The organism is Bradyrhizobium sp. RDM12, assembly GCF_051917485.1.
Lineage (GTDB): Bacteria > Pseudomonadota > Alphaproteobacteria > Rhizobiales > Xanthobacteraceae > Bradyrhizobium.
Map to the genome: position 1 here is coordinate 3,183,143 of NZ_CM133064.1, position 57,671 is coordinate 3,240,813.

45 protein-coding genes, 1 other RNA gene and 4 pseudogenes (2 of these 50 running past the window's edge) are annotated in these 57,671 nt (G+C 64.9%); 29 read left to right on the forward strand and 21 right to left on the reverse strand.

All coding sequences use genetic code 11. From position 1 onward, the window contains the following. The 3 genes from ACTGJ9_RS15440 to ACTGJ9_RS15450 form a co-directional block, all read right to left on the reverse strand. A protein-coding gene (locus tag ACTGJ9_RS15440; RefSeq protein ID WP_456677743.1) for a SulP family inorganic anion transporter crosses the window boundary here: on the reverse strand, positions 1-834 show its 5' end (the start). It extends 834 nt beyond the left edge of the window; the window shows 834 of its 1,668 coding nt (coding positions 1-834); its start codon is at positions 832-834; the stop codon falls past the left edge of the window. 224 nt (positions 835-1,058) lie between these two features. Next, positions 1,059-2,525 (reverse strand): caspase family protein, encoded by a 1,467-nt coding sequence (locus tag ACTGJ9_RS15445; RefSeq protein WP_456677744.1) that lies wholly within the window; start codon positions 2,523-2,525, stop codon positions 1,059-1,061. A 143-nt stretch (positions 2,526-2,668) separates the two neighbouring features. After that, a complete protein-coding gene (locus ACTGJ9_RS15450) occupies positions 2,669-3,589 on the reverse strand; it encodes a LysR family transcriptional regulator (RefSeq protein WP_456677745.1) in 921 nt (306 codons plus the stop codon). A 96-nt stretch (positions 3,590-3,685) separates the two neighbouring features. Between ACTGJ9_RS15450 and ACTGJ9_RS15455 the strand changes: the two genes are divergently transcribed. The 6 genes from ACTGJ9_RS15455 (at position 3,686) to ACTGJ9_RS15480 (ending at position 12,425) form a co-directional block, all read left to right on the forward strand. Then, positions 3,686-4,129, forward strand: a complete 444-nt coding sequence (locus ACTGJ9_RS15455) for a DoxX family protein (protein WP_456678535.1) — start codon at positions 3,686-3,688, stop codon at positions 4,127-4,129. Between the two features lie 360 nt (positions 4,130-4,489). Next, positions 4,490-5,521 carry a TRAP transporter substrate-binding protein gene (locus ACTGJ9_RS15460; protein ID WP_456677746.1) on the forward strand — a complete coding sequence of 344 codons (1,032 nt, stop codon included), beginning with the start codon at positions 4,490-4,492 and terminating at the stop codon, positions 5,519-5,521. Between the two features lies 1 nt (position 5,522). Then, positions 5,523-7,382, forward strand: a complete 1,860-nt coding sequence (locus tag ACTGJ9_RS15465; RefSeq protein ID WP_456677747.1) for a TRAP transporter large permease — start codon at positions 5,523-5,525, stop codon at positions 7,380-7,382. Positions 7,383-7,394: 12 nt separating this feature from the next. Next, complete coding sequence (locus ACTGJ9_RS15470; RefSeq protein WP_456677748.1) at positions 7,395-8,372, forward strand: hydroxyacid dehydrogenase; 978 nt, start codon at positions 7,395-7,397, stop codon at positions 8,370-8,372. A gap of 17 nt (positions 8,373-8,389) precedes the next feature. Continuing rightward, entirely contained in the window at positions 8,390-9,682 is a 1,293-nt protein-coding gene (locus ACTGJ9_RS15475; RefSeq protein ID WP_456677749.1) for an MFS transporter, read from the forward strand. 157 nt (positions 9,683-9,839) lie between these two features. Continuing rightward, positions 9,840-12,425 carry an EAL domain-containing protein gene (locus ACTGJ9_RS15480; protein ID WP_456677750.1) on the forward strand — a complete coding sequence of 862 codons (2,586 nt, stop codon included), beginning with the start codon at positions 9,840-9,842 and terminating at the stop codon, positions 12,423-12,425. A gap of 134 nt (positions 12,426-12,559) precedes the next feature. On the opposite strand, the gene ACTGJ9_RS15485 is transcribed toward ACTGJ9_RS15480, so the two are convergent. From ACTGJ9_RS15485 to ACTGJ9_RS15500, 4 genes are all read right to left on the reverse strand, one after another. Beyond that, positions 12,560-14,341, reverse strand: a complete 1,782-nt coding sequence (locus ACTGJ9_RS15485) for a peptidoglycan-binding protein (protein ID WP_456677751.1) — start codon at positions 14,339-14,341, stop codon at positions 12,560-12,562. 151 nt (positions 14,342-14,492) lie between these two features. Beyond that, positions 14,493-14,900 carry a hypothetical protein gene (locus tag ACTGJ9_RS15490; RefSeq protein ID WP_456677752.1) on the reverse strand — a complete coding sequence of 136 codons (408 nt, stop codon included), beginning with the start codon at positions 14,898-14,900 and terminating at the stop codon, positions 14,493-14,495. A 278-nt stretch (positions 14,901-15,178) separates the two neighbouring features. Continuing rightward, on the reverse strand, positions 15,179-16,852 hold the full coding sequence (locus ACTGJ9_RS15495) for a serine hydrolase (RefSeq protein ID WP_456677753.1): 1,674 nt from the start codon (positions 16,850-16,852) through the stop codon (positions 15,179-15,181). 163 nt (positions 16,853-17,015) lie between these two features. Then, entirely contained in the window at positions 17,016-17,636 is a 621-nt protein-coding gene (locus ACTGJ9_RS15500; protein WP_456677754.1) for a TetR/AcrR family transcriptional regulator, read from the reverse strand. Positions 17,637-17,766: 130 nt separating this feature from the next. On the opposite strand from ACTGJ9_RS15500, the gene ACTGJ9_RS15505 reads away from it, so the two are divergent. The 6 genes from ACTGJ9_RS15505 to ACTGJ9_RS15530 all read left to right on the forward strand — a co-directional run bounded on the left by ACTGJ9_RS15505 (position 17,767) and on the right by ACTGJ9_RS15530 (position 28,237). Further along, a complete protein-coding gene (locus ACTGJ9_RS15505) occupies positions 17,767-18,996 on the forward strand; it encodes a cytochrome P450 (protein WP_456677755.1) in 1,230 nt (409 codons plus the stop codon). A 286-nt stretch (positions 18,997-19,282) separates the two neighbouring features. After that, a complete protein-coding gene (locus ACTGJ9_RS15510; protein ID WP_456677756.1) occupies positions 19,283-22,933 on the forward strand; it encodes an AsmA family protein in 3,651 nt (1,216 codons plus the stop codon). A 110-nt stretch (positions 22,934-23,043) separates the two neighbouring features. Continuing rightward, on the forward strand, positions 23,044-24,387 hold the full coding sequence (locus ACTGJ9_RS15515; protein ID WP_456677757.1) for an IS1380 family transposase: 1,344 nt from the start codon (positions 23,044-23,046) through the stop codon (positions 24,385-24,387). Positions 24,388-24,810: 423 nt separating this feature from the next. Further along, complete coding sequence (locus ACTGJ9_RS15520) at positions 24,811-25,935, forward strand: DUF2336 domain-containing protein (protein ID WP_456677758.1); 1,125 nt, start codon at positions 24,811-24,813, stop codon at positions 25,933-25,935. A 25-nt stretch (positions 25,936-25,960) separates the two neighbouring features. After that, positions 25,961-26,206, forward strand: coding sequence for a hypothetical protein (locus ACTGJ9_RS15525; protein WP_456677759.1), 246 nt, complete (start codon positions 25,961-25,963; stop codon positions 26,204-26,206). A 351-nt stretch (positions 26,207-26,557) separates the two neighbouring features. Then, positions 26,558-28,237 carry a di-heme-cytochrome C peroxidase gene (locus ACTGJ9_RS15530; RefSeq protein WP_456677760.1) on the forward strand — a complete coding sequence of 560 codons (1,680 nt, stop codon included), beginning with the start codon at positions 26,558-26,560 and terminating at the stop codon, positions 28,235-28,237. A gap of 9 nt (positions 28,238-28,246) precedes the next feature. Here ACTGJ9_RS15530 and ACTGJ9_RS15535 read toward each other — a convergent pair whose 3' ends face one another. Beyond that, positions 28,247-29,086, reverse strand: coding sequence for a class I SAM-dependent methyltransferase (locus ACTGJ9_RS15535; protein ID WP_456677761.1), 840 nt, complete (start codon positions 29,084-29,086; stop codon positions 28,247-28,249). A 162-nt stretch (positions 29,087-29,248) separates the two neighbouring features. Here ACTGJ9_RS15535 and ACTGJ9_RS15540 point away from each other — a divergent pair, with 162 nt between their 5' ends. The 3 genes from ACTGJ9_RS15540 to ACTGJ9_RS15550 are packed head-to-tail and all read left to right on the forward strand — an operon-like array spanning position 29,249 to position 33,158. Continuing rightward, complete coding sequence (locus tag ACTGJ9_RS15540) at positions 29,249-31,717, forward strand: AAA family ATPase (RefSeq protein ID WP_456677762.1); 2,469 nt, start codon at positions 29,249-29,251, stop codon at positions 31,715-31,717. Next, on the forward strand, positions 31,714-32,631 hold the full coding sequence (locus tag ACTGJ9_RS15545; protein ID WP_456677763.1) for a hypothetical protein: 918 nt from the start codon (positions 31,714-31,716) through the stop codon (positions 32,629-32,631). Before ACTGJ9_RS15540 ends, ACTGJ9_RS15545 begins: the two co-directional genes overlap by 4 nt. Further along, positions 32,610-33,158, forward strand: coding sequence for a sterol desaturase family protein (locus ACTGJ9_RS15550; RefSeq protein ID WP_456677764.1), 549 nt, complete (start codon positions 32,610-32,612; stop codon positions 33,156-33,158). The genes ACTGJ9_RS15545 and ACTGJ9_RS15550 overlap by 22 nt, the downstream gene beginning before the upstream one ends. A gap of 183 nt (positions 33,159-33,341) precedes the next feature. Here the strand turns inward: ACTGJ9_RS15550 and ACTGJ9_RS15555 are convergent, their stop codons facing one another. Further along, positions 33,342-33,704, reverse strand: a complete 363-nt coding sequence (locus ACTGJ9_RS15555; RefSeq protein WP_456677765.1) for a hypothetical protein — start codon at positions 33,702-33,704, stop codon at positions 33,342-33,344. Positions 33,705-34,032: 328 nt separating this feature from the next. After that, on the reverse strand, positions 34,033-34,422 hold the full coding sequence (locus ACTGJ9_RS15560; RefSeq protein WP_456677766.1) for a hypothetical protein: 390 nt from the start codon (positions 34,420-34,422) through the stop codon (positions 34,033-34,035). A gap of 36 nt (positions 34,423-34,458) precedes the next feature. Between ACTGJ9_RS15560 and ACTGJ9_RS15565 the strand changes: the two genes are divergently transcribed. Then, a complete protein-coding gene (locus tag ACTGJ9_RS15565) occupies positions 34,459-34,854 on the forward strand; it encodes a response regulator (RefSeq protein ID WP_456677767.1) in 396 nt (131 codons plus the stop codon). On the opposite strand, the gene ACTGJ9_RS15570 is transcribed toward ACTGJ9_RS15565, so the two are convergent. From ACTGJ9_RS15570 to ssrA, 10 genes and pseudogenes are all read right to left on the reverse strand, one after another. Beyond that, on the reverse strand, positions 34,844-35,341 hold the full coding sequence (locus ACTGJ9_RS15570; protein ID WP_456677768.1) for a GNAT family N-acetyltransferase: 498 nt from the start codon (positions 35,339-35,341) through the stop codon (positions 34,844-34,846). The two genes, ACTGJ9_RS15565 and ACTGJ9_RS15570, sit on opposite strands and share 11 nt — an antisense overlap. Before the next feature lie 61 nt (positions 35,342-35,402). Continuing rightward, positions 35,403-37,108, reverse strand: a pseudogene (locus ACTGJ9_RS15575) (response regulator). Continuing rightward, positions 37,105-38,619, reverse strand: coding sequence for an ATPase domain-containing protein (locus ACTGJ9_RS15580; RefSeq protein ID WP_456677769.1), 1,515 nt, complete (start codon positions 38,617-38,619; stop codon positions 37,105-37,107). The pseudogene ACTGJ9_RS15575 and the gene ACTGJ9_RS15580 overlap by 4 nt, the downstream one beginning before the upstream one ends. A 423-nt stretch (positions 38,620-39,042) precedes the next feature. Next, positions 39,043-40,915, reverse strand: a pseudogene (feoB, locus tag ACTGJ9_RS15585) (ferrous iron transporter B). Positions 40,916-40,938: 23 nt separating this feature from the next. Beyond that, complete coding sequence (locus tag ACTGJ9_RS15590) at positions 40,939-41,214, reverse strand: FeoA family protein (RefSeq protein WP_027560531.1); 276 nt, start codon at positions 41,212-41,214, stop codon at positions 40,939-40,941. 113 nt (positions 41,215-41,327) lie between these two features. After that, positions 41,328-41,582, reverse strand: coding sequence for a ribbon-helix-helix domain-containing protein (locus ACTGJ9_RS15595; RefSeq protein ID WP_456677770.1), 255 nt, complete (start codon positions 41,580-41,582; stop codon positions 41,328-41,330). After that, positions 41,579-41,767, reverse strand: coding sequence for a DUF4169 family protein (locus tag ACTGJ9_RS15600; protein WP_456677771.1), 189 nt, complete (start codon positions 41,765-41,767; stop codon positions 41,579-41,581). Before ACTGJ9_RS15600 ends, ACTGJ9_RS15595 begins: the two co-directional genes overlap by 4 nt. Before the next feature lie 280 nt (positions 41,768-42,047). Further along, positions 42,048-43,496: a class II fumarate hydratase gene (gene fumC / locus ACTGJ9_RS15605; protein WP_456677772.1), complete on the reverse strand. Its 1,449-nt coding sequence runs from the start codon at positions 43,494-43,496 to the stop codon at positions 42,048-42,050. Between the two features lie 88 nt (positions 43,497-43,584). After that, entirely contained in the window at positions 43,585-44,100 is a 516-nt protein-coding gene (locus ACTGJ9_RS15610) for an SspB family protein (protein WP_456677773.1), read from the reverse strand. A gap of 114 nt (positions 44,101-44,214) precedes the next feature. Then, positions 44,215-44,591, reverse strand: a transfer-messenger RNA (tmRNA) gene (ssrA, locus tag ACTGJ9_RS15615). 84 nt (positions 44,592-44,675) lie between these two features. Here ssrA and ACTGJ9_RS15620 point away from each other — a divergent pair. The 13 genes and pseudogenes from ACTGJ9_RS15620 to ACTGJ9_RS15680 all read left to right on the forward strand — a co-directional run bounded on the left by ACTGJ9_RS15620 (position 44,676) and on the right by ACTGJ9_RS15680 (position 56,995). Further along, positions 44,676-45,284 carry a chromate transporter gene (locus tag ACTGJ9_RS15620; RefSeq protein ID WP_456677774.1) on the forward strand — a complete coding sequence of 203 codons (609 nt, stop codon included), beginning with the start codon at positions 44,676-44,678 and terminating at the stop codon, positions 45,282-45,284. Next, positions 45,281-45,811 carry a chromate transporter gene (locus ACTGJ9_RS15625; protein WP_456677775.1) on the forward strand — a complete coding sequence of 177 codons (531 nt, stop codon included), beginning with the start codon at positions 45,281-45,283 and terminating at the stop codon, positions 45,809-45,811. Before ACTGJ9_RS15620 ends, ACTGJ9_RS15625 begins: the two co-directional genes overlap by 4 nt. Before the next feature lie 93 nt (positions 45,812-45,904). Then, on the forward strand, positions 45,905-46,666 hold the full coding sequence (locus ACTGJ9_RS15630) for a tripartite tricarboxylate transporter TctB family protein (protein WP_456677776.1): 762 nt from the start codon (positions 45,905-45,907) through the stop codon (positions 46,664-46,666). A gap of 7 nt (positions 46,667-46,673) precedes the next feature. Further along, entirely contained in the window at positions 46,674-48,188 is a 1,515-nt protein-coding gene (locus tag ACTGJ9_RS15635) for a tripartite tricarboxylate transporter permease (protein WP_456677777.1), read from the forward strand. Between the two features lie 154 nt (positions 48,189-48,342). Continuing rightward, positions 48,343-49,323 (forward strand): tripartite tricarboxylate transporter substrate binding protein BugD, encoded by a 981-nt coding sequence (locus ACTGJ9_RS15640; RefSeq protein WP_456677778.1) that lies wholly within the window; start codon positions 48,343-48,345, stop codon positions 49,321-49,323. A gap of 170 nt (positions 49,324-49,493) precedes the next feature. Beyond that, positions 49,494-50,288 carry a thymidylate synthase gene (locus ACTGJ9_RS15645; protein WP_456677779.1) on the forward strand — a complete coding sequence of 265 codons (795 nt, stop codon included), beginning with the start codon at positions 49,494-49,496 and terminating at the stop codon, positions 50,286-50,288. A gap of 5 nt (positions 50,289-50,293) precedes the next feature. Then, complete coding sequence (locus ACTGJ9_RS15650; protein WP_456677780.1) at positions 50,294-50,779, forward strand: N-acetyltransferase family protein; 486 nt, start codon at positions 50,294-50,296, stop codon at positions 50,777-50,779. Then, positions 50,779-51,292, forward strand: a pseudogene (locus tag ACTGJ9_RS15655) (dihydrofolate reductase). The gene ACTGJ9_RS15650 and the pseudogene ACTGJ9_RS15655 overlap by 1 nt, the downstream one beginning before the upstream one ends. A gap of 160 nt (positions 51,293-51,452) precedes the next feature. Beyond that, complete coding sequence (hflK, locus tag ACTGJ9_RS15660) at positions 51,453-52,589, forward strand: FtsH protease activity modulator HflK (RefSeq protein ID WP_456677781.1); 1,137 nt, start codon at positions 51,453-51,455, stop codon at positions 52,587-52,589. A gap of 62 nt (positions 52,590-52,651) precedes the next feature. Continuing rightward, positions 52,652-53,481, forward strand: a pseudogene (hflC, locus tag ACTGJ9_RS15665) (protease modulator HflC). Positions 53,482-53,552: 71 nt separating this feature from the next. Beyond that, positions 53,553-53,759 carry a DUF2065 domain-containing protein gene (locus ACTGJ9_RS15670; protein WP_057747247.1) on the forward strand — a complete coding sequence of 69 codons (207 nt, stop codon included), beginning with the start codon at positions 53,553-53,555 and terminating at the stop codon, positions 53,757-53,759. 142 nt (positions 53,760-53,901) lie between these two features. After that, complete coding sequence (locus ACTGJ9_RS15675; protein ID WP_456677782.1) at positions 53,902-55,413, forward strand: Do family serine endopeptidase; 1,512 nt, start codon at positions 53,902-53,904, stop codon at positions 55,411-55,413. A 328-nt stretch (positions 55,414-55,741) separates the two neighbouring features. After that, complete coding sequence (locus ACTGJ9_RS15680) at positions 55,742-56,995, forward strand: IS110 family RNA-guided transposase (RefSeq protein WP_456676042.1); 1,254 nt, start codon at positions 55,742-55,744, stop codon at positions 56,993-56,995. 194 nt (positions 56,996-57,189) lie between these two features. On the opposite strand, the gene serB is transcribed toward ACTGJ9_RS15680, so the two are convergent. After that, positions 57,190-57,671, reverse strand: the 3' portion of a protein-coding gene (gene serB / locus ACTGJ9_RS15685) for a phosphoserine phosphatase SerB (RefSeq protein ID WP_456677783.1). It continues 460 nt past the right edge of the window; the window shows 482 of its 942 coding nt (coding positions 461-942); its start codon lies off the right edge, out of view; its stop codon occupies positions 57,190-57,192.

Below are 57,671 nucleotides of genomic sequence, written 5' to 3' on the forward strand. Positions count from 1 at the left end.
GGACGGGAAGGACCGCGTCGTGGCCGCGGTCTGCACCATTATGACAACTGTGATGACGAAGGCGAGTGGCACGAGGTGCACCCATTGCTCCGGCGCAAGCTCGTGGAGGGTCGGCCGCGGCAGCGTGCCCGGCACGCTGCCGACGACGTTGACGCCCTTGCCCTCGAGGCCGAGTGCGATCGTGGCCAGCGTCGCCGCGACAAGCCCGATCAGCGCGCCGGGAATTTTTGCGCTGATTTTTTCCGAGATGACGACCACGGCGAGCACGCCGAAACCGATGCAGAGCGTCACGGGATTGGTGCGGCCGAGCTCGGTCGCGAGCACGCCGATGCGCTCAAGTGTCGGCCCGCCCGGCGATTCCAGTCCCAGCACGCCCGGCAATTGCGACACGATGATGTGGACGGAGATGCCGGCGAGGAAGCCGACCATCACCGGCATCGACAGCAGGTTGGCGATACCGCCGAGCCGAAACGCGCCGCCGGCGAGCATCATCGCGCCGACCATCAGTGCCAGTGCGATCGCAAGCCCCTGATAGTCCGGCGAGCCCGCAGCTGCGAGCGCGGCAAGTCCGCCGGCGAAGATCGGTGTGATCGTGGAATCGGCGCCGCAGGACAGGAATCGGTTGCCGCCGAGCAGTGCAAAGCCGAGCGAGCCCGCCATGAAGGCGAAGAAGCCGATTTGCGGCGCGAAGCCGCCGAGCCGCGCGGTCGCCATCTGCTCGGGGATCGCGATCGCCGCCAGCGTCAGCCCCGCCATGAGATCGCCCGGCAGGGAATAGGAGGCGAGCGAGCCAAACAGCGGCCATGCTTTCTTGGCGTGAGTGTCTTGCGGCATCGATGCGGTGACCCCGGAAGCGTGCGTCGTCCGATCAGACTACAGCATTTCCGGAAAGTGACTGGTGGGGAATATCGCTGCTCTCGTGTCCCGGACGCGCTGGAGCGCGTAGCGTTGCTGGACCCATTTCTCTGCGCAGTTGCTACCACATGGGCCCCGGCTCTGCGGTGCATCGCTGCGCGCTGCGCCGCGTCCGGGGCACGACAGGTGAGCGTATGGCCGCCTCAGTATCTGCCGCGATTGTAGTCGCCGCCGCTTCCCATGCCTCCACCATGGCCGCCCATGCCGAGACCAATTCCGAGGCCGATCCCGACGCCGACGGCTTCAGGCGACGGCCCCGGCGGCGTGCGTTCGACGACTTCGTCAGGCGGCGGCCGGCGCGGTTTCGGCGGCGTGTCGACGACCTTGCGCTTGGACGGCGTGTCATCGACGCGCTTCTTGATCACGGGCGCAACCGTCGGATTGATCGGCATCGCCGGCGGCGCCGGTGTCGAGCAAGGGCAGGTTGGCGCCATTGCGACGGCGACCGGCACCGCGGCGGCCGCAACCGGCAAGGCATAGTTGCGGTTCTGCACGCGGAGGAGCAGGCGGCGCGCGGTCGCGGCGAGATCGCTGTTGTCCCAATTCGCCAGATAGGCCTCGAACGAGGCGCGAGTGTTGATCGCTACCGCGCGGTCCCACGCCAGCATCTGGCGCCGCCGCTCCAGCACCGTGCGCAGACGCGGCGTATAGGAGGCTTGTGCGTAAAGCTCGACATACGCCTGATAGGCTTCCACTGTGTCGTCGGCAATCACGAGGTCATAGGCGAGCTTGGCATCCTTGCCCTGCAAATCCTTGCGCCAGTCCGCGACGCTGCGCGCGGCGCTGGCGAGCGCCATCGCGTTTGCGGCGGGAGCAGCAGGTTGGCCGCTGCTATCGCCGAAGAACTTGAAGTCGGTCGTCAGCGATGAGCTTTCCCAGGGGATCTGCCGCCCGTCGGTCGATTGCGCAACCGCGATGCGGATGCGCTTGAACACTTCCTCGATCGGGATGTTCGGTTGCTTGGCGACGGTGAGCGCTGCCGTGGTGTAAGGACTGTCGGCACCGGAGCCGTCCTCGGCCTCTGCACCGGGCGAGGTCGAATATGAAATGAACGAGCCCGGCGCGCCTGCTTTGGTGTCGACGATGGCCAGCCCGTGGCCGGCGCCGCTCAGCGCCGGGAACGGATTGTTGCGGCAGGCATCGAGCATGAAGATGCGCGCCCGCGTCGGCAACGCGCCGAGCGTGTTGAGCAGATCGTTCAGCCGCACGCCCTGCAGCGGAATGTCGGCCTCGCGCTTGGGATCGAGATCAACAGGCACGAGATAGTTCTCGCCGTCGATCTGCAAGCCGTGGCCGGCATAGAACACCAGGGCGATAGTGTCGGCGCCGCTGGCGCTGACCTTGCCGGCGAAATCGGAGATCGCCTGGCGCATCTCGCTCTGCGCGAGGTTCGGCGCCGCGGTGACGGTGAAGCCCGCATTGCCGAGCAACTCGGCCATGCCCTTGGCGTCATTGGCGGCGTTGGGCAGCTCCGGAACCGTGCGATAGGCGGATTGGCCGATCACCAGCGCAAGCCGCGCTTCGGCCGCGGCCCCTGTCGGCATCATTAATTGCGTGAGCGCAAAGAGACCGAAAGCAAGAACTAGATTGCAAAGGACTGGACGGCGCATGGTGTCACCTCCATCGGCAATAGGTGCGAGGATGTCACCTTTTCTAGTCGTCCGTCATTGCTCCGTCTGTGCGCTATCTCACGCTCTCGCGTGCGGCAAAATGGGCAGGGGATCTACCAGAGCCGACACGCTGTGCCGTGCTTTCAGGACAATCCACGGTCCCAGGGTGTAACGGGCGCAAAGCGTGCGGCGAGGAAATCGATAAAGGCGCGCACCTTCGCCGGCGGCCGGCGATCGGGCAGGTAGACCGCATGCACCGCCGAGGACTGGATCTCCGGCTGATCGAGCGGAAGCGCGACCAGCGTGCCGGCGCGTAAATCGTCAGCGATGATGAAGGTCGGCTGCCGGGCGAGGCCGAGGCCGGCCAGCGTCGCCGCGCGCAACGCGTCGCCATTGTTGGCGCGCAAGGTGCCGCTGATCTGGATGCGGATCTCGCCATCGACGCCGAACGCCCATTCCGCGGCGCTGCCCTGTTGCGTGAGGGTGTAGCCGAGGCAATTATGCGCTGAGAGGTCGGCGACGGTGCGCGGCGTTCCGTGCTTTGCCAGATAGGACGGGGCGGCACAGACCACCAGGCGGTTCGGCGCGAGCTTTCGCGCCACCATGCTGGAGTCGCGCAAGCGTCCGATGCGAATCGCGAGGTCCCAGCCTTCCTCGGCGAGGTCGACGAGGCGATCGTTGAGGCCGAGCTCGATGATGAGCTCGGGGTAGCGTTCCGAGAAGTCTGCCATGAGGGGCGCGACCTGCCGCGTGCCGAACACGACGGGCACGTTGACCCGCAACAATCCGCGCGGCTCGGCGCGCTCCCGCGCGACCGCGGCATCGGCCGTCTCCATGTCGGCAAGGATCCGCTCGGAGGATTCCAGATAGAGGCGGCCGGCTTCGGTGATCGACAGCCGCCGCGTGGTGCGGTGGAATAGCTTGATGCCGAGCCGCGCCTCCAGTGAGGCCACGTGCTTGGTGACCATGGTCTGCGACAGGCCCATCGCCCGGGCCGCACCGGACAGGCTGCCGTTGGCCGCCACCTTGGCGAAAACTTCCAGGCTGGTCAGCCGGTCGAGCATCTATCTCACTCTATTGGTATGAAGTATTTTTCCAGAATAGCCGATTATCGTTCTAACAAGAATAGATCATAGCTGCGCCCAACAATGGAGACCGCCATGATCGATTCCCGTACCGCTCCCTATGCCGCGCTGGTGCTGCGCGTGACGCTGGGCGCGCTGTTCCTGGCCCATGCCAGCCTGAAATTGTTCGTTTTCACCCCGGCCGGAACGGCAAAGTTCTTCGGCAGCCTCGGCTTCCCGCCCGAGCTGGCCTACCTCGTGATGACCGTGGAGGTGCTGAGCGGCACTGCCCTGATTCTCGGCGTCTGGACCCGCCATGCGGCGCTGGCCGGCATCCCGATCCTGCTCGGCGCGATTTTCACCGTGCACGGTGCCGCCGGCTTCTTCTTCACCAATCCGAAGGGCGGCTGGGAATACCCCGCGTTCTGGGCGATCGCGCTGGTCGCGCAGGCCCTGCTCGGCGATGGCGCTTTCGCGCTGCGGCGCTCACGCGATGTCGAGGCGGCGAATGGACAGTTGAGCGTCGCGTCGTCGCGCTGACATCGTCGCACCATCGAAACGCGAGAGCTGCGGGATCACGGTCCCGCAGCTTTTTGTCGCGCGCCAACGCGCCTGCAGGAGCAAAAGCCATCAATCTGCGTTCGGCATTGATCCATACCTGAATTGGATCGATCTGCGTCAATCTTGCTAGGCCGCCGTTCGGTCGCGATGCGGCATGATCCAAAGCGTCGGCAAATGTAGGCATTCCGCTGCAGTCTCTGCCGGCGCGCCTTGTGCTTCTCCCGTCTCGGTCGAGCTGGTCGCAACCCTTGCCTGCTCCGTCGCTTTGGCCATACAGTCCGCGCAACAGGCCGTGGCTATGACCATGGCCGCGAACAAAAAATATCGGGGAGAGACACCATGACTATCGTGCCCGTCAACCGTCGCACGTTCATCAAGTCGTCGACGGCAGTGTCCGCCGGCCTCGTGCTCTCTCCCGCCATCATCGGCCGCGCCGAAGCCGCGACGCTGAAGCTGAAATGCTCCTCCTCGCTGCCGAACGATCCAAAATTCGCCAACGGCCGCGTCTATTACGACAACCTCGTCAAGAATTTGAAGGGCAACGGCCTCGGCGAGCAGGTTGAGGTCGCCTTCTTTCCGGACAATCAGCTCGGTCAGGAGATCGACGTCATCAATTCGGTGAAGCTCGGCGTCATCGACCTCATGGTGTCGGGCTCGTCGATCTCAGCCAATCTGGTGCCGCTGGTCGGCACCTATGACCTCGGCTTTCTGTTCTCGAGCTTCCCGCAGCAGACCAAGGCGTTCGACGCCGGCGCCGCCAAGCCGATCGAGGACGCGCTACTCAAGGGCAGCAACATCCGCATCATCGCCTGGGCCTATAATTTCGGCTCCCGGAGCGTCTTTGCGAAGAAACCGGTGAAGACGCCGGAGGATCTCGCCGGTCTCAAGATCAGGACGCTGCCCAATCCCGTGATCACGGAATGCCTGCGGCTGATGGGCGCGGCCGCGACGCCGCTGGCGTTCGGCGAAATCTACACCGCGTTGCAGGCCGGCGTGCTCGATGGCCTCGAGCACGATCCGCCGACGATCCTCGCCAGCAAGTTCTTCGAAACGGCGAAGTTCTATGCGCTGACGCAGCACAATTTCTCGCCGCTCGCGGTGTACTTCAGCGATATGACCTTCAACCGCATGGATCCGAAGCTGCGCGAGGGCTTTCTCGACGCCGCGAAGAAGGCCGCGATCGACACGCGGGCCCATGGGCTTGCCGTCGAGAAGGAAGCGTTGACGGCTCTGACCGAGAAGGGCGTGACGGTGGCCGAATGCGACCGCGAGGCGTTCAAGAAGCGCGTGGCGCCGCAGATCGAGAACTTCATCAAGGCGCGCCCGGAGTCGAAGCCCGTCATCGACATCATTCGTTCGACTCAAGCCTGAGATGGCAGTGACAGAAGCCGTGCCGCTCTCGGGCGCTCGCCACGGAAGCATCGCCCTTCTGCTTCGCCTGAGCGACGCGATCGCGGCGATTCTTTTGGCCGCCGATCTCGCCGTCGTCTGCGGATCGGTGCTACTGCGCTTCTGCTTCAACGCGCCGGTCGAATGGTCGGATGACGTCGCGCGCGGCTTGATGGTCGGATCGGCCTTCTTCGGCGCAGCAAGTGCGCTGGCGCGCGGCGAGAATGTCGGCGTGTCCTTCTTCCGCGATCTGCTGGCGCTGCGGCTGCGCAGCCTGGTCGACGCCGCCAGCGCCGTGCTCGTCGTGCTGATCTCCGGCTACGTCGCCTATAACGCCATCAAGCTGGGCTCGCTGACGGCAGGCCAGACCACCGGCTCCGGCCTGCCCCTGGAGCTGACCTTCTATCCGATGGGCGTCGGCGCGCTGTTCATGACGGTGTTCGCGATCGACCATCTCTGCGCGCGACCGCTGCCTGACATCATGAGAGGCCTTGTTGCGGTCGTCGTCGTGACCGTCCTCTATCTCGCCTGGGATTATCTGTCGCCGTCTTCGGTGCCGTCGGCAGGCGTGCTGATGCTGATCGGCTTCTTTGCCACGCTGTTCGGCGGCTTGCCGATCGGTTTTGCGCTGGCGCTGGCCGCGCTGATCTTCATCTGGGTCGAGGGCGCGCTGCCCGGCGTCATTTTCGCCCAGCAGATGGCGCGTGGCATCGACAATTTCGTGCTGCTCGCGATTCCGTTCTTCATCCTCGTCGGCTACCTCATGGAAGCCAATGGCATGTCGGTGCGCCTGATCGAGCTGCTGCAGCGCGGCGTCGGCCGCATGCGCGGCGGGCTCAACGTCGTGATGGTGGCCTCGATGGTGCTGTTCTCCGGCATCTCGGGCTCGAAGATGGCCGACGTCGCGGCCGTCGGCTCGGTGCTGATCCCGGCGGCGCGCCGCTCGAAGCAGAATCCGGGCAGCGCGGTGGCGCTGCTCGCGGCGTCCGCGGTGATGGCGGAGACGATTCCGCCCTGCATCAACCTGATCATTTTGGGTTTCGTCGCGAACCTGTCGATCGGCGGCCTGTTCATGGCGGGGCTGCTGCCGGCGGCGCTGATGGCGGCGGTGCTGATCGCCTTCTCGATCATCTTCGGCAAGACGCCGGCGGACGCCGAGGAGGTCGAGCCGCAAGTGCCCGTGTCGGGATTGTGGAGCGGCGCGATCGCCTCGTTCGGCCTGATCTTCATGATCTTCTTCGGCTTCAAGAGCGGCTTTGCGACGGCGACCGAGATCTCGGCCTTCGCGGTCGCCTACGCGCTCATCGTCGGCAGCGTCGTGTTCCGCGAGCTCAGCTTCAGATCGGCGACGCATAGTTTCGTCCAGGCGGCGACCCGCGCGGGGCTGGTGCTGTTCATCGTCGCCGCTGCGCAATCGCTGGCGTTCACGCTGACCTTGCAGCAGGTGCCGCATGCGGTCGGCGACTTCATGCTGGGACTGTCCAAAACGAGCGGCACCTGGCTGTTCATTCTGCTCGCGATCGCCGTGCTGATCGTGATGGGCTCGGTGCTGGAAGGCGCGGCTGCGCTCATCATCTTCGGGCCGCTGCTTCTTCCCGTGGCGGTGCAGCTCGGGATCGATCCCCTGCATTTCGGCGTGGTGCTTGTGATCGCGATGGGCGTCGGCCTGTTCGCGCCGCCGCTCGGGCTTGGGCTCTACGGCGCCTGCCTGATCGGCAACGTGCCGATCGAGCAGACGGTGAAGCCGATCCTGGGCTATCTCGGCCTGTTGTTCCTCTGCCTGCTCGTCATCGCCTTCGTGCCATGGCTCTCGACCGCGTTGCCGCGCGCATTCGGCTACTGAAGGAGTGTCACCGTGAAAGTCCTGCTGGCCCATACGCCGGAGATGCGCCGCAACTACTACGGTGACCGGAGCCTGAACGGCCTGCGGGCGATTGCCGACGTGATCCTGCACGAGGGCGACCGGGCGCTCGATGCGGCAAGCCTCGTGAATGCGGCAAAGGACGCCGACATCATCGTCGCCGATCGCATGACGGAAGGGCGCGGCGAGATCTTTGCGCAGTTGCCGCGCCTGCGCGCCTTCGTTCGCTGCGCCGTCGACATCCGCAACGTCGACGTCGATGCCGCCTCGCAAGCCGGCGTACTGGTGACGCGCGCCGGTCCGGGCTTCGTGCAGGCGGTCGCTGAGCTCGCGGTCGGCTTCATGGTCGACCTGTCGCGCGGCGTATCGCGGGCCACCGCCGACTACCATGCCGGCCGCAAGCCGGAGGCGCGGATGGGCCGTCAGCTCGCCGGCAGCACAATCGGCATTATCGGTTATGGCAGCATCGGTCGTTACCTCGCCGAGATCGCCAAGGTGATGCGCATGGAGGTGCTGGTCTCCGATCCCTTCGCGACCGTCGGCGACGGCGCGATCAAGCAGCTCGGCCTCGACGAACTCCTGGCGGCTTCCGACTACGTCGTCTGTCTCGCAATTGCCAACGAGCAGACCGAGAAGCTGATCGGGGAGGCGGCGCTGGCGCGCATGCGGAAGCATGCCTTCTTCATCAATCTCTCGCGCGGCAATCTCGTCGACGAGGCCGCGCTCGCAAGGGCGCTGCTGGAGAGCCGCATCGCTGGCGCTGCGATGGATGTCGGCCGCGCACCCGACCAGATGCCGACGCCCGAGCTGGCGAAGCTCCCCAACGTGGTGGCGACGCCGCATGTCGGCGGGCTGACGCCGCAGGCGATCGAATATCAGTCGTTGGAAACGGTGCGGCAGGTCGACGCCATCATCAAGGGCGAGGTCCCGCAGGGGGCCGTCAACGCCGACCGCTGGACGCGCCGGCCTTGAACGCCGCTAGAGCAAAGATGCGGCTTCCGTTCTTCTACGGCTGGGTCGTGGTTGCGGTGACCTTTGTCACCATGGCCATCGGGGTCAACGCGCGCACCGCCTTTTCATTGTTCTATCCGCCTATTCTTTCTGAATTCGGCTGGGAACGCGGCGTCACCGCGGGAGCTTTCTCGTTCGGGTTCGTCGCGTCCGGCGTGGCAAGTCCGTTGATCGGACGGCTGATGGATCGCGCGGGACCGCGCGCCGTGATGGAGCTTGGCGTGTTGCTGATGGCCGGCGCGCTGCTGCTCGCGCCGCTCACCAGTCAGCCCTGGCATCTCTACCTCACCATCGGTGTGATGGTCGGCGCCGGCTCGGTGTGTCTCGGCTATTCCGGCCAATCGCTGTTCCTGCCGAACTGGTTCATCCGCAAGCGCGGCTTTGCGATCGGCATCGCCTTTGCAGGCGTCGGCATCGGTTCGATGACGTTGCTGCCATGGGTGCAGCACTTGATCGAGCAGACCGGCTGGCGCACGGCCTGCACCGCGATGGGCCTGATGATCCTGATTGTGCTGGCGCCGATCAATCTGCTGCTGCACAAGCGCCCGGAAGACATCGGCCTTCAGCCGGACGGCGACGCGGCGCCGGCCGCAGGGACCGCAAAGGCGGTCTCCAACATCGTCGATCCCGTCTGGGCCGCCACCGACTGGACGCTGAGGCGGGCGGTTGCGACGGCGCGGTTCTGGTGGATCGCGCTCGGCTATTTCTGCGGACTCTACATCTGGTATGCGGTGCAGGTGCACCAAACGAAGTTCCTGCTCGACATCGGCTTCAGCCCGAGCGTTGCGGTCTGGGCGCTCGGCGCCGTCAGCCTGCTCGGCATCCCCGGCCAGATTTTCCTCGGCCATGTCTCCGACCGGATCGGGCGCGAATGGGTGTGGGCGATCAGCTGCGCCGGGTTTGCGATCTGCTTCGCGGCGCTGATGGCGCTGAAGTTCCTACCCGCATTGTGGCTGGTCTGGCTGATGGTGTTCACGCAAGGCGCGCTCGGTTACGGCCTCACCTCGATCATGGGCGCGGTGGTGTTCGAGATTTTTCAGGGCCGGCACCAGGGCAGCATTTTCGGCATGATCATGCTCGCGGCATTGGCGGGTGGCGCGGCCGGGCCGTGGGTGACCGGCATGATCTACGATCGCGCCGGCGACTACACGCTCGCCTTCGGCATCGCCATCCTCGTCAGCCTGCTGTCGGCGTTGTCGGTCTGGCAGGCCTCGCCGGGCAAGGTGCGAGCCGTGGCCGGGCGGCTGCACAAGCTCCAGGCTGCAAAGTAGGTTCCGTACGCATCGCATGACCGGCACCGCTTTCGCGGAATGTTAAGCATGTCGTGGCTTGGCGGAGCGTGAGCCGGTTGCAAAAACGTCTTGGACACCATCGGCGCATTAGCTTGGGGCCGATTGCCGCATTTTCCTGATGCTGCCGAGCCCAACGATGTCTGCCTCAGACTGCCCAGTGACGGAAATGCCGGACGTGCTGCGCGCAGCGCTCGAATGCGCCGACGACGGCATCGTCATTGTCGATGACGCACGTCGCATCAGGCTTTTCAACGCCGGTGCGGAGCGGATATGGAATCTTGCGCGCGCTGACGTGCTCGGTCGCGATGCCGAAATCCTCTCGCTGAGATGCCTGCAGGCCGATCCGGTCGCGGATTTTCGCGACGAGATCAGCCTGGTGCGGCGCGACGGCAGCCGGATCAAGGCGACGATCGCGCTATCAACGGCGACGATCGACGGCGCGGCCCATCACATCGTGTTTGCGCGCGATGTCACCGCCGACGCCGAGCGCCGCGTCAGGATCGGGCTGCTCAACGCGGTCTCCGACCAGACCAATCGCGCGGTGCTCATCACCGATGTCGAGCAGAACATCCGCTACGTCAATTCGTCCTTCACGACGCTGTTCGGATACACCAGCGAGGAAGCGGAAGGTCGGCGCGCCGGCGAACTCATCGCCGGTTGCCATACCAATCGCGCCGCCATTGCGAAGCTGGTCAAGCGGCTCCTCGACGGCGGCCGGCGCGGCGAGGTCGAGACGCTGGTCTACACCAGGGATGGTGAGGAGATCTGGGTCTGCGCCCGGGTCGACGCCTTCCGCGACAAGAAGGGCCGCGTCAGGCACATCTTCGCGCTGCTCGAGGACATCACCGAGTCCCGGCAGCTGCGCTCGCTCCAGCAACTCATCACGAGTGCGCTGGCCGACGAGGTGCCGATCACCGAGATCGCGGACCGGCTGTGCCGCCGCGTCGAACAGATCGCGCCCGATGTCGTGTGCTCGCTGCTCCATGTCGATTCCGCCGGACTGATCCATCCGCTCGGCGGCCCGAGCCTGCCCGAGGATTATTCCCGTGCGCTGGAGGGCATCGCGATCGGCCCCAATGTCGGCTCCTGCGGCACCGCCGCCTTTTACGGCGAGCCGGTGCTGGCTGAGGATCTCGATACCGATCCGCGCTGGCAGCCCTACAAGGCCATGCCGCTCGCAGTCGGCTTGCGTGCCTGCTGGTCGACGCCGGTCAAGGCCAAGGACGGCCGCGTCATCGCCACCTTCGCCTTCTACTTCCGCGAGCCGCGGGCGCCGAGCAATTGGCACCGTCGCATCGTCGATGCCTGCGTCAACCTCGGCGCTTTCGCGATCGAGCGCAAGGAAGCGCGCGCCGAAATTGCGCGGCTCGCCTATCACGACATCCTCACCGGGCTGCCCAACCGCGCGCAATTGCGGCACCTGATCACCACCGCGATCGATGCCTGCCCGACCGGCAGCCATGTCGCGCTGGCCTTCCTCGACGTCGATCATTTCAAGGACGTCAACGACACCCTCGGTCACGCCGCGGGCGACGAGCTGCTGATTCAGCTCGCGGAGCGTCTGCGCGAGCAGATCGGGCCCGAAGACATGCTGGGCCGGCTCGGCGGCGACGAATTCGTCATCCTGCTGCCGAACCGGAACGCCGAGAGCGCCGCGCGCGTCGCGGCCGACGTTACTCAAGCGCTGGCCGTGCCGTTGCGGCTCGGATCCAAGCTGATGCCGATGTCGGCCAGCATCGGCATCAGCCTCTATCCCGACCACGCTACCGACATCGACACGCTGATGCAGCAGGCCGACGCCGCCATGTACATGGCCAAGCAGGCGGGCCGATCGACCCACCGCATGTTCAGCGCCGAGATGAACGGGTTGGCCGAGCAGCGGCTGGCGATGATCGCCGCACTCCGCCGCGCCATCGCCGACAATGCGCTGAGCCTCAGTTATCAACCTCAGATCCGCAGTTGCGACGGCGCCATTCACGGCGTCGAGGCGCTGGCGCGCTGGCGCGATGCCGAGCTCGGCGATGTCTCGCCGGCTAAATTCATTCCGCTCGCCGACGAATGCGGCCTGATCGAGCAGATCAGCCTGTGGTCGGTGCGTGAGGCCTGCCGGCAGATGGCGAGCTGGCGCCGCGCCGGGGTCAACATTCCCTCCGTCTCGGTGAATCTGTCGCCGCTCAATTTCCGCAACGTCACGCTCGCCGCGCGGCTTGCGGACGTTCTCGCCGAATACCAGCTGCCGCCGGATGCCCTGATGCTGGAGATTACCGAAGGCACCTTCATGCAGGACGGCGCCACCGCGCTCGAGACGATGCACGCGATCCGCGCGCTCGGCGTCGGCCTGTCCGTGGATGATTTCGGCACCGGCTATTCGAGCCTCAGCCGGCTCGCGCAGCTGCCGATCCGCGAGTTGAAGATCGACCGCAGTTTCATGCGCGACATCGAGAAAGACGCCGGCGCACTCGCCATCGCCACCGCAGTGGTGCGCGTCGGCCAGGGCCTCGGCATGACCGTCGTCGCCGAAGGCGTGGAAACCGAAGGCCAGCGCAAGATGCTGGCCGAGCTCGGCTGCGACGTCGTGCAGGGCTTCCTCTATGCCCCCGCGCTCGCCCCGGTCGCCTTCGAGCGCTGGCTGATCGAGCACTGCGCCGAGCAGGCCAAGGCGATGCTCGGCCGGCTCGACCTCAAGCCGGCGGGGCCGGCCGCGGTGAAGCGGCTGGCTTAATCGCCTCTCGCCGCTCCGGACCGAATGAAAAAAGCTGCCCGCGGGCTGCGGGCAGCAGGTCGTGAGGATTTTTCGGTGAAGGTTCGTGAGAGAGCCCCGCCAGAGGCGGGGCCCCAAGCGCGTTGACGGCCGGATTATTTCTTGGCCGGCTGCCCGGACGTCGAGGGCGGCGGCGCATTGTTCTGGTTGGTTTGTCCAGTCGTGTTCTGGTTGGCGCTGGGCTCACTGGTGGACTGATTGTCGCTCTGGTTGTTGCTCTGGGCCGGAGCCTGGCCGGTGGTCTGGCCCGGCGGGTGGTTCGTGTTGGCCTGGCCCGAGTTTGCCGGTTCGTTCTGCTGAGCCTGCCCGGTTGTGGACGGCTGGTTTTGCGGAGCCTGACCCGTGGTCTGGTTCTGCTGCGCCGGCGCGTTGCTCTCGCGGGTGCCTTGCCCGGTGGTCGTGTTCTGCGGCGCCGACTGGTTGTTTCCGCCCTGGCCAACGGTCGTCGACTGGCCCTGGGTAGCGCTGATCTGGTTGGATACGCCAAGCGCGGCGACGGTGCGGGTATCGATCGAGCCGGTGGCCTGGAAACCTTCCTGTCTCTGGAAGCTCATCAGCGCACGGCGCGTATCGGGTCCGAGGACGCCGTCAGCTTCGCCGGACAGCATGCCGCGTTCGATCAACACACGCTGAACGACGCGGATCTCGTCGGGGCTGAGATCCAGTGCGGCGACGCTGCTGCTGCCGTTCGAGCTGCCGCGCTGGGCATAGTGCGTCCGCGGGCCGGCGGGAATGACGTCGACGATCCGGCGGCTGCGGTCGGTGACGACGATCTCGTCATCGACGACGAAAAAGCTGTCGTCGCGGTAGTCCTGATAGACGTCGATCAGCGCGGGATAGTCCGAGACGGAAACCACGGAAATGTTCCGCGGCACGACCACGCCGGCATTGACGCGGAAGTTAATCGCATTGTCGTTGACCCGCACGCGCTCGACATTGCGCGAGCTCAGCACCGACTGTTGCAGCCGCGTCTGCTGCCGCGCGTTCACCTGCACGCGGCCGGACATGCTCTGCGTGGCTCCGCCCTGGGTCTGCGCCTGGGCGTTGGCCTGTCCTTGCGTATTGGCGCCGGTCGTTGTGCCCTGAGCATTCTGGCTCTGGGCGTTGCTGCCAGTGTTCGCGCCGGTGGTCGCCTTGCTCGGATCCTGCGCGTTCTTGTTCTCGGCGTCGCTCCTGGTGTTCGCGCCTGTCGTGGTGGTGTTCTGACCCTGCGCGTTCTTGCCTTGGGCTTCCTTGTCTCGTGCGTTCTTGTTCTGCGCGTTCTTGTCTTGCGCATTCCTGTTTTGCGCACTCTTATCCTGCGCGTTGTCCCGGGCATTGGCGCCCGTGGTCGTGCTCTTGTTCTGCTCTGCGCCTTGCGACTGACGTGCGTGGTCGCGGTCGCTGCGGCTCTGTCCGACGGTCTGGTCCTTCTGCCCGCTCTTCTCGCTCTCGGACCTGGACTGATACGCGCGGTCGCTGTGCGACTGGCCGACCGTCCGCTCCTTGCCTTGCTTCTGGTGCTCGGATTGCGACTGGCGCAAATTGTCGCGGTCGCGGCCCATGGTCTGCTTGTCGCCCTTGTCGGAAGCCCGGCTGCTTTCTTGCGCCGCAGATGAACCCTCGGCCCGACCGCCGGCGCGGCCCTGCGTCATTCCTTCGTTGCGCGGGCCTTCATTGTGCAACGCGCCACCTGCACCGCGCGACGTCGCGCCGCTGGAGTGTTCCGCAGCACCACCGCTGGCCCCGCCTGCGCCGCCGCCGGCTCCTCCGCCGGTGCTCATTCCGCCGCCGGCTCCTTCACGCATGCCTTGCGCCGATCCTTGCACCGAGGCTAGGCTGACGCCGGCGAGCAGCACCGCTGTGGTCAGCAGGAACTTGTTCTTTCCAATGGTCATCTCAATCTCCTGGGGTTTGCCTGGTTGCTGTTGCGCGTCCTCGCCGCGATGCGACCGCGCGTGATCTCCCGGTCGAAGCCCGGAGGCATCGACCTGCTATTTGATGTCGGGGGCTCAGCGGTCCGCGCCGGCCCGATCTTGCCGCTTCACATCACCAGTGATGGTGCCAGCGATAGAAGGGCCGCCGTGGGAATGGTGCGCCGTAATAGGCGAAGGCCGGACGCACGACGCGGCGATAGCGGTAACCGTAATAGGCCGGGGCATAACCAGTGCTGTAGTAGGTCGTGGTGTAGCCGCCCCAGCGATACGGTCCATACCCGCCGTAATACGCCGGTGCGTAACCGCCGCCGTAATAGCCGGGGTACCCGTAGTAGCCGTAATCCGGACCATACGCGTAGGCGGAAGAGGCCAGGCCGCCGAATATGGCGCCTGCTATCAATCCGCCGGCCAGCGCTGGACCGAAGCCGCCATACCAGCGGGCTTCCGCGGGCGTTGGCGCTGCCACGGCGCTCACGCCGAGCGTGCCGACGGTTGCCAGAACCAGCGCGGTCTTCTTCATGTGCTTTCCTCCTGTTTGGGTGGTGTGATCTCGGGCCAACATCAACGGCAGGCAAAAGTTGCAAGCGCAGGTTCGGGAGAGACAAAGTGTCATGAAGATAAATGCGCGTTCATTTCGGTGACTGCGCGTCTCCGGATGGCGACTTTGCAGGTGTCCCGACGGTTTGCGCGCGTTCCGCTGTTCCGCGCGCGCGGATCGCGTCGCGCTGTTCCCGGACTGCGACGGTTTAGCGCACGCCGGGGAGACCCGCAGCGTCGCATTGCGCTGACCGCCGGGGTTCAGCGATGGGCCGGTTCGGCCGTCGTACCCTGCTGGCGCTCGCCCTTCAGGACCTGTCCGTGCTGCCTAAGCGTCAATGCCACGATCTTGCCTCCGGCATCGCGTGCGAAATCGAGCTCTGCGCCGACCGATTCGGCGACGAAGATATCCGGCTCGACCGGCGCGAGCTTGAGTGGCCGCTGGTTGGTCCCCTGCAGAGAGAGCTGTGCATCGGCGACGAAGATGCGCAGCCCGAATTTCGGCGTTAGCGGATAAAGCCCGATATAGTCCTGGAGTTGCACGTCGCTCGGCGTCCACTTGCTCGCCGCTGTCGGAGGCGGACCAATGCGACTGGCCTCGAGTGCGGCCCCGCCCTGAAACCAGGTGAACCCATAGCTACCGTCCGCCTTGCGCGCCGGCCGGAGCACGGCGTCAAACAGAAGCGGATAGAAATCGCCTGCGTTGTCATAGCCCATCTCGAATTCGCTCTGATCGTCGGCTTGGATGGTCAGGCCGCTGTCCTTGTGCCGCAATTCGATGCCGAGGCCGCCCGGCAGGCGATACTTGCCCAGCAGCCCGTCGATCAGCTTGGCATCGGCGGCCATCGCGATGTGCGGCACGCCGGCGGGCCGTGCGGTATCGAGCAGGTGAAATCCAAATTGTCCGAGGCCGCCGAGCGTGACCAGGGACGTATCGCTCAGCAGGACCACGGCGCGCTTCGTCTCACGATCGAACGCCACGAAGGACGAGTAACCGCCGGTCGCGCCTTCATGGGCGGCGATGGTGTGCCCGTTCACCACCGACAGATTCCAGTTCATGCCCATCCGGTGCCCGTCGACACGCGCAACCTCTTGCTGCGTGAGCGCCAGCGCGGGCGTGATCGCACTGTCGCGGGTGCCGAGTCCGCCTTCCATGTAGCGCAACATATCCGCGAGCGTCGCGCGCACCCCTCCCACGCCGGCCATGTCAGGATGAAAATCCCAGGGGTTCGCGGGCTTGCCGTTCGGGTAATGGCCTTGCGCCAGATGCACCTGCGGCGGGCGCGTGGCCACATAGGTCTCGTTCATGCCGAGCGGCCCAAGCAGGCGTTCGCGAAGCAGCGTCTCGTAATCCTTGCCCTCGCGTTTGGCGAGCGCATAGGACAGAACGATCATCGCGGGATTCGAATATTCCCATTTCGAGCCCGGTTCGCGCGTCAGCTTGATCGCGGCCAGAGTGTCGAGCAGGTCACGCTCGGTTGCGCCGGCATAGGGATTGCTGGGGTCCGGGGGCTGATAGTCGGGGAGGTTCGCAGGAATGCCCGACGTGTGCGTCACGATTTCGCCGACGGTGATCTCGTGGCCGTTGACGGACGGCACGCTTGTGCCCGGAGGCAAAAGCTTCGCGATGGGATCGTCGAGCGCGATGTCATGCGTTGCGATCAGTTCGGCGAGCAGCGCCGCGGTCATGGTCTTGGTGACGGAGCCGATTTCGAAGGCGGTGTGTTCGTCATAGGGGCGCGCGGATTTCGGATCGGCGCAGACATAGGCCGTCGCGACCGTCCCGTTCTCGATCACGCCGGCCGCGACACAGGCGCGGGTACGATCGCCGCTGAAGCGCTGCGACAGCGCAGACTTCAGATCGCTATCGCCGATCGCAAACGCGGGCGACGTGCCGAGCACGACCGCCAAGGCAAGCCAGAACCGGGCTTTCATGGTCTTTCGCGACCTCGACTTGCCGGCATATGCCGCCCTCCGGCCTAATGCGACCGATTGTAACGCTACAGATATGCCTTTTAAGCGTCAAGCTGTCCGCACCGCTATGGCATCCCGTTGCTGTGACAGGAGAGCTCGCTCGGAAGCCGGCCTCTCTTTTTATTCATGAGCTGCTGCCCGACGCCAATCCCGTCCTGCGCCGCAAATCCGTGATCGCGCGCAAGAAGCTGTCGGCCGGCGTCGTCTCCGGATCGATCAGCCGGTGCAGGCGAAAACCGTCCTCGAGTGCCAGCACGACGGAGGCCATCCAGGGTGGGTTCAGCGTCTCGCCCGTGGCGCCGTTCTTCAAGGTCGCCTCGATGATGTCGGCGATCAGCTTGCGCCGGGCGCGCAGGCGCTTGGCGAGATCCGGCCGGCGCTTCTCGGCGCGCGCGACGAACAGGATCATCTCCATGTGCAGCAGCGGCGAGCGGCCGAGCGGATCCTGTCGGCTGCGATCCATTGCCTTCAGCGCTGCAATGAAGTCGTCGAGATTCCTGTGTTGCGCGAGGATCTCCATGTTGCGCCGGATCGATTGCTCGACATGGTCCTCGAGCATGGCGATGATCAATTCGTCCTTGCTTTTGAAGTTCGAATAGAACGCGCCACGGGTGAAGCCGGCCTCCGCCGCGATCGCCTCGATGCTGGCGCCGCCGATGCCGTCTTGCTCGAACACCCGCGCTGCCGCCTCGAACAGCTTGTCGCGCGTGTCGTCCCTGGTCGGCCTGGTTCTCACCCTTGACATCGCGCCAGTTTAGGGCAGAATGCAACTCGATACAACAATGTATCGAGTTGATAATTCACAGGGATGGTTACGCAAGGCTCCGGGGCGGCCTCGCGTATCGTGTCATGCGGCAACCGATTTCGAGGTCACCATGAACGAGCAAGTGCAACCCGCAGGCGATCCGCTGTTCAATCCGCTGGCGCCGGACTTCATCCGCAATCCCTATCCGTATTACGACCGGCTGCGCACCATCGATCCGATCCACGAGACGCCGTTCGGCCAGTTCGTCGCCAGCCGTCACGCCGACGTTAGCCTGGTGATGCGCGACAAGCGTTTCGGCAAGGATTTCGTCGAGCGCACGACGCGCCGCTACGGCCCCGAGATCATGAACGAGCCGGTGTTCCGCAGCATGAGCTGCTGGATGCTGCAGGCCGATCCGCCCGACCACACGCGCCTGCGCGGCCTGGTCGTGAAGGCGTTCACCGCCCGCCGCGTCGAGGACATGCGGCCTCGCATTCAGGAGATCGTCGACCGGACCATCGACGCGGTGATCGACCGCGGCCACATGGACCTGATCGAGGATTTCGCCTTTCGCCTGCCCGTGACCATCATCTGCGACATGCTCGGCATCCCCGAAGAGCACCGCGAGGTCTTCTACAAGAGCTCGCGAGACGGCGGGCGGCTGCTCGATCCGGTGCCGATGACGCCCGAGGAGATCGCGAAGGGCAACGCCGCCAATATGATGGCGCAAATGTATTTCCAGCAGCTGTTCGAGTTGCGCCGCCGCAGTCCCGCCGACGATCTCACCACCCAGCTGGTGCAGGCCGAGGAAGACGGCAACAAGCTCACCAACGAGGAACTGACGGCCAATATCATCCTGCTGTTCGGCGCAGGCCACGAGACCACCGTCAATCTGATCGGCAACGGCCTGTTGGCGCTCCATCGCAATCCGGACCAGCTCGCGCTGTTGAAGGCGCGGCCGGACCTGATCACCAACGCGATCGAGGAATTCCTGCGCTACGATTCGTCGGTGCAGATGACCGGACGCGTCACGCTGGAGGAGATCGAGGATCTCGGCGGCAAGCGGATCCCCAAGGGGGAGAGCGTGCTCTGCCTGCTCGGCTCGGCCAATCACGATCCGGAGGTCTATCCCGATCGGCCTGACAGGCTCGACATCACCCGGCCGAACGTTCGGCCGCTGTCGTTCGGCGGCGGCATCCATTTCTGCCTGGGGGCCCAATTGGCGCGCATCGAAGCCGAGATCGCCATTGCGACACTGCTGCGCCGGTTGCCCGATCTGCGCATCGACGACGTCGAAAACCCGGCGTGGCGGCCGACCTTCGTGCTGCGGGGCCTGAAGCAGCTGCCGGCGAGCTGGTGATAGCCGTTACGTTGGTTCAACGAGCACTCTTTTTCATCCTGGGAAGACCGCCAGAGGCGGGCGTCCGAAGGATGGCTGCGGGCGGGAGCGGGGCCTCTATGGTTCGAGACGGCGCTTGCGCGCCTCCTCACCGATGAGGATCTCGCATCGGCATTAAGCTCCGCGCGGAACAGTCGCTGTGACTTCGCCACACTTCCCCTTATATAGGGGAAGGTCCGGCGCGCCTGAAGCTTGCTTGTAGGCTTGGGTTTGGCCCCGGGGTGCCGGTTTGGCCGAGAGGAGACCCGTGCAGACGACGCTGCTCGGATTGGCGATTGCCTTTATCTTAGCGCTGCTGGCCGCGCTGATCGGGCCTTATTTCGTCGACTGGAACCAGTTTCGGCCCCAGTTCGAGGCGGAAGCGACCCGGATTATCGGGGTGCCGGTGCGCGTGGCGGGCGAACTCGATGCGCGGCTGTTGCCGGCGCCGACGCTGCGGCTGCGCTCGATCACCTTCGGCGGCAACAACGACCTCGGAAGGCTGCGTGCCGACAAGCTCGACGTCGAGTTCAGCCTGAGCTCGCTGATGCGCGGCGAATGGCGCGCCACCGAGCTTTCGATCGGCGGCATGGCCGTGGATCTCGGCCTCGACGCCAGGGGCAAGGTCGATTTGCCGTCCACCGCGAGCGGCGCCTTCAACCTGGCTTCGCTTGCCATCGAGCGGCTGAACCTCACGGGCCGCATCGCGCTGCATGACGCCGCCAGCCATTCCACGTTCGAGCTCAACGACATCGTCTTCTCCGGCGACGTGCGCTCGCTCGCTGGCTCGGTGCGGGGCGACGGCAATTTCACCGCCGCAGGCGTGCGCTATCCGTTCCGGGTCTCCTCCGGCCCGAGTCCCGATGGCAGCGCCACCCGTCTCCATCTCAACATCGATCCCGGCGAGCGCGCCATCCTGGCCGATCTCGAAGGCGTGCTTGCCTTCGACAACCGCCAGCCGAAATTCGAGGGCGCGCTGACGCTGGCTGTGCCGCCGATGAAGAAGCCGGGCGAGGCGGGACCTATGCCCTGGAAGCTCACGGCAAAACTCAAGGCCGATCCGGCCGGCGCCAGGTTCGACCAGGTCGATGCGAGCTTTGGCCCCGAGGATACCGCGCTGAAGCTCGGCGGCGTCGGCGACCTCAGGTTTGGCGCCTCGCCGCTGCTGCGCGCTGTGCTGTCGGCGCGGCAGGTCGATGCCGACAAGCTTGCCGGCCGGGACGACGCCGAGCCGCTGCGCATCCTGCCGAGCTTGCGCGCCGCTCTCGCCGCGATCCCGCAGGCGCCGATCCGGGCGCAGATCGAGTTCAATTCCGACCAGATCATGCTGGGCGGACGTCCGCTCCAGAACATCACGGCCGAGCTGCAGACCGACGGCCGCTCCTGGACCTTCCAGCGGCTCGAGCTGCGCGCACCCGGCATGACGCAGTTGTCGCTCAATGGCGCCACGCCCGGTGCCGACAGTTTCAGCGGCCGCCTCAGCGTCGAGTCCTCCGATCCCGATACGCTGGTCGCCTGGCTCCAGGGCCGCAGTGAGGTCAACCGTCGCAGCACGCGGCCGCTGCGCCTTGCCGGTGACTTGACGATCGCCGCCAACCATCTCGCCATCGACAAATTGAAAGCCGACATCGAAGGCGGCACCGTGGAGGGCCGCATTGCGTTCGTGCAGACCGGCGCCAGCAAGGGCTCGCGGATCGATGCCGAGCTGAAAGCCGACCGTCTCGATCTCGATGCCGCCGCGAGTTTTGTCCGCGCGCTCGCCGGACCGCAGGGCGAATGGCCGGAGGAGGCAAAGCTCTCGCTCGACATCGCCCGCGCGATTTCGGCCGGACAGGAGCTGCGGCCGTTTGCGGCCAGGCTCGGCTACGGTCCGACCTCGCTGTCGCTGGAGCAATTGCGGTTCGGCCAGGCCAGCGGCGTGACCATGGAGGCCAGCGGCAGTTTTGATCGCACCAGGGCCACCGGCAAGCTCGCCCTGAAATCCTCCGCCAATTCGCTGAGCGACCTCACGGCGCTGCTGGAGCCGATCGCGCCTGCGCTGCGCGCACGCTTCGATGCGATCGCGCCGTTGCCGGGCATAACACGCCTGAAGCTCGAACTCAGCCTCGACAAGAACGCCGAACATGCCGATCGCAGCGAGGCCCGCGCCGTGCTCGACCTCGATGCGCCGCAGCTCAAGGCCACTGCGACGCTCGCCGCACAGCCCCTGGTGGCCGCGGTCAACGGCATCGACATCGAAAAATTGCGCGACAGCGACTTCACGCTGGAGTCGAAATTGTCGTCGCCGCGGGCCGCTTCGCTGACGGCGCTGCTTGGCCTCGATCGGATTGTCGCCGCGGGCGAGGGCGCCTCGGAGCTCGAAGGCAGACTGAGCGGCGCGTGGCGCCGGCCGTTGCAACTGAACGCCAAGCTCGGCGGCGGCGGGCTGGATGCGGATGCGCAAGGCAGCGCCGACCTGTCGGCGCCGGAGCCGAAGGCCAGCGTCAATCTGCGCGTCCGCAACGCCAATCTGGCGCCGCTGTTCGGGACCAGCCCGGCCGATAAATCGGCGCAGAATGTGAGCCTGTCCTCGCGCGTCGGGTTATCCGGCAATCGCCTGACTTTCGACGATCTTGACGGCACGGCTTCCGGGTCGCACCTGCGCGGCCATCTCGCCATGACGCTCGATCAGGAGAAGAGCGTTGACGGCGAGGTCGGCTTGGACTCGCTCAATCTGATGCCTACGCTTGCACTTGCCATCGGCGCCGCCGGACGTGACGCCGGTGAGCCGCTGAGTGCGGGTCTCGTCAGCGGCTGGCGTGGCCGCATCGTGTTCCAGGCATTGCGCGGCAATCTGCCTGGCGGAATCGAGCTGCGTCCGTTCAGCGGCACGATCAGGGGCGATGGTCAGTCGCTTGCGCTCGATGCGCTCAAGGGCGGCGTTGGCGGCGGCGAGATGACCGCAAGCCTCGATGCGCGCAACGGCGCCAACGGGCTGGCGCTGAACGCGCATCTCGATCTCACCAATGTCGACGCGGCGTCGCTGCGCTACCGCGATCTCGCGCTGCCTAAGGGACGCGCCTCGGTGCAGATGACGCTGACGAGCCAGGGCCGCAGCGTCTCGGCGCTGACCGGCGGGCTCGCCGGCAACGGTACGGTGACGCTGGACGCCGCCGAGATCAGCGGGCTCAATCCGCGCGCCTTCGAGATCGCCATCCGCGCCAGCGACGGCGGCCAGGTCTCCGACGACAACCGCTTGCGTCAGCTCGTCGAGCCCGCATTGTCGGCCGCTCCCATCGCTGTCGCCTCGGCGCAGATCGCGTTCACGATCCGCGACGGCCGCCTGCGCGTCGGCCCAACTCCGCTCGAGGCGAAGAACGCGCGCGCCATCGTCTCCGGTGGTTACGACATTCCCGCCGATCAGGCCGACATCCGCGCCAGCCTGACGCCGATCATGACCGGTCTCTCCGGCGCGCCGCCGGAGATCCAGCTGTTCGCGGCCGGCCCACCCGACAAGCTTAGTCGCACGGTCGATCTCACGCCGCTGTCGTCATGGCTTGCGGTTCGCACGATCGATCGCGAGACGCGCAGGCTCGATGCCATCGAGCGCGGCGAGCCGCCGCCGGCGACCGCTGCCCTGCCGACGCTGGTCTCGCCCGAGCCCGAGCCGTCGCAGACCGATGTGCCAATGCCCGGCCGCGATCCGCGCCGCCCGCCGCCGAAGGCAAAAGTTGAACCAAGAGTCGAGCCCAGGGCCGCAACGACGCCCGCACCGATGCCGAAGCCGCCGCTTGCAGGGCCAGCCGTGCCGGGCCCGCCGCTGGCGAGCCAGCAGGTCGCGCCCTTGCCGCCGCCGATCGACGTGCGGCCCGCCCCCGGCCCGCCGCCCGCAAAACCCCGGCCGAAGCCGCCGCTGGTCCTGACGCCGTCCAATCCCTGAAAAAAGGCTCGGTTAGCCCGCATTTCTCACAGTGTTGAGGCGCATCGGGGCGCGAATCAGCGAAAGTTCTTTTGCGAGAAGGACTTCGCGGTGATTCAAGGAATGCCCCGATGCCGGCACAGTGTAGCGCAGAACGGTTTGATTTTGGAGAGGTGGAAGGCCGCATCGTGGAAGCGGCTTTTGATGGTGGCCTGGTGACGTCGGATGCGGGCGCGCTGCTGCTGGGCGCGTCTGATCGGGCGATTGATCTGGTGGGGCGCTTTGCCGATTGCTTTCGCGATCATCGCCGGGTGGACTTGATCGAGCACGCAGTCGGAACGTTGGTCGGACAGCGGGTCTTTGGCATCGCACTTGGCTACGAAGACATCAACGATCACGACGAGTTGCGGCACGACCCGCTGATGGCGGTGCTGGCGGGCAAGCTTGTTGCCAGGCGCGAGGACTGCGCACCGGTGGCCGGCAAGTCGACGCTGAACCGGCTGGAACTGGGCCGGGAGGAACCTTCGCGCTATCACAAGATCGCCTACGACGCGGCGGCGATCGAGGCGTTGCCGGTGACGCTGTTCCTGGAGGCGCACAAGCGACCGCCGCCGCAGATCATCCTCGATCTCGACGCCACCGACGATCCTCTGCACGGGCATCAGGAGGGGCGCTTCTTCCACGGCTATTACGACTGCTACTGCTATCTGCCGCTGTACGTGTTCTGCGGCCGGCATCTGCTGGCGGCCAAGCTGCGGCGCGCCGACATCGATGCCAGCGCAGGCAGTGTCGCGGAGATCGCGCGGATTGTCCGGCAAATCCGCGCCCGCTGGCCGTTCGTGCGCATCGTGCTGCGCGCCGACAGTGGCTTTGCGCGCGAGGCGCTGATGGCGTGGTGTGAGCAAAACCGCGTGGATTATCTGTTCGGGCTCGCCCGCAACACGCGCCTGGTCGCCATGATCGAGGAGGAGCTCGCCGCGGCGAGAGCCACAGCCGAGACGACCGGCCAACCGGCACGCCGCTTCAAGGACTTCCAATGGCGTACGCGCGACACCTGGAGCCAGGAGCGCCGCGTCGTCGCCAAGGCGGAGTGGACGCAAGGCGAGGCCAATCCGCGCTTCGTCGTCACCTCGCTCAAGCGCAGCGCGGCGGGCGTGCGGCAGCTCTATGAGGACATCTACTGCGCCCGCGGCGACATGGAGAACCGCATCAAGGAGTGCCAGCTCGATCTCTACGCCGACCGCACCTCGGCCGCCACCATGCGCGCCAACCAGCTGCGGCTGTGGTTCGCCTCGATGGCCTATGTGCTGATCTGTGCCCTGCGGCGCATCGGCCTTGCCGAAACCACCTTTGCGGACGCCACCTGCGGCACCATCCGCCTCAAGCTCCTCAAGATCGGCGCACTGGTGCGCATCAGCGTCCGCCGCATCAGGATCGCCATGGCCTCGGCCTGCCCAGCCGCTCAGCCGTGGTGACACGCGGCTCGTCGCCTGGCCGAAGCCGCCAAGGCTCGCGCCTCGCCGGCCTGACACGCGACGCTGCGAGGCGCTCAATCGGCGGCATCACCAACAGGCCCAACGGAGACATTCAAAACCAAATCGCCGGCTGCGCCTTCAGCGCCACGGCTCCCCGTTGCCTTGCCAAATCCTCCTATCCTCCGTCGCTGAGCAATCGGTCGTGTGAGAAATGCGGGTTAGCTGACGCCGTTGCGCAGGCCTTGCGCGGCGGTAAACGCATTCGCTTGCATTTGAATGAGTTTTGCCCGGCAAAACTGATCTGCCGACTTTACTGGATTCTCGCGTTTGATCCCTAATGTTGGTTCCCATGGGAATTCGGAGTCCTGCCCGCACAAGCAGGACGGCTCGCCAAAGAACGTACCAAGAACTGGGGTTATCGAGATGAACGGGGCAACATCGCTTCTACAGGATCTGGACGACGCGATCGCGCGCGGCACCGACGAAAGCCGGGCGAAGGCGTTGTGGCATGCGACCGATCTTTTGATCACCGGTCGCTACGTCGACGACGAGATCAGCATGTTCGGCGAGGTCATCGGCCGGCTTGCCGACGAGATCGAGGTCGCCGCGCGCGCGCAGCTCTCCGAACTGATGGCGGGCTGCGATCATGCGCCGCTCAACGTCATCGAGAAGCTCGCCCTGGACGACGAGATCGAGGTCGCGGGTCCCGTGCTGCGCGGTTCGACCCGGATCGGCGAGAAGGTGCTGATCGAGAGCGCCATGACCAAGGGCCAGGCGCATCTGCTCGCGATCGCCCAGCGCGATGCGCTCGGCGAGGCCGTGACCGACGTGCTCGTCAAGCGCGGTAACCAGGAGGTTGTCACCTCGATCGCAAAGAACGAGGGCGCGCGCTTCTCCGGCTCGGGCCTGCTGCACATGGTCCGCCGCGCCGAGGGAGATTCGATCCTTGCTGAACAGCTCGGCCTGCGCAAGGACGTGCCCCGCCACATCTTCCAGCAGCTCATCTCCAAGGCGTCGGAAGACGTCCGCCGTCGGCTCGAGACCGAGCGCCCCGAGATGATGTCGCAGATCCAGAGCTCGGTGACCGGGGTCACCGGCGATTTGCAGTCCAAGTTCGGTCCATCCTCGCGCAGCTATTTCGTCGCCAAGCGCGTGGTGACGACGCAGTACCGGCAGGGCAATCTCAACCAGGTCTCGATCTCGAACTATGCGCGCCAGCACCGCTTCGACGAGGTGCAGATCGGCCTCTCGCTGCTGTCGTCGCTGCCGGTCGACGTGATCGAGCGCGCGCTGATGGACCGCAACCGCGAGATGATCCTGGTGCTGTGCAAGGCGCTCGACTTCTCCTGGGACACGACGATGTCGCTGTTGTTCCTCGGCGCCAAGGATCATCTGATCACGGCGCGCGAGCTCCACGACAACGAGCGCGATTTCGGCCGCCTCAAGGTCGAGACCTCACGCAGCATTCTGAAATTCTACCAGTCGCGCAAGAACAGCGCCGGCACCGATCCCGCGACGGGTCGTCAGCCCGAGCTTCAGGTTCACTGAACGGGACATCGAGGGAGTATTTGCAATGTTGCCTCAATTCGGCACCGCAGTTCGCAAGAACAAGAGCCTCACCACGAACCTCGCCGCCGAGACCGGCGGAGCGGCCCCGGAGAAGGCCACGGTCGACGCCGCATGGCTCGTGCTGGAAGCCGCCAACGATCTCGGCGACCACGCCGCGATCGAAGCCTGCCGCCGCGTCATCGATGCCGAGCTGAACGGCACGGTCGCCGCCAGCGCGGATACCGATCTCGTGCTGGGGTATTTCAGGTAGCGACGCGGAAACCGCAGTACCCGCGCAGCGGGTCTCAATGCCCCCCATCTCTACCTTTGCGCTTATATCCGACATGATGTAGCCTACGCTTGCGGACGCCGAAGTGCGGCCGCAGGCAATGGGGTTCGAGCGGTCGCTATGGGGCGGCGTGTCGTCCTTGCTGGTGGTTCGGCACGCGCGCATGCGCTCGCTGCGCATTGTCATTTGCACGAAAATACCTACTGCACGAAAATATCTGGAAGGCCTCCGGTGCTCGCGCGGCGCCACCGGTGGTGCACGATTAGTGATTGCCATGTAGCGACGGCATTGACGCCGTCATGATTGAGAGCTTCACACTGATTGGAGCCGAAGATGAAATTTGATGTGCGCGTACCGTTGATTGCCGTCGTCACCCTTCTTGCCGCCTTCATGCCCGCATCAGCCGAAGACAAGCCCGCGCCGGCTGGTCCCGTCCATCTGCAACAGGGCTGGAGCGACGAGACCGCCGATCGCTGGCACTTCATCTCGCAGGGAACTGCGCTGATCCCCTATGAATGGTTCGTCGCGCTGGAGCAGCCGGGGCAACCTTCCGGGCAAACCGCACTGATCAAGGAGCCCGAGAATTTGCAGCGTCTGGGTTTCCTCCCCGACCCCGTCAGCCCGACCAACAATCCGGACGGTCTCGCGATCGGTCTTTACAGCACCCCGGTCGACCTTCCCGACGGCAGGCACGCATGCTGGAAAGGCAAGTGGCTGGGCCTCGGCTGCGCCGGCTGTCATACGGGGCAAGTCAGCTACCGTGGCCAGCGGATCCGGATCGAGGGCGGGCCTTCGCACATCGATATTGATGCGTTCGTCGGACAGCTGGTCGGATCCATCACGGCGGTCCTGCAGAATCAGGACGGGGCCGGACAGCGCTTCATGGCGCGGGTGAAGGCGCCGCCTGCCGACGTGCAGAGCGGACTGCAATGCTTCGGCGGCGTCCTGCAGGCGGCCGCCAAGTTCAACCAGGCCGTCGGCGGAAACTCCGGCGATGCGGCGGGCGGGGCGGGCAGGCTGGACGCGCACGGTGCCGGCTTGAACCAGCTTCTGGCCGGCCCATTCAGGCTGATGACCGATCCGTCGGACATCGGCGAGACCAGGAATTTTGCGCACCTGACCGCGCCGGTGCGATACCCGGCGCTGTGGGACACGCCGCGCTTCAACTGGGTGCTGTACAACGCCTCGATCCGTCAGCCGCTGACGCGCAACATCGTCGAGGCGCTCGGTGTGCTCGCGCCAATCAAGCATGACGCGACGATGCTCACGCCCGACGTCATGCATGCGGTCCAGATGGAGAATGTCGTGTGGGGGCAGCGGCAGCTGATGGATCTGCGGTCTCCGCGCTGGCCGGAAGCCATTCTCGGCGGACTTGACCAGAAACGGGCGCTGCGCGGCCAGCTCGTCTATGTCAGCGCGTGCGCCAATTGCCATGATGCGGCGCCTGTCGAAGCGGCTTCGGGGGCCTGCAGCGAGATCCAGGTCCCGCTGGTCGATCTCCGCAAGATCGGCACCGATCCCGAGCAGGCGACGACGTTCAACAGCCGCAAGATCGCGCTGTCGAAGATCGGTGGTCCGGACGCGATGTCCAACTACAAGGCCGCCGAGGTTCTCACCGGAAACATCGCCGCGCAGTGGATCGGTCGGTCCAGGGACAACGCGGCCAGCGCCGCCGAGATCAATTGCGGCCGTCCAAACCAGTTCAGAGCGCCGCTTGCGTACCGGGCAAGGCCGCTCAACGGCATCTGGGCGATGGCGCCCTATCTGCACAACGGCTCGGTGCCGTCGCTCAATGACCTCCTGCAGCCGCCAGCCCAGCGGCCGAAGACCTTCTATGTCGGCACTTGGGAGTTCAATCCGGATATCGTGGGATATGACATGAAGGCCGAGACGCCGGGCGCATTCCTGTTCGATACGACCATGCGCGGCAACTCGAATGCCGGGCACGTCTACGGAACTGATCTGACCGAGGACGATCGCAAGGCGCTGATCGAATATCTCAAGACGCTCTGAGCGTCCGCTTTAGTCCTTGCGGCAGGTGAAGCAATAATAAGGACAAGTGCCCTCGGCGAAGGACGCATGCAGCTGCGTGCCCGGAATGCCGGCGAATTCGTGGGACACGCCGAGCAGCACCCGCGGCACGATCTCGTCCGCCAGCGCCGTTCGCCGCGCGCCATCGAGCTCCAGCGCGCGCGCCACATTCGCGGTGATGTCGTCCTCCCGAACGAGACGCAAGCGCGACCGGGCCAGGGACTCGCGCGGATACACGTCCTTCGAGCGGTCTTCGAAGCACGCCATCAGGAAAGCCCCGCCCGGCCTGAGCACGCGATGGACCTCCTCCAGAAAGCGCGCCATGTCGCCATAATGCTGCGCGCTCTCGACGTTGACCACGACGTCGAAACTCGCGTCCGCGAACGGCAGGCTCAGCGCATTGCCGACGCGGAATGCGAGATTGTGCTGGCCGGCATAGCGCGCCGTGCTGAAGCGGATCGCCGGCTTGCAGATGTCGAGCCCGGTGTAGCTCTTCGGGTTGAGATACCGCGCGATGTAGGAAGCGCCGCCGCCGCGGCCGCTCCCGACCTCCAGCACATCCTTGCCCGCGATTGCGGCGCCCGACGCGACATGATGATAGAGCTGGATCGCGTAGCGATCGGGCTCGTCGGCGGGTTGCAGCGCGACCTGCTCGCCGTTCAGCGAAGCATAGCCGTAGTTGAGGAATCGGATCGCGGCGTCCCTGTCGAGGTTGCTCAGCAGCGAGTACCAGGCGTTGGTGAAAAGCTGGCGCGCCGCGCGCGAATAAAACAGTTTTACGACGGCCGAATGGATCGGATTTGCCGCTGTCGGATACGGATCCTGCTTCACGGATCAATACTCTCGCGCGAAAATGGGGAACGCTTCCACCATAAAGCATGAGCCAAGGCCCTTGATGCGTCAACAATGGCGACGCTTGCCTGCCACGATTGACTTCATTCCGAGGCGGGGATATACTTTAGGTTTAGTGCACTTGATGCTGGACTCCGCGTGATGACTGGGCAGGTTGCCGCCTGGTTGGAGAAGGTCGGCCTCCCTCAATACCTGAAGTCCTTTTCCGACCACGGCATTGATTTCGACATCCTTTCCGAGATTACGGATCGCGATCTCGCGACCATGGGTGTCGTGCTGGGGCACCGGCGCAGGCTGTTGCGTTCGATTGCCGAGCTCGACGTTCCGAAGGCGCGTCTGCTCGCACCGAACATCGACGCGGGCGCGGAGCGCCGGCAACTCACGATCATGTTCTGCGACCTCGTCGGCTCGACTGCACTGTCGCAGCAGTTCGATCCCGAGGAGATGCGCGAGATCCTGCAGGCCTATCGCGAGGCCGCGACCGCGATCATCGGGAGCTATGACGGCATCGTCTCGCGACTGGTGGGTGACGGCATCCTGTCCTATTTCGGCTATCCGTCGGCCCATGAGGACGACGCCGAGCGCGCGGTCCGCGCCGGGCTCGAGATCACCGCCGCGGTCCGGGGCATCGACGTGCAGCCGGGCTTGCGGCTGGAGGTGAGGATCGGTATCGCCACCGGACTGGTCGTCGTCGGCGATCTCTTCGCAAAGGGCGCCTCGAGCCGGCTGGAGGTGATCGGCGAGACACCCAACCTCGCGGCGCGGATGCAGGCCTTCGCCGAACCCGGCACCGTCATCGTCGCGTCCTCGACGCGCCGGCTGCTCGGCAATCTGTTCGAGTTGCGCGCACTCGGCACCTGCGTGATCAAGGGATTCAGCGAGGCGATCGAAGTCTGGGCGGTGGACCGTCCATCGCCGCTCGGGAGTCGCTTCGAAGCCTATCGCTCCGCGGGCCTCGCCGGTTTCGTCGGCCGCGAGCACGAGCTCGACCGGCTGGCCGAGTGCAAGCAGCGGGCCTGGCGCGGCCAGGGTCAGGTCGTGCTGATTTCCGGCGAGCCCGGCATCGGCAAATCGCGGCTCGCGGCGCATTTCCTCAATGAGCGGATCGCGGCGGAGCCGCACATCCGGTTGCGCTATCAATGCTCGCCGCATCATCGCGCCAGCGCGCTCTATCCTGTCATCACGCAGCTGCAGCGGGCGGCGAAACTCGGCGCCGGCGACGGCAACGCACAACGGCTGCGCAAGCTCGAAGCGCTGCTCGGGCGCAGCGATCTGAAGACGCCGACGCTGGTGCCGCTGTTTGCGGATCTGCTCTCGATTGCCACCGACGAACGCTATCCGCCGCTCGACTGGACGCCGCAGCAGCTGCGGCGCAACACGCTTGCCGCGCTGATCCAGCGCTTGCAGCGCCTGTGCGCCGAGGCGCCGGTGGTCTGCATCGTCGAGGATTTGCATTGGGCCGATGCGACCTCGCTCGAGCTGCTCGGGCTCGCGGTCAGGCTGGCCGACCAGCTTCGCCTGCTGCTCGTCCTGACATTCCGCGACGAGTTCAGGCTGCCGTGGATGGGCCCGGCGAATTTGACGACGCTGGAGCTCGGACGCCTCAAAGAGACCGACGTCCAGCGCATGATCGCCGAGGTGATCGGAAGCCGCGCGGTCCCGTCCGAGCTGGTCACGCAGATCGCCACCCGGACCGACGGCGTCCCGCTGTTCGTCGAGGAGCTGACGCGCACGGTGCTTGAGATGGGCGTGCTCGAAAAGGGGGCGGGGGGCCGCTACAGGATCGCCGGCAGCCTGCCGCGCCTGTCGATCCCCACGACGCTCCAGGATCTGCTGATGGCGCGGCTCGACCGGCTCGGGCCGGCGAAGGAGATCGCACAAGTGTGCGCCGTCATCGGCCGTGAATTCTCCGACGTGCTGCTGCGTGCGATCTCGGACAAGGACGATGTGGAGCTCGACGCCCGGCTCGCCCAGCTCGAAGCCGCCGAGTTGATTTTCCGCAGCGGGGCCGCTCCCGAAGCGGTCTATACGTTCAAGCATGCGCTGGTGCAGGACACCGCCTATGAAAGCCTGCTCAGGAGCAGCCGGCGGCGATTGCACGAGCGGATCGCGGCCGTGCTCCAGGAAAAATTCCCGGACGCCGCCGCGGCAGCGCCCGAAATTGCCGCGCACCATCTCACGCAGGCCGGCCTCGTCGAGGACGCCGTCGAGTGGTGGGGCAAGGCGGGCGATCGCGCGCTGCGCAGCTCGGCCTATCCCGAGGCGATCGCGCATCTGACCAAGGCCATCGGGCTTGCCGAAGGCTTGAGCGAAAGCCCGGCCGGACAAAGCCGGCGGCTGCAATTGCAGATCGCCTATGGCAACGCGCTGATCGCAACGCGCGGCTATGGCGCGCCGGAAACGTCGGTCGCGTTCGCACGCGCCCGCGAGCTCGCTTCCAGCCTCAAGGGCGCGCCCGAGCGCTTCGCCGCCACCTACGGCCTGTGGGTCGGAAGCCTCGTTCGCAGCGAGCTCGGATCGATGCAGGAGCTCGCGCAGGCATTCTTGCAGGATACCGCCGACCGCCCCGATGCGCCGGAGGCGGGGTCGCGCATCGCGTCTGCGGCATGACGCGCTGGTTCGAGGGCAATTTCGTCGATGCCAAGCAGCATCTCGAGCAGGCGCTCACGATCTATCGCGACGAGCACGATCGCGATCTCGCCTTCCTGTACGGCCACGATTGCGGGATCGCTGCGGCGATCTACCTTGCGCTGGTGCTGTGGCCGCTCGGCGAAGTCGATCGCGCCGAACAGCTGGCGCAGCATGCGATCCGCCGCGCGGCCGACAGCGGCCATGTCGCGACGATGGTCTACACGCATTTCCACAAGATCGTGCTCGAGGCGATGCGCGGCAACCCTGAAGGCGCCAGGCCGCATGTCGATGCCGTGATCGAGCTCAGCCGCGAGCACGGGCTTCTGCTTTACACGCGGGCCGGCAAATTCTGGAATGGCTGGATCCGTTGCGGTCTCGGCGAGCGCGCGGCCGGGCTCCAGGGGATGGAAGATTCCATCGCGCTGCCGCTGGTCGGAAAAATGGCGACCGGGCTGTACGTGCCTTTGACGTGGACGCTGCTCGCGGAAGCCAAGGCCGGCGAAGGGCAGTTCGACGAGGCGCTCGCGATCCTGGATGAACAGCTCGTCGAGGTGGAGCGGACCGGACAGGAATGGTTCACCCCGGAGATCCAGCGCCGGCGCGGCGAGCTGCTGCTGCGCAAAGATCCCATCGATATCGTCGCCGCGGAGGCGGCGTTCACTGGCGCTATCGAAGCCGCGCGGGCGCAGCAGACCGCGACGTACGAGCTGCGCGCAGCCCTTTCGCTTGCCAGATTGTATCAGGCGAGCGGAACGGATGCGCAGGCGCGGAGCGTGCTCGGTCCGGTGATCGGGATATTCGCCAACGCACGGGAGTTGCCGGAGATTTTCGAAGCACGGGCGGCCATGGAGCGTTCCAGCAAGACCAGCCCATGCGCAAACCCATGCGACTGAAAAAGTTCTTGTACTTTGCCGATTTCGTGTTCTATCCGCTGGCAAGTGCCGCGCTGGTCGCGGTCGCTTTTCTCCTGAACGAGCCTCTGCGCTGGGACGAAGCGGCGATCGGCTTCGCAAGCGGGCTGTTGCTGTGGAGCCTCGCCGAATACGTCATTCACCGGTTCGCCTTGCATGGTCCGGCCTATCTGGCCGCCTTGCACGACATGCACCATTCCGATCCGCGCGCATTGGTCGGCTCGCCGCTGTGGCTGAGCCTGGGATCGATCTGTTGCGGATCGCTGCTGCCGGTCTGGCTGCTGGTCGGATTTGGCAGCGCCTGCACCGTCACGGCGGGACTCATGCTGGGCTACATCTATTTCGGTGCGCTTCATCACATCATTCATCATCATCCCGTGAAGCGCGGCGGCTATCTCTGGCGCCTGAAGCGCCGCCATACGCGCCATCACTACGGCAAGCGGCCGTGCAATTTCGGCGTGGTCACCAGCATGTGGGATCGCGTCTTCGGAACGTTTTGTTCCGAATGACTGCTCGGTTCACCTCTCCCGAAGGGAGAGGTCGGAACGCATCGAAGATGCGATCCGGGTGAGGGGTTACAGTCTCACGAGATGCTGCGGCCCCTCACCCGGATTGCACTGGACGATGCTCTGCATCGCCAGATGCAATCCGACCTCTCCCCCTGTGGGCCCACAAGGGAAGAGGGGAAGCGATCAGCCGCAATTCCAGATCGCGCCGATCGGCGTCCGGGTCCAGCACGGACCGAAGCTGCCGCCATTGTAGCGGGAGCCGCCGAAGCCGGGCCGGCCGAAATAGTGCCATTCGCCGTCAATGTAGCGGTAATAGCTCGGCACGGGATCGATATACCAGGGGCGCTGGTTCTCGCGCGCGTAGCGACGAAAGCCGTTCTTCTGCATGAAGATCGGCTGGCTGTTGCTGAGCGGTTGGCGATAGCCCGGCAGGAAGCCGTAACCATGCCAGCTTTGCCTAGGCTTTTTGGCGGCCGACGCTGCGGGCGCTACGACCGGCAGCAGCGACAGGATGGCAGCAACGAACAGACATATGAGGCGCGACATGGCGAGAACCATAGACAGCCGGTTGCGGAAACGCCATTCAAATTCGAGTGGACCGTCCCTGTCACGCAGGCGGAGCTGGGAGCTATTCCCTGTGGCCATCCTTCGAGACGCTCGCCGTTGGCGGGCCCTCAGGATGAGGACCGAGCATGGAGCCGTCGCTTTGACGAGCTCCGATGCCGCGTAACCTCATCCTGAGGAGACCGCGAAGCGGGGCGTCTCGAAGGACGAGGCGCGCACTCAGGTCGTGCAAAACCGACGGGCGCTCCGCATCGGATACAAAAAGGCCTCGCCGAAGCGAGGCCTCCTTGCTTCGCCGGGTTGGCGTGAATTAATCGTCATCCCAGTGATGGCGACGGATCACGACGCCGCGGTCGTAGTCGCGATCGTGGTGGTACCAGCCGTGGTGCCATCCGCGGTCATGCTCGTAGATGCGCACGCGCGGGCCATAATCATCACGGTCGCCGCCGACATAGAAGCCGACGCCGCCCGCATTGGCGAGGGTGGGGGCACCGATTGCAAGCGTTGCGACTGCCGCAAGAGCGTAAGTCAACTTCCTCATCTGTTCCTCCTCCTTCTGCATCGTCGAGAGGTCAACTTCTGCCGCCATCGCCTGTTGCAGGAACTGGCAAGAAACTTTCTTGAATAGCTGTTCAGGTTTCATGAGGTCTACCGCGAGAAAGCCAAAAACGCGTGCTGGATTGCGCGCGAACTGGAACATGCGTCGCGTCTGATAGCCGGCCAGCCAAAGGCAAACATGTCGGAACAGCCTTCGATCCTGATCGTCGAGGACGAATATCTGCTCCAGGGCGTGCTTGAAATGGCGCTGGCGGAGGCTGGCTTTATGTCCGATATCCTCGCCTCCGGCGAGGAGGCGATCACGGTGTTCATAGCGCGCGGGAAAAATCACAAGGCGCTCGTGACCGACGTCCATCTGGGCGGCAAGCTGAACGGCTGGGATCTGGCCCGGCGAATGCGAGAGAAGGATCCAAACCTTCCGGTCGTGTACATCACGGGCAGCGCTGGTGCCGGATTGTGGAAGTCACAGGGCGTGCCCGACAGTGTGCTGCTCGAAAAGCCGTTTCAGCCCGAGCGGCTCGTGGCGGCCCTCATGAAGCTGCGAGCTGGCGGCGATACGAGTATCACCGCCTGATACGGTAAACCACGACGTCCTCGCCATGATGCGTCGTGTGCTTCTCGAACAGGTAGTTCGATTTCTCCAGCACGCGCCGCGATGCGCCATGTGCGACAACGACGAGGCCGATGAGTGACGGCAGTTTCAGCCGTGACAGCCCGATCTCGGTCAGCGCGGGCGCGATCTCGCTCGCAAGTCCCCGGCCCCAGAATTCGCGCCGGAACGTGTAGGCGATCTCGAGCTCGTTCACGTCGTCGATGAGAATGTGCCGGATCCCCGCCCGCCCGGCGAAGGCGCCATCTTTCGTTCGCAACGCCCACAGCCCAAAACCGTGCTGGTCCCAATGCGCCATGTTGGTCGCGAGATAGGTCTCCGTCACCTCGGCCGAGCGCACGCCGCCGAGATAGCGGGAGACCTCGGGATCGAGGTGCAGTGCGACGAGGTCGGCGAGGTGATCCTTGCGTAGCCGCTCGGCGCTCAATCTCGCGGTGCTGAATTGCTCCATCGAGACAGATAACAGCTTCCGGAGGGGATCGTCGACGAAATTGGCGCCCTGCTTTGTAGCATCAGCATCGGTTGGGGCGCCTGGACGCCGCTTCGAATTCAGGATTTGACTTTGTCGCGTTGAGGGCGGCCGCCAGTTCGTCGATTTGATAGGGTTTCGGCAGGATCTGAATCCCCGCCAATGCCGCGTCATGGACTGCGGCTTCCGAGTATCCGCTGGTCAGGAGCACCGGTATGTCGCTTCGCCTTCTCTTGATCTCACGCGCCAATTCGACCCCATTCATGCCACCCGGCATCATGATGTCGGAAAAGATGAGATCGACCGCGCGGCCGTCGGCCAGAGCTCCGAGGGCCGCGGCGGCGCTCGCGGCGCGCGTCACTTCGTAGCCAAGTTGGTCGAGCATCTCGCCGACCAGTGCGGCAACTTCGTCGTCGTCCTCGACCAGCAGGATTCGGCCATGATTGCTCCTCTTCGGCCGCACCCGTGTGAGGTCGACGAGATGGCGCTCCTTGGAAGGAACGTCGAACGATCGCGGCAGATAGAGCTCGATGCTGGTGCCGCGGCCGACCTGCGATTGAATTCGTACGGTGCCTCGTGACTGCGTCGCAAATCCATGGACCTGTGCGAGGCCTAGTCCCGAGCCCTTTCCGACGTCCTTGGTCGTGAAGAACGGTTCGAACACGCGCGACAGAATCTCCGGCCTCATGCCGACACCGGTATCGACGACGGACAGACGCACATAGTCGCCCGCGATCTGCTCGTCGTTCCGATCCGGCAGGTTTTCCCCGCGTACGACGATCGTGCCGCCATTGGGCATGGCATCGCGGGCGTTGACGGCGAGATTGAGAATCACCAGTTCGAGCTCCCCGGGATCGACTTCCACCGGCCACAGCGAATCCGGAAAATCGAACTCGACGTGGACGTCGCCTCTCAGGCTCCGATCGAGCAGTTCGCGCATGCCGCCGATCTGCGCAGCGACGTCGACGGGCTCCGGCCGAAGCTTCTGCCGACGCGAGAACGCAAGAAGCTGCTTCGTCAGGCTCGCCCCGCGCTGTGCCGCCTGGACCATCCCATCCATCAGCCGGCGCCGGCGGTTCGGGTCCGCCTGGCGGTCGAGCATGTCGAGGCCGCCCGAGATGACCATCAGCAGATTGTTGAAATCATGAGCCACTCCGCCGGTCAGCTGGCCGATGGCCTCGATCTTCTGCGCCTGGCGAAGCGTCTCCTCGATCTGGGTACGTTGCTTCATTTCGAGGCGCAACTGCTCGTTGGCGTCCGCCAGGGCGCGCGTGCGTTCGACCACCAGCTTTTCGAGTTGCTGCGCGGTCTGCTCACGTGCCTGGAGCAGGGTCCGGATTTCATATTGACGCCGGCGCGCCCGCATTGCCGATTGAATGGCGCTGGTCAGCGTCATCGGCTGGACAGGGCGCTCGAGCAGCGAAACATTGCGAAGCAGCGCGACGATGTCCCGACGCCAGGCGACCACGGCCGGCAACTCGCGGTGGCTGGTGAGGACGACAAAAGGCAGGTCGGACCATGGCGGCTGGCTTTCGATCCACTGTCCCAGCTGCGTCGTGTCTTGCCCGAAGAGACCTTCCTCGGCGAGAAAAACCGAGCCCACCCCTTGGTCATCTCGCCGACGAGTTCGGGAAGGTTTCGGCAGTTGATCGCCTCGAGGCCGGCGCTCCGAAAAAGCTCTGTGGACGTCTGTCCGTCTCGGCCGATCGGGGCGAGTACGAGAACCTGTTGATCCCGCTCGCCGCTCATCCGGCCGGTCCTTCTGGTACTTCTTTGCCGGTATAATGCGGATTGCCGGAGAAGATGCCGCTGAATTCCGTGAGCGGTGGACCGAGCTTGATGCCGGTGCCGCCGAGACGAAACTCACGAATGGTGTGCTCGTGGTTGCCGCTGCGCTTCTTCACGACGGACAAGGCGCGGCGCACAGTTCCGGCCACCTCGAAGTAGCGCAGCATGAGGACCGCGTCGCTCAAATAGCTGATGTCGAGCGGCGTATCCATCGGACCGACCAGTCCGTGTTGGGCCAGAACCAGAATGGTCAGGACGCCTTGCTGTGCGAGGTAGGTCAGGAGCTCATGCATTTGCAGGATGAGAAACCGCTCGTCGGGCATCGCATTCAGGTAGCCGTTCAGGCTGTCGATGATGACAACCCGCGCGTTGTCGATTTCGACGCTCCTCCTCACATGTGCGGCGAACTCGCCCGGCGACAGCTCCGCCGGATCGACCTGTTCAAATCGGATGTGACCGGAGTCAACGTGCTTTTCGAGCGGCAGGCCGAGCGTCCGCGCGCGCGCTTCGACCGTGCCGCGCCCTTCGTCGAACGCGAAGAATGCGGCTCGCTCCCCGCGTTCAGCCGCAGCTGTCGCATAAGTCAGCGCGACGGAGGACTTGCCCACTCCGGCAGCCCCGATGAGCAGCGCGTTGGTACCGCGCTCGAGCCCGCCTCCGAGGAGCTTGTCGAGTTCGGCGTTGCCACTGGGGGTGAACTCGCCGGCAAACGGCTTGTGGTGTTCGGCCGCTATCAGGCGGGGGAATATCCGCAAGCCTCCCCGTTCGATGGTGAAATCGTGGAAGCCGCCGCGAAATCGAATGCCGCGCATCTTGATCACGCGAAGCCGCCGCCGCTCCGCGCCATAGTCGATGGCGAGCTGTTCGAGCATCACCACACCGTGCGCGATCGAATGCAGCTGCAAATCGTCCTGGGACGACGAGAGATCGTCGAGCAGGACGACCGTGCAATTGCGTTTGGTGAAAAAATGCTTCAAGGCGAGAACCTGGCGCCTGTAGCGAAGCGGGTTCTGGGCAAGCAGGCGCAACTCGGACAGGCTGTCGAGCACCACGCGTGCGGGATTGATCCGCTCGACCTCCTTGAAAATCAGACCGGTCGTTTCGCTCAGCTCCATTTCCGCGGGATGGAACACCGTGAGCTCGCGATCAGGATCGAGCGTCGTCTCCGGCGGGACCAACTCGAAGATGTCGACGCCCTCCAGCGACCAGCCGTGCCGCCGCGCGACGAGATTCAGCTCGCGCCTGGTCTCGGATAGGGAGATGTAGAGCACGCGTTCGCCGCCGCGGACGCCCTTGAGGAGAAATTGGAGCGCTATGGTGGTCTTGCCGGTGCCGGGCCTGCCCTCGTAGAGATACATGCGGTTGGCATCGAAGCCCCCTCCGAGGATGTCATCCAGTCCGTCGCTGCCCGTCGAAATCCTCGGCAGATCGCTGGGCTCGCTGTCTCCGGCAGCGCTGATTGTACCGATCATTGGTCTTCCTGACGCTTTTCACCCCGCGAAAGGGCGTCATGGGCTGGCCCATAAAAACGTCCGGCAGGGCTTCGGGTTCCACAGCTCTCCGGCGGCTGAACCGTTGCCGGCTCCGAGAACGCGCGCATGGCGGTATTTGCGCCGAACCGACGATGGAGGCTGGTGAAATGATCGCAGGAAGAGCGTGCCGGCCGGCCGGGACGTGAGAGGCCAGCCCAAGCCCGTTTGCGCGAGGCCTTGCGGACGACGTGGGCCGATGATGCCATCGTGCTCCTGTTTTGCCCGACGCGTCAACCGGAGCGTGTCATCCACCGTCCCGATTGTGCTGCCATGCACGCCAGGATTTGCGCCTGCGCAGGGGCCGGCGGGCAAGCCAGTCTACTGTGCATGGGGTTGTTTTCGCGGTTTTGAATTTGAGTGAGGCTAGCCCGCCCCGAACGCGACCGCGACGTTGTACGTCAGCAGGCTCGCGGCATAAGCCAGCACCAGCATGTAGGCGAAGGTCGCCGCCATCCAGCCCCAGCTTCCGGTCTCGCGCCGGATCACGGCGAGCGTGGAGGCGCATTGCGGGGCGAAGATGTACCAGGCCAGCATCGACAGCGCGGTCGCGAGCGACCATTTCGTCGCCAGCACCTGACCGATCTGCTCGGCCGCTTCCTTGCCGCCTTCGATCGCATAGACGGTGCCGAGCGCCGCGACCGCGACCTCGCGCGCCGCCATGCCCGGGATCAGCGCCACCGCGATCTGCCAGTTGAAGCCGACCGGCGCGAGCAGCGGCGCGAGCGCCTTGCCGATAATCGCTGCGAGGCTGAAGTCGATCGCGGGCTCGGTCGCGCCCGCCGGCGGTTGCGGGAACGAGGCCAGAAACCAGATCAGCACCATCATCGAGAAGATCGTGGTGCCGGCGCGCTGCAGGAACATCTTCGCGCGGGTGAAGATGCCGATCGCGATCGATTTCAATCTCGGCATCTTGTAGTCGGGCAGCTCGAGCATGAACGGCGCCGGCGCATAGTCGCGCAGCATGAAGAATTTGATCACGAACGAGACGATCAGCGCGCTGGTGATGCCGGCCGCATAGAGCCCGAACATCACGAGCCCCTGCAGGTTGACGAAGCCCCAGATGTCCTTGGCCGGAATGAAGGCCGAGATGATCAACGTGTAGACCGGGATGCGCGCCGAGCAGGTCATCAGCGGCGCGATCAGAATCGTGGTCAGCCGGTCGCGCTTGTCGTCGATCACGCGCGTCGCCATGATGCCGGGGATCGCGCAGGCAAAGCTCGACAGCAGCGGAATGAAGGCGCGGCCGTGCAGCCCGGCCCCGCCCATGATGCGGTCCATCAGGAACGCCGCGCGCGCCATGTAGCCGAAATCTTCCAGGAGCAGGATGAACAGGAAGATAATGATGATCTGCGGCAGGAACACGATGACGCTGCCGACGCCCGAGATCACGCCGTTCTGCAAGAAGCTCTGCAGCAGGCCGCCGGGCAGGGTGGCGTGGACGAAGTCGCCGAGCGCGTCGAAGCCCGATTGCAGCAGCTCCATCAGCGGCTGCGCCCAGGCGAACACCGCCTGGAACATCACGAACAGGATGAGCGCGAGCACGATGAGGCCGCCGACCGGATGCAGCACGATCGCATCGATGCGCGCGGTCCAGGTGTCCGGCCGGCTGCGGCAGGCTGACGCAGTCGGAGATGATGCGGTCGGCCTCGCGCTGCGTGGCGCGCAATTCGGCGACGCTGAGCGCGCGCCAGCTGTTCTCGGCAGGTTCAGCCGCGAGCTTCGCCGAGATCTCGTCGGTCAGCGCCAGGAGGTCGGCCGTGCCGCCCTTGCGCACCGCGATCGAGGTGACCACGGGCACGCCGAGCTCCTTGGCAAGCCGTTCGACGTCGACCGAGATGCCGCGGCGGCTCGCGATGTCGAACATGTTGAGCACGAGGATCATCGGGCGTCCGGTGCGCTTCAGCTCGAGCAGCAGGCGGATGGTCAGGCGCAGATTGGTCGAGTCGGCCACGCACAGCACGAGATCGGGCAAGGTCTCGCCGGACGCCTTGCCGAGCACGAAGTCACGGGTAATCTCCTCGTCCGGGCTGCGGCCGCGCAGCGAATAGGTGCCGGGCAGGTCGACCACGGAAACCTGGCGCCCCTGCGGGGTGACGAAAAAACCTTCCTTGCGCTCGACGGTGACGCCCGGATAGTTCGCCACCTTCTGCCGGCTGCCGGTCAGGGCATTGAACAGCGAGGTCTTGCCGCTGTTTGGCGTGCCGACCAGGGCGAGATGCAGAAGGGGTAATTCCATGGAATCGGTGTCCGGTCGCGATCTCAGGCGACGATGATGGCCATGGCTTCGCGGCGGCGCACCGCAATGGTGATGTTGTCGACACGAACCGCGATCGGGTCGCGCCCGACCAGCCCCTCGTGCAGGACCTCGACCCGGGCGCCCTCGACGAAGCCGAGCTCGATCAGCCGGCTCTCGAGCTCGATGTCGGAGAGAGCCGAGCCGGCGTCCTTGGCGGAGAGGTGCTGAATGACGCCGGTATAGCCGCGCTGGGCCAGGCCCAGCGGCATCTCGCGGCGCGTATCATGGGTGTCGGTCATGCCCTGTATTTTCAACGCGGGGCATGGAGGTCAAGCGCGCACGCTCGCCGAAGCCGCACCTTAGAGGGATTTTAAAGTGCAGATCACGAAGCCGTGGGCGGAGCGCCCCGGCGCTACTGCGCCGCGACCTTTTCCGACTGAATGGCGGCCATGGCGCGGCTCTTGAAGTAGTCCAGCACGAACAGGCGGATCGCCGAGGACAGATTGCCCTGCTGACGGGCGCCGTCGATTTCGCCGACCAGCTCGGACAGCGTCATGTTGCGCAGGCCCGAGATCTCCTTCATGCCGTTCCAGAACGCCTCTTCCAGGCTGACACTGGTCTTGTGGCCGGCGACCACGATCGAACGCTTCACGACGGGCGACTTCATGGCTGCTCCTCGCGATCGATCCGATGCTGGTCCAGACGCGCTTTCGCCTGGTCCGCCTGCTTCTCCTCCGCCGATCGCTCGGCCTTCGTGCGGCCGAACTTCGTTCGGTTGGCGTCCGCCTGCTTCGCCGAGGCTTCCCGCCCGGCGCGCTTCCTGAAGCGATTCAGGTTGATGACGTTCCCCATGGCGCGTCTCCATCATCCGCTCCTCTTCAGACTGGATGAACCTTCCAGAAACAGGGCGCCCCGTCGCGCCCCGCAAGACTTGATCGTCATTCGCTCGTCCTCGTCAATCGGCCTCAGGGCCATCAAACGATGAATTTCGCTACCGTCAGGAGGCAGAGGAGCTTTGCGTAGCACACGCCTCCACGGCCACATTGACGGTAATCAAATCCTGTCCTTTAAGCCTTATAATTATGAGCCTTGAGGCTCCGTATCATTACGGATGACTATCGGAATTCGGAATTCATCCGGGACGCGTCATCTTCTCCGGCTGCACCAGGCGGTCGAATTCGTCGGCCGAGACGAAGCCGAGCCGCAGCGCTTCCTCCTTCAGCGTGGTGCCGTTGACATGCGCGGTCTTCGCGACCTTGGCCGCATTGTCGTAGCCGATCTTCGGCGCCAGTGCAGTCACCAGCATCAGCGAACGCTCCATCAACTCCTTGATGTGCTTCTGATCGGCGCGGATGCCGCTGACGCAATGCTCGGTGAATGAGCGCGCGGCGTCCGCCATCAGGCGAATCGAGTGCAGCATGTTGTAGGCGAGCACCGGCTTGTAGACGTTGAGCTCGAAATGGCCCTGGCTGCCGGCGATCGTGATCGCGGTGTGATTGCCGAACACCTGGCAGCACACCATGGTCATCGCCTCGCACTGTGTCGGATTGACCTTGCCCGGCATGATCGATGAGCCCGGCTCGTTCTCCGGCAGGATCAATTCACCCAGGCCCGAGCGCGGGCCAGATCCGAGCAGGCGGATGTCATTTGCGATCTTGAACAGGCCTGTCGCGACGGAATTGATGGCGCCGTGCGCCAGCACATAGGCATCGTTCGAAGCCAGCGCCTCGAATTTGTTGGCCGCGCTGGTGAAGGGCAGTTTCGTGATCCCGGCGACATGCTTTGCAAACAGCTTTGCGAAACGCGGCTTGGAGTTGAGGCCGGTGCCGACGGCGGTGCCGCCCTGCGCCAACGGATAGAGGTCCTTCACCGCGATCTTGAGCCGCGCGATGCCGCTCTCGACCTGCGCGGCGTAGCCCGAAAATTCCTGGCCGAGCGTGAGTGGCGTTGCATCCTGGGTGTGGGTGCGGCCGATCTTCACGATCTTGGCGAACTCCTTCTCCTTCTTGCGCAGTGCGCGGTGCAGCTCGCCGAGGGCGGGGACGAGATCGGCGGTGACGCGGCTTGCGGCCGCGATGTGCATCGCGGTCGGGAAAGAGTCATTCGACGACTGGCTCATATTGACGTGGTCGTTGGGATGCACCGGCTTCTTGCTGCCGAGCTCGCCGCCGAGCAGTTCGTTGGCGCGGTTGGCGATGACCTCGTTGAGGTTCATGTTGCTCTGGGTGCCCGAGCCGGTCTGCCACACGACCAGCGGGAAATGATCGTCGAGCTTGCCCTCGATCACCTCGTGCGCGGCGCGGATGATGGCATTGGCGCGGCGCTTGTCGAGCAGGCCGAGCTCGAGATTCGACTGCGCGGCCGCAAGCTTGACGATGCCGAGCGCATGCACGAGCGAAATCGGCATGCGGTCGATGCCGATGCGAAAATTCTGGCGCGAGCGTTCGGTTTGCGCCCCCCAATAACGATCGGCGCGGACCTCGATCGGACCGAAACTGTCGGTCTCGATGCGGGTCGCGGGGCGGGCGATCTCAGCGCGGGCAGTCTTCGAGCGGGCAGTCGTGGCCATGAGCACATCCATTCTGCCGTGCGAACGCCGCGCGGCCTCTTCATGTGCCCATTTATATAGTGAGTTTAGCCGGGCGCGACGGTCTCGCGGCCAACCTGAATCATTTCTTGCGGAAACGATCGAGCCGCACGACCTCCGCACCGCCCTGGTTCAGCGGGGTCGGCTCTTCCGCGGTCTCTGCCGTCTCAGTGGCTGGCACGGGCACGGCTGCTGATGCGGCCGGGGTCGCCGGCAAATTCTCGCCCGCCACCTCGGCGACGTCCGAGGTGTCGAACTGGAGGCCGAATTTCACGGACGGATCGAGGAAGCTCTTGATGGCGCTGAACGGCACGATCAGCCGCTCCGGGATGCCGCCAAAGGACAGGCCGACCTCGAAGCGGTCCTCGAGCACGGTCAGGTCCCAGAACTGGTGCTGGAGGATGATCGTCATCTCTTCCGGGTATTGTGCAAGCAACCGGCTCGACAGCTTTACGCCCTCGGCCTTCGATAGGAAGGTGATGAAGAAATGATGCTCGCCCGGCAGACCATGGGCCGCGGCGTCGGTCAGTACCTTGCGCAGCACGCCGCGCAGCGCGTCGCGGGCCAGCACATCGTAACGGATATGATCGGTCGCCATGGTCGTCCTGTTGCATTCCAGGAGACGGGCCCTGCCGGCCCGACTCGCCAAGCCGCGATAGTACCGCGCCTGACGGGTCAGCAGGAGTCCCCGCCGGGAAGGAAATCAGAGGTAAGTGGAGGCTTCTGTTGCCAGGTGCCTCCGAACCCCGCCTAACGGAGCTTAACCCGTTAGGACTTTAAGATGGTCTTTCAAACTGCGTTACGCAGCCTGAGCAACCGGAGCAAAGTTGTCGTTGGCAACTATTGCATTAGCCCGATAACGGCGGAACAATACCGGGAAAAAGTTCGCCCTTTACGCCCTCGTCGATCCTATTTCGCCCCCGCCAAAACCCGCCTCTCGGCAGGCTGAAGCCCGAAAATCGGTGGGCTTTGGTGGAGGCGCCGGGTACCGCCCCCGGGTCCGAATGGTTTATTGCGACGACCGTTTATTTCCATAGCCGGCGAACCGGCACCCCCAATATAGGGGGCAAAGGTTTCGAAAGACAGGGGTTTGGCGCCGCCATGGCGATGTTCCCTCTGGATAGGTTCCGGACGGACTTGGCCGCAAGGAGGTCTGCGTTCTAAGCTCCCGACATGCCCCCGGATTCAGCACCGGCCGCGCAAGAGCCGGATATTCCTGCCGCCGTTCATGGCCTTCCGCCCAGCCTGTGGGCGCTGTTTGCGGCTTTTGCCAGGATGTCGCTGGCGGGCTTCGGTGGGGTCCTGGTGTTTGCCCGGCGGGCTATCGTCGAGCAGCACCGCTGGATGACGGCGGATGAATTCAACGAGACCTTTGCGCTCTGCCACTTCCTGCCCGGACCCAACATCGTCAATTTGTCGATGGTGTTCGGCTCGCGCCTGCGCGGGATCGCCGGCGGCGTTGCCGCATTCGCCGGGCTGCTGCTGCCGCCGACCCTGATCATGACCATGCTCGCGATCATCTACGCCCGATTCGGCGATGTGGACGTGCTGCGCCGCAGCCTTGCCGGTATCTCCTGCGCGGCCGTCGGCCTCCTCATCGCGGTGGTCTTCCGGATGATGACGCCGCTGCTTAAGCGGATGGACGTCATCGTGCTCATCCTGATGCTCGGCGTATTCACAGCAATCGGTGTGCTTCGCTGGCCGCTGCAGGCGGTGCTGCTGGTCGCGATCCCGCTCAGCATCGGCGTCACCTATCTGATGCGACGGAAGGTAGCAGCATGACCAGCGAGAACCCGATCTGGGCGCTGATCTCCACCTTTGGTCTGATGTCGCTGTTCGCGGTTGGCGGCGCAGCAGCTGCGGTACCCGAAATGCACCGCATCGCCGTCGATGTTCATCATTGGATGACCGACAAGCAGTTCGCGGATGCCTATGCGATCGCGCAGCTCTCGCCTGGTCCCAACGTGCTTATCGTCACGTTGATCGGCTATGCCGTTGCTGGAATTCCGGGCGCGCTGGCCGCGACGCTGGCGATGTGCCTGCCGACGGCGCTGCTTGCCTATTATGTCAGCCAGCTCCTGAGCCGGCCGAGCCAATCGCGCTGGCCCGGCCTGATCCAGGCTGCACTGGTTCCGCTGTCGATCGGATTGATGGCGGCGAGTGCCCTGATCCTGGCACAGTCGACCGATCGCAGCATTGCCGCACTGCTTCTGACCGCGACGGTCGCGCTGATCGCCTCCGTCTCGCGCGTCAATCCGCTGTGGCTTCTGCTCGCAGGCGGCCTGTTGGGTTTTGCTGGCATTGTGTGATGAAAATCGCTAGGCAATGATCTGGGCCGGGGATCCCTTCCAGCCGATTAGAACAACAGTGCTCGTGACTTAGGAGTCGCGGAGGAGACAGGCATGGCCGACACAATGGGCCACTCGGCGACAGCCACAAAAAACACCTCGGTGGCGATCGGCTTCTGTCTGCTGGCCGTCGCGCCGCAGATTTTCGAATTGATCTGGTCGATCGGGATGATCTTCGGCTGGGGCGCCGGGCGGGGTCCGCTGCAGGTCGTGGCCGCACACGCGACGGCGCTGGTCGCGGGCGCCCCCGCTGCGTTGCTCGGCGCCGCCGGCGGTGAGACCAAGAAGGCGTCATCGGATGTGCTGCTGGCGCTGATCTATTCCTATCCGCTGTTTGCGGTGGCGATCCTGACGATCTTCATGACCATCCGGTCGGCACAGGATTACGTCGGCGGAATCGTTCTGATGGCGCTCGCCTTGTTCGCGCTGTGGGCCTCGAGCGATTTGCAGGGCATGCGCGGCTTCTCGTTCGGCGCGGGCACGGCACCGCGGATGTTCGGCGGGCTTCTCGTCGCGCTTGGCGCCGGCATCGCACTGACCGGACTGTTGGCCGATGGACCCGCGATGGCGCATTACTCCTGGCGCGGACCGCTGTTCGTGATGGTCTCGATCGTCTTCTTTGCGTTGGCGATCCGTCCGCTTGGGGTGGTGGTTTCGGCGTTCGTGAGCTTCCTGATCGCGGCGATGGGCACGCACGAGACCCGCTGGGTCGAAACGATCATCGTGGGCGCCTGCCTGACACTCGGCTGCGCACTGCTGTTCCCCTACGTGCTCGGGCTTCCGATGCCGATGTTCCCGCGCTTCCTGGTCCAGTGAGGGTGTAATGGATCTTTTCGCCAACCTCGCTCACGGTTTCGCCGTCGCGTTCTCTCCGATCAATCTTCTGATGTGCCTGATCGGCGCGCTGGTCGGCACGCTGGTCGGCGTGCTGCCGGGCATCGGCACCATCGCAACGGTCGCAATGCTGCTACCGATCACCTTCGGACTGCCGCCGGTCGGCGCGCTGATCATGCTCGCCGGCATCTATTATGGCGCCCAGTATGGCGGCTCGACCACGTCGATCCTGGTCAACATCCCCGGTGAGGCGACATCGGTCGTCACCGCCATCGACGGCCACGCGATGGCCAAGCAGGGCCGCGCCGGCCCGGCGCTGGCGATCGCCGCCATTGGCTCGTTCTTCGCCGGCTGCGTCGCGACCGTGCTTATTGCCGTGCTCGGCGCGCCCTTGACCAAGCTCGCGCTGGCGTTCGGGCCGGCCGAATATTTCTCGCTGATGGTGCTCGGCCTGATTTTTGCGGTCGTGCTGGCCAAGGGCTCGGTGCTGAAGGCGATCGCGATGATCGTGTTCGGCCTGTTGCTGTCGATGGTCGGCTCGGATATCGAGACCGGCGCCTCGCGCATGGCCTTCAACATTCCGGAGCTTGCCGACGGCCTCGGCTTTGCGACGGTGGCGATGGGCGTGTTCGGCTTTGCCGAGATCATCCGCAATCTCGACGCCGGTGCCGAGATGAACCGCGATCTCGTGCAGCAGAAGATCACCGGCCTGATGCCGACCAAGAAGGATCTGGTCGACTCGGCGCCGGCGATCCTGCGCGGCACCATGCTCGGCTCGATCCTCGGCATTTTGCCCGGTGGCGGCGCGGTGATCGCGTCGTTCGCGGCCTACACGCTGGAGAAGAAGCTTGCGAAGGATCCGAAGCGGTTCGGCCGCGGCGCGATCGAGGGCGTGGCGGCGCCGGAAAGCGCCAACAATGCAGCCGCGCAGACGTCCTTCATCCCGCTGCTCACCCTCGGCATCCCGCCGAACGCGGTGATGGCGCTGATGGTGGGCGCGATGACCATTCACGGCATCGTACCGGGTCCGCAGGTGATGCAGAAGCAGCCCGATCTGGTCTGGGGTATGATCGCCTCGATGTGGATCGGCAATCTGATGCTGATCATCATCAACCTGCCGCTGGTCGGCATCTGGGTGCGGTTATTGCGCGTTCCCTACCGGCTGATGTTCCCTTCGATCGTCATCTTCTGCGCGATCGGCATCTACTCGGTGAACAACGCGCCGGTCGACGTCATCCTCGCAGGCGTGTTCGGTCTCGTCGGCTATTGGCTGATCAAGCACGATTTCGAGCCGGCGCCGCTGCTGCTCGGAATGGTGCTTGGACCGCTGATGGAAGAGAACCTGCGCCGCGCGCTCCTGATCTCGCGGGGCGACTGGAGCGTATTCCTGACGCGTCCGCTGTCGGCTGTGCTGCTCGCGATCGCGGCCTTCCTGCTGGTGCTCACGCTGTTGCCCATGCTGCGCGCCAAGCGCGACGAGGTGTTCACCGAATCCGAGAACTGATCTCGCCGCGCGCAGGTCGGCGCCGCGCCTGCGTCGGCGTGTCCTGCGTCGGCGTGCCGCATTCGGAAGTCCAATCGACTCGCGTGACAGCTTCGTGAAAATGAGAATGCCGGCCTTGTGGCCGGCATTTTTCTTGATGTCGGAGAAGTTCGAGATGACCTCCGTTCGCGCGCTCACGGGCGCAACTGCAGCCGTGCTCGCATCGCTGTGCGGCTTTGTCGCACCAGGCGAAGCGCAGACCTATCCGACGCGCAGCATCACCACCATCGTGCCGTTCGCGGCGGGCGGTCCCACCGATGTCGTCGCGCGCATCGTCACCTCGCACATGGCGCAGACGCTCGGTCAGAGCATCATCATCGAGAACGTGGTCGGCGCCGGCGGCACCACCGCGACCACGCGCGCCGCGCGCGCAGCCAATGACGGCTACACGCTGATCACCGGGCATATGGGCACGCACGCCGCCTCCGTGCCGCTCTATCCGAAGCTCGCCTATCACCCGGAAAGGGATTTTGAGCCGATCGCTCTGCTCGCAGGCACGCCGATCCTGATCCTCGCGCGCAAGGATTTCCCGCCGAAGGACCTCAAGGAGTTCGTCGCTTACGTGAAGGCCAATTCCGAGAAGGTGAACGCCGCGCATGCCGGCATCGGCTCGGTCTCGCACGTGTCCTGCGAGCTCCTGCATGCCATCCTCGACATCAAGCCGGTCGGGGTGCCCTTCAACGGCACCGGTCCTGCGATGAACGCGCTGGTGGCGGGCCAGGTCGATTACATGTGCGACCAGATCGTCAATGCCGTGCCGCAGATCAATGCCGGCACCATCAAGGCGTATGCGATCGCAACGCCGGAGCGCAATCCATCGCTGCCGAACGTGCCGACAACGGCGGAAGCGGGCCTGCCCACATTCCAGGCGCAGGCCTGGAACGCGATGTTCGCGCCGAAGGGAACCTCGCCCGCGATCCTGGCGAGCCTGAATGCGGCAGCCGTCAAGGCGCTCGACGACGAGACCGTGACGAAGCGCCTGCTCAAGCTCGGTAGTGTCGTCCCCACCCCTGCGGAACGGACGCCGGAGGCGCTGGCCACCCTCGTGAAAAGCGAGATCGCGAAGTGGACTCCGGTGCTCAAGCCGGCAAGCTAAGCCAGCACAATCAAGCCGATAGGCGAGGGGCGGACGCGAGTTCCGCCCCTTGTCGTTTGCCTCGGGAGCACTCACTTTTCGGGGTATAATCGGTGAGACGAGCGAATCGCCGCTGTCGCAGCACGGGGCTGGCCGTTAAGTTCGCCGCCTCCCCAAAGGCTCATTGGCACATGCACCAGTATCAGGACCTGCTCGAGCGGATTCTTTCAGACGGCGCCGAGAAGACTGATCGGACCGGTACCGGCACGCTGTCGGTGTTCGGCCATCAGATGCGCTTCAATCTGTCCGCCGGCTTCCCGATGCTGACCACCAAACGGCTGCCGCTGAAGGCGATCGTGCACGAGCTGTTGTGGTTCCTGAAGGGCGACACCAACGTCAAATATCTGCGCGACAATGGCGTCACCATCTGGGACGAGTGGGCGGACGCCAATGGCGATCTTGGCCCGGTCTACGGCCATCAGTGGCGCTCCTGGCCCGCTCCGGACGGACGCAGCATCGACCAGATCGCCAACGTCGTCGACATGATCAAGCGCAACCCGGACTCGCGCCGCCTGATCGTCTCGGCCTGGAATCCGGCCGAGGTCGACAAGATGGCCCTGCCGCCGTGCCATTGCCTGTTCCAGTTCTATGTCGCGAACGGCAAGCTGTCCTGCCAGCTTTATCAGCGCTCCGCCGACGTGTTCCTCGGCGTGCCCTTCAACATCGCTTCCTATGCGCTGCTCACCATGATGATGGCACAGGTCACCGGCCTGAAGCCCGGCGACTTCGTGCACTCGTTCGGCGACACCCATCTCTATTCCAACCATCTGGAACAGGCGCGGCTGCAGCTCACCCGCGCGCCGCGGGCGCTGCCGGTGATGCGGATCAATCCCGACGTGAAGGACATCTTCTCCTTCCGCTACGAGGATTTCGAACTCGTCGGCTACGATCCACATCCGCATATCAAGGCGGAAGTCGCGGTCTAGCGCCGATGTCGCTCAACATCCGCCGCGCGCGTCCCGGCGAAGCCGGACTCGTCCTCGATTTCGTCTGCGAGCTCGCCGAGTACGAGAAGCTTTCTCATGAGGTCGAGGCGACCGAGGCGATGATTGCGGGCGCGCTGTTCGGCAGCGATCCGCGGCTGTCTTGTGTGATCGCCGAGTGGAATGGCGAGCCCGTCGGCTTCGCGGTGTGGTTCCTGAATTTCTCCACCTTCAGCGGCCGCCACGGCATCTATCTCGAAGATTTGTATGTGCGACCCTCGCATCGGGGCAGGGGCCTCGGCAAGGCGCTGCTGGTCTATCTGGCGAAGGAATGTGTCGACAATGGCTGGTCGCGCCTGCAATGGGCGGTGCTCGACTGGAACGCGCCGTCGATCGCGTTCTATAAATCGCTCGGCGCCGCAATGCTGGACGACTGGACGCTGTGCCGCGTCTCCGGTCCTGCGCTGACGCGACTTGCAGGGAGCGGGAGCTGATGGAGATCGTCTTCGTCGTTGCGGTTGCGGAAAACGGCGTCATCGGTGCCGGCAATGCGATCCCGTGGCGATTGAAATCCGACATGGCGCGCTTCAAGGCGCTCACCATCGGCAAGCCCGTGATCATGGGCCGCAAGACGTTCGAATCCCTACCTGGGCCGGCCGCTTCCGAACCGTACGAACATCGTGATCACACGCGATCCGGTCTATCGCGCCGCCGGCGCTGTCGTCACGACATCGGCGGCGGATGCGGGCGCGGTGGCGCTTGGTGATGCCCTGCGGCGTTCAGTCGCCGAAATCGCCGTGATCGGCGGCGCCGAAATCTACCGGCAATGGCTCGACCGCGCCGATCGCCTCGAGATCACGGAGGTGCATGCGCGGCCCGAGGGCGACACGCATTTCGACATCGACAGGACGCAGTGGGATGAGACCGAACGCGTCCGCCATTCCGCCGGCCCCGACGACAGCGCCGACTTCTCCTATGTGACATATCGTCGGCGGCCGCCCCATTAACTGCATTCGCCAATGTTTACATTGACTTTTCCGCCCCCGAGCATAGCTCGTGGGTCGGTCAGGCTTGCGTTGTAAGGGTCCTTTCGGTCCCCTATAAAGCCGGACCGGACAATGCGGGCCGGCTTAAGTTCTAGTCCCGGTCTGCCGAGGAGAGCGTCGAATGCCGTGGAAGAATCAGGGCGGTGGCCCATGGGGCTCGGGTCCGAAAGGACCGTGGGGCTCAGGCCCGCAACCGGTGGGGCCGAGGCCGCCGGATCTGGAGGACCTTCTGCGGCGCGGCCAGGACCGACTGCAGCAGATCATGCCCGGTGGCTATTTCTCCGGCATCGGCATCACGCTGATCCTGCTCATCATCATCGCGCTCTGGCTGTTGTCGGGCTTCTTCCGGGTGCAGTCCGAAGAGCAAGGCGTCGTGCTGCGCTTCGGCAAGCATGTGCGCACGGTTGACCCGGGCCTGAACTATCATCTGCCCTATCCGATCGAGACGGTGCTGCTGCCGAAGGCGCTGCGCGTGTCGACCATTTCCATCGGCATGACGCTGATCGACGACCCGGCCCGCCGCGGCCGCTCGATCCGTGACGTGCCGGAAGAGAGCCTGATGCTGACCGGCGACGAGAACATCGTCGATGTCGACTTCACCGTGCTGTGGCGGATCAAGCCCAACGGCGTCGGCGATTTCCTGTTCAACATCCAGAATCCCGAGGGCACCGTGAAGGCGGTCGCCGAAAGCGCGATGCGCGAGGTGATCGGCCGCTCCAACATCCAGCCGATCCTGACCGGCGCGCGGACCCAGACCGAGACCACCGTGCAGGATTTGATGCAGAAGACGCTCGACAGCTACGGCGCCGGCATCCAGATCGCCCAGGTACAGATGCAGAAGGTCGATCCGCCGGCGCAGGTGATCGACGCATTCCGCGACGTGCAGGCGGCGCGCGCCAATCTCGAGCAGTTGCAGAACGAAGCCCAGACCTACGCCAACAAGGTCGTGCCGGACGCGCGCGGCCGTGCAGCATCGATCCTGCAGGCCGCCGAAGGCTACAAGGAGCAGGCGGTCGCCGAAGCCAAGGGCCAGAGCTCCCGCTTCCTGAAGGTCTACGAGGAATACAAGAAGGCACCCGACGTGACGCGTGAACGGATCTATCTGGAGACGATGGAGCGCGTGCTCGGCGGCTCGGACAAGCTGATTTATGACGGAGGCTCCTCGGGCCAGGGCATCGTGCCTTATCTGCCGCTCAACGAATTGTCGGCCAAGAAGCCCACGACGACCGGCCAGCAGCCGAGCGGAGGCACACGATGAGGTCTCCCGTTACAGGCATTGTCGCGCTGCTTGCGGCGCTTCTGGTCGTGATTGTCGGCTACATGTCGCTGTTCACGGTGCAGCAGACCGAGCAGACCATCGTGCTGCAATTCGGCAAGCCGGTGGACGTCGTCACCGACCCCGGGCTGCACTTCAAGGCGCCCTGGAACTCCGTGATCAACATCGACAAGCGGATCCTCGACCTCGAGAACCCTCGCAGGAGGTTATTGCCTCCGACCAGAAGCGGCTCGTGGTCGACGCTTTCGCGCGCTACCGCATCAAGGACGCGCTGCGCTTCTATCAGAGCGTCGGCTCGATCCAGGCCGCGAACCTCCAGCTCACTTCGCTCTTGAACGCGGCGCTGCGCCGGGTGCTCGGTGAGGTCAACTTCATCACCGTGGTGCGTGATGAGCGCGAGAAGCTGATGGGTCGCATCCGCGAGCAGCTCGACCACGAGGCCGACGGTTATGGCATCGAGGTCGTCGACGTCCGGATCCGTCGTGCCGATCTGCCGGAGCAGAACAGCCAGGCGGTCTATCAGCGCATGCAGACCGAACGCCAGCGCGAAGCGGCCGAGTTCCGCGCGCAGGGCGGCCAGAAGGCGCTGGAGATTCGCTCCAAGGCCGATCGCGAAGCGACCGTCATCATTGCCGAGGCCAACTCGCAGGCCGAGCAGACGCGCGGCATCGGCGACGCCGAGCGCAACCGCCTGTTCGCCGAAGCCTATGGCAAGGATCCTGACTTCTTCGCTTTCTACCGGTCGATGACGGCCTACGAGAACGGATTGAAGAAGGACGACACCCGCTTCCTGCTGCGGCCGGACTCGGATTTCTTCCGGTATTTTGGTAACCCGTCCGGCAAGACGGCGACCGAGACGCCGGCGAAACCGTAAGCTAGACAAGGGCGGCAGGTTTGGCCGCCCTTCGTCCAGACAAGAACAGCACCACGGGAGGTTCCAATCCGATGAGGTCCATTGCGTTCGCCGACTTCCTCATCGGCTTAGGCATCTTGTTCGTGCTGGAAGGCTTGATGTTCGCGGCCAGTCCGAACTGGATGCGCAAGGCCATGAAGAGCGCCATTGCCACGCCGGACAATATCCTGCGGGCCGTCGGGATCGGCTCGGCCGTGGCCGGCCTGATCCTGATCTGGGTGATGCGACGGCCGATCTAGCCGCACAGCCAACGCCAAAGTGAAGGCGGGAGGCGGGTTTTCGCCGTATTATTCGGGTCGTGAGGCCCGTTAAGCTCCGCTTGCGCCATGCCCCCGTTCGAGCGCAGTCTTGAGGCCGAATCCTTATTCTCTGGAGACCACAATGACCGCTGCCACCATTGTCACGACCCGCTTGCGCCAACATGCGCGGTTTGGGCTGGCCGCGCTCGCCGTCGGCGCTTTCAGCGTGTTCGGCTCGCCGGCACAGGCGCGCGGACCGGACGGCATCGCCGACGTCGCCGAGAAGGTGATCGACGCGGTCGTCAACATCTCGACCTCGCAGACGGTCGAGGCCAAGGGCGGCGGCAGCAACACCATGCCGCAACTGCCGCCGGGCTCGCCCTTCGAGGAATTCTTCGACGACTTCTTCAAGAATCGCAAAGGCCCGGGCGGCGGCAGCAAGGGCGGCGATAACGGCAGCGGCCCGCCGCGCAAGACCAACTCGCTCGGAAGCGGCTTCATCATCGACACCTCCGGTGTCGTCGTCACCAACAACCACGTCATCGCCGATGCCGACGAGATCAACGTCATTCTCAACGACGGCACCAAGATCAAGGCTGACCTCGTCGGTGTCGACAAGAAGACCGATCTTGCCGTCTTGAAGTTCAAGCCGCCGAAGCCGCTTGTCGCGGTGAAGTTCGGCGACTCCGACAAGCTGCGTCTGGGTGACTGGGTGGTTGCGATCGGCAACCCGTTCAGCCTCGGCGGTACGGTGACCGCGGGCATCGTCTCGGCCAAGAATCGCGACATCTCCTCCGGGCCCTATGACAGCTACATCCAGACCGACGCCGCGATCAATCGCGGCAATTCCGGCGGCCCGCTGTTCAACCTCGAAGGCGACGTCATTGGCGTCAACACCCTGATCATCTCGCCCTCCGGCGGCTCGATCGGCATCGGCTTCGCCGTGCCGTCGAAAACCGTCGCGGGTGTGGTCGACCAGCTCCGCCAGTTCGGCGAATTGCGTCGCGGCTGGCTTGGCGTCCGCATCCAGAGCGTCACCGACGAGATTGCCGAGAGCCTCAACATCAAGCCGGCGCGCGGCGCGCTGGTGGCCGGCATCGACGACAAGGGCCCGGCCAAGCCGGCCGGCATCGAGCCGGGTGACGTCGTCGTCAAGTTCGACGGCAAGGACGTCAAGGACCCGAAGGACCTGTCTCGCGTCGTCGCCGACACCGCGGTCGGCAAGGAGGTCGACGTCGTCATCATCCGCAAGGGCGAGGAGCAGACCAAGAAAGTCACGCTCGGTCGCTTGCAGGATCCCGACAAGGTGCAGGCCGCTGTGAAGACCGACGAACCGCCGCCGGAGAAGCTGGTGACGCAGAAGGCGCTCGGCCTCGATCTCGCCGTGCTGAACAAGGATTTGCGCACCCGCTACAAGATCAAGGACACCGTCAAGGGCGTGGTCGTCACCAATGTCGATGCCAATTCGGACGCTGCCGAGAAGCGGCTCTCCGCCGGCGACGTCATTGTCGAAGTCGCGCAGGAAGCGGTCGCGAGCGGCGCCGACATCCAGAAGCGGATCGACCAGCTCAAGAAGGACGGCAAGAAGTCCGCGCTGCTGCTGGTCTCGAATGGCGACGGCGAATTGCGGTTTGTGGCGCTGAGCCTGCAGTAGTCGAGGCACAATCTCGTAGGGTGGGCAAAGTGAAACGTGCCCACCATCTCTCCACCGTCGCAGCAAGCGTGGTGGGCACGGCGCAAGCGCGCCTTTGCCCACCCTGTACCCTTTGGGGTTCGCAGCCAGTCTAACGGTGTAGACTGGGAGTGCGGGCCGATCCGCCGGGAGCAGCCTTGCCCACCTGTGTCTTGAACACCGACGTAGGAGCCGCGCCCCGGCGGAGCGGCCGCGGTCGATATCCAGTAGGAGGTTTGCGCCGAGAGCGCCAGTACAGGGATTGATCGAGATCGCGGTGGCCCGCTTTTGAGAGCAAGGAGGTCCCAAAATGATCGAAGATGCACACTGGTTCGCCGGGATCGATTGGGCAACGCAGAGCCATAGCGTTTGCCTGCTGGATGCCGAAGGAAGACAGGTTGCTCGGCGCGAGTTCGCCCATGACGGCGCTGGGCTGACGGAGCTGCGTGACTGGCTGCTTGAGAAGACCAAGGCCGCACCGGGACAGATCGCCGTGGCGATCGAGATGCCGCACGGCCCGGTGGTGGAGATGTTGCTCGAACACGGGTTTGCGGTGTTTGCCATCAATCCCAAGCAGCTCGACCGCTTCCGTGATCGTTTCACGGCAGCTGGTGCCAAGGACGACCGCCGCGATGCCCATGTGCTCGCAGGCTCGCTGCGCACGGATCGCGCGGCCTTCCGCCGGCTTGTGGTTGATGATCCCACGATGATCGAGTTGCGTGAGTGGTCGCGCTTGGCCGACGAACTGCAGCAGGAGCGCACGCGTCTCGCCAACCGTCTTCGCCAGCAGTTGTGGCGCTATTATCCCCAAGCCACCAAGTTGACCGACGATGTCGCCGACGAATGGTTCCTGGCCCTTTGGCAGAAGGTGCCGACCCCGGACAGGGCGGCCAAGGCCAGCGAGAAGGCCATCGCGCGCATCCTGAGTGCATATCGTATCCGCCGTTTCGATGCGGCGGCGGCGCTCAAGATCTTGCGTGAGACCCCGCTGTTCGTGGCGTCGGGCACGACCGAGGCCGCCTGCGCCCACATCCGCAGCCTGGCGGCGCGCCTGCATCTGGTCAATCGGCAGATCAAGGAGGCTCATCAGAGCCTGGACCGTCTCTGTGCCGAGCTCGAAGCAGAGGAGAGCGCCTCGGGGCAGAGCCCGGCGCAGTGCGACGTGACGATCCTACGCTCCTGGCCAGGTATCGGCAGGATCAATCTCGCCACACTGCTCGCCGAGGCCGCAGAGCCCCTGCGCAGACGAGATTACCATGCTCTGCGCGCTTTGGCAGGAGCTGCCCCGGTGACGCGGCAAAGCGGCAAGCAGCGCTTCGTGGTCCGCCGCCTCGCCTGCAACAGGCGGCTGCAGAGCGCGGTCCATCACTGGTCTCGTGTCGCCATGCAACACGATGCGGCCACCCGGAAACGGTATGATGCCTTGCGGGCGCGGGGACATGGCCACGCGCGCGCCCTGCGCAGCGTCGGGGATCGTTTGCTCTTTGCCCTCTGCACGACACTCAGGCGGCAGACCCCTTACGATGCGGACTACAACAGCGAAAACATCACCGCGACAGCGTAATCTCATTCCTTTGTTCGGCCGGGCGCGGACCATTCCTTCGTCCCGACCTGACGATCGCCAAGCGTCGCGCGCAGACGATGTCCAGGATGCCGAAGGCACCGGCAAAGCCGGCGCGCAGCGTCCTGGACTGCGTCGAGCACGGCGCTATGCTGGGTTCAGCAAGGACACTTCCCCTTGACGGACGGTAGGAGGTCCTACGGCGGCAGAGCTTGTAGCAACGATCGAGGAGGCTGCGCCTCCACGAACTCGTCCCGCCGATAGCCCTGCGCATACAGCAGCGCGGTGAGATCGCCGTGGTCGATCCGCGCCGCCGCAGCGGCCGCGACCGCCGGCTTGGCGTGATACGCCACGCCCAGCCCCGCCGCCTGGACCATCGCCAGATCGTTGGCGCCGTCGCCGACCACGAGCGAGTCGATGTCGTCGAGATCGAACGACTCCATCAGATCCACCAGCGTCGCGAGCTTGGCGGCGCGACCCAAAATCGGCTCCTTCACTTCGCCGGTGAACTTGCCGTCGCGCATGACGAGCTCGTTGGCGCGGTTCTCCTGGAAGCCGAGCTTTGCGGCGACCGCGCTCGTGAACAGGGTGAAGCCGCCAGAGACGAGGCAGGTATAAGCGCCGTGGGCTCGCATGGTCGCGACCAGTTCGCGGCCGCCCGAAGTCAGGGTGATGCGTT

Coding starts and splice junctions, on each gene's coding strand:
- hflK (WP_456677781.1), top strand. CDS start 51,453: ATGCCGTGGAAGAATCAGGGCGGTGGCCCATGGGGCTCGGGTCCGAAA.
- ACTGJ9_RS15515 (WP_456677757.1), top strand. CDS start 23,044: ATGCCGGCACAGTGTAGCGCAGAACGGTTTGATTTTGGAGAGGTGGAA.
- ACTGJ9_RS15620 (WP_456677774.1), top strand. CDS start 44,676: ATGCCCCCGGATTCAGCACCGGCCGCGCAAGAGCCGGATATTCCTGCC.
- ACTGJ9_RS15520 (WP_456677758.1), top strand. CDS start 24,811: ATGAACGGGGCAACATCGCTTCTACAGGATCTGGACGACGCGATCGCG.
- ACTGJ9_RS15545 (WP_456677763.1), top strand. CDS start 31,714: ATGACGCGCTGGTTCGAGGGCAATTTCGTCGATGCCAAGCAGCATCTC.
- ACTGJ9_RS15650 (WP_456677780.1), top strand. CDS start 50,294: ATGTCGCTCAACATCCGCCGCGCGCGTCCCGGCGAAGCCGGACTCGTC.
- ACTGJ9_RS15565 (WP_456677767.1), top strand. CDS start 34,459: ATGTCGGAACAGCCTTCGATCCTGATCGTCGAGGACGAATATCTGCTC.
- ACTGJ9_RS15595 (WP_456677770.1), bottom strand. CDS start 41,582: ATGAAGTCGCCCGTCGTGAAGCGTTCGATCGTGGTCGCCGGCCACAAG.
- ACTGJ9_RS15610 (WP_456677773.1), bottom strand. CDS start 44,100: ATGGCGACCGATCATATCCGTTACGATGTGCTGGCCCGCGACGCGCTG.
- ACTGJ9_RS15500 (WP_456677754.1), bottom strand. CDS start 17,636: ATGTCAAGGGTGAGAACCAGGCCGACCAGGGACGACACGCGCGACAAG.
- ACTGJ9_RS15600 (WP_456677771.1), bottom strand. CDS start 41,767: ATGGGGAACGTCATCAACCTGAATCGCTTCAGGAAGCGCGCCGGGCGG.
- ACTGJ9_RS15645 (WP_456677779.1), top strand. CDS start 49,494: ATGCACCAGTATCAGGACCTGCTCGAGCGGATTCTTTCAGACGGCGCC.
- ACTGJ9_RS15555 (WP_456677765.1), bottom strand. CDS start 33,704: ATGTCGCGCCTCATATGTCTGTTCGTTGCTGCCATCCTGTCGCTGCTG.
- ACTGJ9_RS15450 (WP_456677745.1), bottom strand. CDS start 3,589: ATGCTCGACCGGCTGACCAGCCTGGAAGTTTTCGCCAAGGTGGCGGCC.
- ACTGJ9_RS15475 (WP_456677749.1), top strand. CDS start 8,390: ATGCGGCTTCCGTTCTTCTACGGCTGGGTCGTGGTTGCGGTGACCTTT.
- ACTGJ9_RS15540 (WP_456677762.1), top strand. CDS start 29,249: ATGACTGGGCAGGTTGCCGCCTGGTTGGAGAAGGTCGGCCTCCCTCAA.
- ACTGJ9_RS15465 (WP_456677747.1), top strand. CDS start 5,523: ATGGCAGTGACAGAAGCCGTGCCGCTCTCGGGCGCTCGCCACGGAAGC.
- ACTGJ9_RS15570 (WP_456677768.1), bottom strand. CDS start 35,341: ATGGAGCAATTCAGCACCGCGAGATTGAGCGCCGAGCGGCTACGCAAG.
- ACTGJ9_RS15630 (WP_456677776.1), top strand. CDS start 45,905: ATGGCCGACACAATGGGCCACTCGGCGACAGCCACAAAAAACACCTCG.
- ACTGJ9_RS15560 (WP_456677766.1), bottom strand. CDS start 34,422: ATGTTCCAGTTCGCGCGCAATCCAGCACGCGTTTTTGGCTTTCTCGCG.
- ACTGJ9_RS15625 (WP_456677775.1), top strand. CDS start 45,281: ATGACCAGCGAGAACCCGATCTGGGCGCTGATCTCCACCTTTGGTCTG.
- ACTGJ9_RS15495 (WP_456677753.1), bottom strand. CDS start 16,852: ATGAAAGCCCGGTTCTGGCTTGCCTTGGCGGTCGTGCTCGGCACGTCG.
- ACTGJ9_RS15530 (WP_456677760.1), top strand. CDS start 26,558: ATGAAATTTGATGTGCGCGTACCGTTGATTGCCGTCGTCACCCTTCTT.
- ACTGJ9_RS15485 (WP_456677751.1), bottom strand. CDS start 14,341: ATGACCATTGGAAAGAACAAGTTCCTGCTGACCACAGCGGTGCTGCTC.
- ACTGJ9_RS15635 (WP_456677777.1), top strand. CDS start 46,674: ATGGATCTTTTCGCCAACCTCGCTCACGGTTTCGCCGTCGCGTTCTCT.
- ACTGJ9_RS15480 (WP_456677750.1), top strand. CDS start 9,840: ATGTCTGCCTCAGACTGCCCAGTGACGGAAATGCCGGACGTGCTGCGC.
- ACTGJ9_RS15490 (WP_456677752.1), bottom strand. CDS start 14,900: ATGAAGAAGACCGCGCTGGTTCTGGCAACCGTCGGCACGCTCGGCGTG.
- ACTGJ9_RS15445 (WP_456677744.1), bottom strand. CDS start 2,525: ATGCGCCGTCCAGTCCTTTGCAATCTAGTTCTTGCTTTCGGTCTCTTT.
- ACTGJ9_RS15550 (WP_456677764.1), top strand. CDS start 32,610: ATGCGCAAACCCATGCGACTGAAAAAGTTCTTGTACTTTGCCGATTTC.
- ACTGJ9_RS15460 (WP_456677746.1), top strand. CDS start 4,490: ATGACTATCGTGCCCGTCAACCGTCGCACGTTCATCAAGTCGTCGACG.
- ACTGJ9_RS15590 (WP_027560531.1), bottom strand. CDS start 41,214: ATGACCGACACCCATGATACGCGCCGCGAGATGCCGCTGGGCCTGGCC.
- ACTGJ9_RS15675 (WP_456677782.1), top strand. CDS start 53,902: ATGACCGCTGCCACCATTGTCACGACCCGCTTGCGCCAACATGCGCGG.
- fumC (WP_456677772.1), bottom strand. CDS start 43,496: ATGGATGTGCTCATGGCCACGACTGCCCGCTCGAAGACTGCCCGCGCT.
- ACTGJ9_RS15680 (WP_456676042.1), top strand. CDS start 55,742: ATGATCGAAGATGCACACTGGTTCGCCGGGATCGATTGGGCAACGCAG.
- ACTGJ9_RS15640 (WP_456677778.1), top strand. CDS start 48,343: ATGACCTCCGTTCGCGCGCTCACGGGCGCAACTGCAGCCGTGCTCGCA.
- ACTGJ9_RS15525 (WP_456677759.1), top strand. CDS start 25,961: ATGTTGCCTCAATTCGGCACCGCAGTTCGCAAGAACAAGAGCCTCACC.
- ACTGJ9_RS15505 (WP_456677755.1), top strand. CDS start 17,767: ATGAACGAGCAAGTGCAACCCGCAGGCGATCCGCTGTTCAATCCGCTG.
- ACTGJ9_RS15580 (WP_456677769.1), bottom strand. CDS start 38,619: ATGATCGGTACAATCAGCGCTGCCGGAGACAGCGAGCCCAGCGATCTG.
- ACTGJ9_RS15455 (WP_456678535.1), top strand. CDS start 3,686: ATGATCGATTCCCGTACCGCTCCCTATGCCGCGCTGGTGCTGCGCGTG.
- ACTGJ9_RS15670 (WP_057747247.1), top strand. CDS start 53,553: ATGAGGTCCATTGCGTTCGCCGACTTCCTCATCGGCTTAGGCATCTTG.